The following is a 40915-nucleotide window of genomic DNA, read 5'->3' on the forward strand; positions in this document are numbered from 1 at the left end:
GGAGGCGCACACCCCGCATGTGAGGCAGTCGTTAAGATTCCCGCCATCCGGAAGAAGCTTCATGACCATGTCTTTAAAAGGGCTGCGGCCTCCACCCTTGAGTTTAATCGGCTTATCGCTCATGAAATCATCTCCTCTTCTTCTTAGGGCTTTCAGGGGGTGTTAAGGGGAGGGGCTGACAAGGTGATCTCCTCGCAGATGAAACAGCAGAAGAGGACACGAGACTCAGAACATAGAACAAAACAGGAAAGAGGAGCCGCAATCCATGGCACCGGGCAAAGAAAAAAACGGATCGCTGACGAAATGGCTTGAAGAGGTGTTTGCGCTACCGGGTGAGAGCCCCCACATGAAAAATGAAAAAAATATAGTTCAATTCTACCAAACCCACCACCCCATGTAAACGCATAAGACTTCAGCATTTTATCGGTGCCAGGTTTTTAATGTACGTTTAAATAGAATTCCCATTTCGAAGATGAAATCACCTATTTTTCACCCGCCAAGCCACACAAATCTCACGCACCCGGTATTGGAATCGGCCTTAAATGAATCGACAGCCACAGGGGAACCCTAAAAAAAACGCACCCCACCACCACAGCTGATAAGGCTGTAAGCCAAAGACTATTTCCATCACCTCAACCGGTCAGGACTCTGTCAACCGCTTCATAGAGTACATACCGTCGACCCCCTTAACCCGCTTGGGAATTCGTTCCCGACTTGCAAAAAAACGATCCTTAAACACCTCATACGTCGCCAAAACAAAAGCCTTGGACCCGATAATGCCTGAATCGGTAAAATAACGGGTTCGATACCGGAACCTTCGATTTCGATCCCACTCAAACCCTTCAGCACTCTCTTCTGAAAGGACCTTCTTTGAGATTTTGGCGTTACCCCGCTTATCCATGGAGCCCGCGTGGTAAAGGTACTCGCGATATTTTTTCAGGCGCTGCGAATTCTCCACACCGAACTCTGACAGCCCGAAGTCAAGGGAGAGAAAATCATCCCTGTTTCCCGTCTGTGCATGATGCCCAATGGAACACCAGCGGTAATCTTCCGGCCGCTTCACGATCCCTGCACGAACGGCATTCAAATCGATATAGGCGAGACAATTGATCACCGTATTTCCTCTTTCAACGATCACGCTTTTAAAGCGTTCGCCCCACAACGTTCCTTTGCGTTTTTTCTTTCGATTATAGTAACGCGAAAACGTTTGCTTAATATCCTTCACATAATGCGAGAGACTGGAAAACCTTTCTCTGAAGGCCTCCAGTTGCCCATCAGGGAACTCAACTCCAGGTCCATACAAAAGCATAAATCGCCTTTTTACCTCATCATCTAAGAGTAAATGCTCCGGGATGACCTCCACCAGGAGGTGGAAGTGATTACTCATGGCTGAGAACCCCAGCACATCGACGGCATAGATCTTTGAGAACCGCTGAATCACACGCACCAGTTCATCTTTTTCTGCATGTTTAAAGGGAAGCCCATCCAGCGCTGTACGACTGATCACATGATAGACGGTTTGCTGGCCTGAATCTGTCCGGAGCATACGGGGAATACGAGGCATGACACCCTCCTTCCTGCATCTGTCAAAATATCATTTAGGGATCTTAAGAGTGGATTTTCTTATCAATGAGGATTGCGCAGAGCACATCTAAACGATCTCATAATTGCATCGAGATTTCAAGCAGATAAAAAGCACATGAAACATGGCCCCTTATAGATCTTCAAAATAAAGTAAACAGACGTTGTTTTCCTTTATTAGCTCTGCTATTGACCTTTCTTTCACCGAACCACCCCATATAATCCTGATGACATGGGTCAGGAGTCTCTACCGGAAGGCCGTCCATCCGACTACGGGAGCGTGCAAAAACAACCCGCAGACTTTCTGATTTATGGAAAATCTGTGCTCGTATTTCTGCGCGCTTCAGAGACCCCTGCCTGACCTATATTTCAGAAGAGTTGCAGCCGCACAAGGAGTGTCTCAATGGAGTATTTAAAAGATGTACTGGCCGCCCTGAGCGTGATTCTTAACGGATTGCCCCAAGGCCTGCTCGCCCTTTCCTTTGGATTTGCGTCCATCCCCACTGCCCTTGCCTTTATCGTCGGCGCCGCAGGCTGCCTTCTTTTCAGCTGCGTGGCCCCCATCTCCTTCCAGGCAGAGACCATCACCCTGGCCGGAACCATGGGTAAAAACATGCAAGAGCGCCTCTCCATGATCTTCTTTGGCGCAGCGGCCATGGCCACCATCGGTATCTTCGGATTCCTGGAAAAAATCGTCACCTTCGTGGGCCCGGCCATCACGAACGGGATGATGGCAGGCGTCGGCATCATGCTCGCCCGGGTCGCCTTCGGGATGGCAGACAAAAACAAAGCAGTGGGTTTCAGCTCCATTGCCTCCGGCTTCCTCACTTACATGATGACCAAAGACCTCGTCTACACCATCACCCTCTCCGTGGTGCTTTCAAGTGTCGTCGCAGTGGCCCTGAAACAAAAATCCAATATGGGTGCCGAAGAAAAAAAGGGCCTCACACTCCAAAAGCCAATTCTCAACCTCGCCGTCGCCCGAGGAGCCCTGGCCATGGTCTGCCTGAACATCGGTGCCAACATCGCCTTCGGAAAAATCACCGGCAACATCGCAGGCGCCAATGTCAACGTGGACCACCTGGCCATCTACAGCAGCCTCGCCGACATGGCCTCCTCCCTTTTTGGTGGCGGCCCCGTGGAAGCCATTATCTCCGCCACCGGAAGCGCCCCCCACCCCATCTTTTCCGGCGTACTTATGATGACCCTTATGGCCATCATCCTCTTTGCCGGACTGCTCCCTAAAATAGGCAGGTACGTGCCGAGTGAATCCATCGCCGGCTTCCTGTTCGTCCTCGGCGCCATCGTCACCGTGCCCATCAACGCCTCATCGGCCCTGGGAGGCGGAGATGCCGTTGTCGGGGGCGTCACCATGACGGTCACCGCCATCTCAGACCCCTTTCTGGGCATGATGGCCGGCCTCATCGTAAAATGCATCTCGCCGCTGGTAGGCATATAAAATAAGGAGATATCATGGAAAAAACATACCGACTGGAGGTCGCCGGAGTCACACGGGACCTTCCCATCATTCAGATCAATGATGCGCTCAGCATCGCAAGCTTCGTCATTCTGGGAGACACCGAACTCATCTGCGCGGCTGCCCCGCAGCTCATTGAAAAGCTCCCCGAAGTGGACGTCCTGGTCACCGCAGAAGCCAAAGGGATTCCCCTGGTTTTCGAGATCTCACGGCTGATGAAAATGAAGACCTATTTCGTGGCAAGAAAGAGCATCAAAGCCTACATGGACCATCCCATCGTGGATGAAGTGCAATCCATCACCACCACAGACAAACAGCTCCTCTGCCTCGACGCCCTTGATGCCGCCGCCATCAAAGGCAAACGCGTGGCCATCATCGATGATGTCATCAGCACCGGCGAATCCATCGAAGCCATCGAGCGCCTCGTAAAAGCCGTGGGAGGCATCGTCACCGCCCGGGCGGCGATCCTCGCCGAAGGGGAGGCTGCTCGTCGAGACGACATCCTCTTTCTGGAGGAACTGCCCCTGTTCCCCATGAACAAGTAACAAAAAAACCCTCCGCACAATGACTGAAGTCATCGTCGGAGGGTTCCGTTTTCATCGTATCGCTGCAACCACTCATTCCATTTTTTTCATACGCTCAGCCAAGTCGAGCAAATCGACTTTTTTCGGACGATAATAAAGCATGGCAAGGGCGGAAAGCCCGATCAGTTGATATAGAGAGAGCGAATCCCTGGCCAAAAGAAAAAGAATCAGGCCATAGATCCCAATGCTCTCCAGAAGAGCGGAGGTGATGATGACCACCACCGTGTACCGGGCCACCGCCGGATGCTGAGAGGAGGGGACGGGACGAGCTGACCTCATCAATCCGGGGTTCTCCAGAAGAAACCCACGAAGGAAATGAACCGCCACAAGGGTAAACACGGAAATTCCGAACAAGGCATACCGAAGGGTGGTAAGAGGAAAGCCGTCAGGCATGGAACCCGTCAACGTGTCGCCCAGAACCAGACACACGGCGAGGTAAATTCCCAGAGACCCGAGAATGGCCCCCCAAATAAACAGAATCACCAGCCATCCTGAATCGATTTTTTTAGCTTCACTTGGATCCATCATGTTCACCTGTTTTTAAAAGAGCCCCACAAAAAGCCTCAAGTCAAAAGGTGCGGTTAAGATACCTTCCCGCGCATCGTCAACAATATGCCAAACCATAGCATATCAAAAACAGATTATCATCCACCAAACCCCGATACCCCACAGCGTCTATCATCCCGTAAGGGCGGCTTATGAATCATAAAAAAAGGAGGTGATGGGTGCGTCACCGACGCAACCAATGCCGCGAGGCATCTCAGCCGAAATCAGAGAGCCCTCCCCTACGCGGCCTTCGACGCCTGATTTTCAAGAAATTCTTCTGCCAGACTAAGCCTGACCACCTGTTCCAGTTTTTGAGAAGGCACACGGGCATCCGGCCCCATGACCAAGGCCTTCAGGTTACGCAAAACCTGAACCGGGGTCATGACAAGGCCAAAGGGAAAGCCCCACCACCCGAGCACCAGGGAAAACATCATGTTCCCCACCTGACGCTTCATTCCGCAGGACCGGCAACAGACATGGGGTACGCTCTCCCAGGAGGTAAAGAGCAGCAGTGAATAGATTCGATACGAGGTATGGAGATCAACAGGGCCGCGGCCCTGGCATAGGGGGCAGGCGCCCTGATGGATGTCATCAACCCGGCGGGACACCAGCTCCTGGGGGACCTCTTTGGCGAGGGTCTCGACATAGCCCCTCGCCTGGCACGTCTCATTACAAAATCGAACCCCCTGATCCCGGACGCCCCCAAAAAAAAACATTTTTCCACAACAGGCACACCTGGCCATCGATTACCTTCTCCTGTAAAATTATGGATTAAAAATCAGGCCTTCCCCAACCCATTGCGCTTGCAAACTCACGAGTCCCTCATACACCACCAAACGACAAGGCTTGCCGATAGACACGGCTTGTTTATCGAATAAAATTTCAACTGAAAGACAGCGCTGCTGATTCGCTACATTTTATCTTTGCGTTTAAGGCCATACGCGGCGTCCAATGCGGCGCGCTTCTCCTCGGGAAGAGAGTTGATATATCCGTTCCATCCAGGACACCACCCGATATGCCACCGCCAGAGACGCCCGACAAACGACGCAGGGGCCCTGTCATAGGTTGCCCTGAAGCGACATGTCTCACAATTGTGTGTGGTCATCGCAAAACCTCCTTCGCATTATAGTGATAAAATACCGTTTAAAAAACGGTATATATATTACTTATAATCACGAAAGAAAACAAGACTGAAACGGCCTTTGCATGTCACCCGTCGCCCTGCCCTGCCCCCACCTCTTCGAGCATCCGATCCATCCAGTCCGCCATCTTCACCCCTTCGGGACGAAGGTAATGGGTCATATAAGGTTTGATGTCAATCACGGGGCTTCCGTCCACCGCTTCGAGTGCCTGGACTTTCAAAACGTTTCCGTCCCGCGAGAGGAGTCGCACGGCCGACACAAGAACCGGGTTGGGTCGCGCCGGGCTGCAGGTGGAAAAGATCCCTTTCAGGGGAAGATCCTTCCGCCCCATGGGATGGACCTTCAACAGAGACCGACTCTCTTGCGGAATCAGGTGGGGCCAGTAGAGAACGAGAACATGAGAGAACTCTTCTATACCGTCAAGAATGCCGTCAAATCGCTCGTCGATCACAACTTCAGAAACATGCGTCGCCAGCTTTTTCACCCGGTCTCTGGCCCCTTGGTTGCCCTCCGCCAATGAAATATTCTCGGCATCGGCCTTCAGTTCGGGGTGGGTGATGGTGCTCCGGACAAAGCCCACCGGTGTTAGACAAATTTTTTCTGCGATGCTGGTCTCTTCCGACATGGGGTGTTTCCCTTCTCATTATGAGGATTTCAAACAGATATCGCGGATTGACGGAAGGGCTGAAGCAAAAATTAAGCGGCCAAAAAACGGCACCTCCGACTGTCAAGTCGAACCCATTGGCAGCGGAATGTCTATGGACAATGTGTATTTATTTTTTGCCTGAGCCCCAAGGTACTATACTCACAGTTGTGAGATAAAGATATCCCCTTTCCCAGCCCACCGCTTCCGGTACACCGACCACGGAAGAGCCCCCCACCCAAATCCATGCCCCCCTAAGAAACGCGCGAGAATCAAACGCCGCCGCAAAGCGGGACAAAGAATCATCAAACGTTGAATTTTCCCACCAGATCAACGAGCACCTTTGAGATGCCTGCAAGTTCGTCCGCGCCGGTATTCAGCCGCCCGCTGTTTTCAGAAATCTTCCGCACAGACCCATCAACCTCCGAGATGTCGGCTGAAACACAGACAGAGACGCTTGAGACCTCGGCCATATTTTCGTTTACGCCATGGAGCCTCCCTGAGGCTTGAGAAATATTACCGGAGATCTCCGTTGTGGCCGCCACCTGCTCTTCGATGGCCGTTGCAATGGTCAGCGTAATATTATTCACATCGTCGATAATTTTTGAGACCGAATCGATTTCACCCACCGTCTCCTCGGCAAGGGTCTGAATGCCCGTGATTTTTTCTCGAATTTCACAGGTAGCTTCGGCGGTCTGCCTTGAGAGCACCTTGATCTCACCGGCAACCACGGCAAACCCCTTGCCGGCCTCTCCTGCCCTTGCCGCCTCGATGGTGGCGTTCAATGCCAGAAGGTTTGTCTGTTCCGATATATCAGAGATGGTTTCCGTCACTTTTCCAATGCCACGAGCCGCCGCCCCAAGACGGGACATCTTTTCGGAGGCACCCCGCGATGAGGTGACTGCCTGGGTTGAAATCGTTCTGGATTGTTCTGAGTTACGACCGATTTCGTGAATTGTGGACGTCATCTCTTCAACGGCTGTGGCAACCATGGCAATATTTGCGGAAGCCTGCTCCATGGCAACGGCCACGGAATTAATATTAACGCCCACCTCTTCCGTTGCCGCCGCCACCGCTCCGGTTCGCTCCGAGGCCAACTCGCTGCCCTCTTTCATCTCCCGGGAGATACAGGATAATTTCCCCGAGGCATCGCCCACGGCATGGGCGCTTGAGGCAGTTTCAGAGATAATACTTTGGATTTGTTCCATAAATACGTTGAACCATCTGGAAAGTTCTCCGATTTCATCCCTGCTGGTGGCCGTAAGGCGCATGGTCATGTCACCCTCCCCTTCAGCAATCCCCTTCAACCCCTCCACGACCCGGCTGATGGGATTGACGATCACAAAAGACGCAATAAACAGCACCACCCCGAAAAGAATGACCACCGTGACCATCCCAATCACGACACTGATGTTCCGAAGTCCCCTCGCCTCTTCCAGAACGGTGTGGTTGGGAACAGTAATACAGCAGCTCCACGGGGTCCCCGTCTTCCCGACAACAACCGGTGCATAAGCGGTGACGGATCGGCCTTCTGACGGCGATTCTCTAAAGCCGATATACTCTTTCCCCTCATGGACCGCTTGGATGATCTGATCCTGGTCCTTGAACTCTCGGAGATTCTGGCCGACATGACTGTCCCCCCTGTTGGCCACAATGACCCCGTCATTTGAGATGAGGGTACAATAACCCGTCCCCAAAGGCTTGATGGCATCCACAAAGCCAGCACAGTACTCCGCAGACAGCCCCACCCCGACCACCCCCACGGGAATTCCCTCCACGCAGACGGGTGCACTCATCACAATCATTCTCACATCCCTGCCGCCCATATTGTAATCCGCTGGAGATATAAGAGCGCCCCTATTTTGAGCCATGGGAACCCTGTAAAACGCGGCGTTCACCTTGTCGGACGCATGGTAAAAATCACAGGCCGTCATTTCAATACGGCCACCGGTCCGGTACAGACACGGGGCAAACGCGCCGGTCCCATCATGGGAGTCCGAACGGCCTGCGGACGTCCCGTCCTTGCCATCCATACCTTCCCACACACAAAACACGGCCTTGAACTGGCTATTTTCCTCAAGGGCTCGTCTTAAAAGAAGCCCCAGGGTTTCTCGGTCCGGAAGCTGGCCGGCCGACCTCATTGCCGCAAAGCTCTGTGCCAGACTTCTCGACGTATCAAGGCCTCCAGTCATCTTCTCACTGATCTTCAAGCCATTTCTGTGCGCCATCTCCGTTGTCAATGTAAGAGCACCTCGCGTAGCGCTTTCAAACGTACTGAAACTGATACATGCAATCACCAACCCAAAAGAAGCAAAAACAACCCCGCAAATCGCCGTCACCATCTTCGTTCTCAACCCCAGCTTGTCAAACATTACTTATCTCCATAACGGATGTTTAAAATAAAAATCCTTAAACCAGCCAATACTTCCGAGATGCTTTTAAGACAAACAGTCTTCCCACCAAATGTTTTAAAAACAACAAGTCAAACCATACAAAGTGTCTATGCTAATAAGAGAAAGAGGCACACTAATCAAGCTCCAAAAAATCATGGCCCCTCGGCGCAATGCCACTTAATATTAACGGCGAATCCAGATAAATAAGTAAAATCGCGAGCACTTGTCAGCATGCAAAGAGCACCCAAGACAGACAAAGAAAACGGGCCAATACCCCATCGTCTCAAGATTACTCAAAAAAAATTAATATGAGAGTTAAAGCAAGTAGATCATCGCAGAAACGTCAATCAAAAGGTTACTACATCAAATACCTACAACTGAAAATTAATGACAAAAAAACCCCTGATTCAAATCAAGGGAGGAGACCCTTGTTCTGAATCAGGGGTAATTGCAGATGATGGGGCGCCGGTTAGCCTGCAGCCAGGTTCCCGAAGTTTAGGACCGGCGCAAAAATAAACGATACCAACGGCAAGATGGCGCCACCTTGAACGCGGGCCCCGACATTCACGGGTCCCGTTTTTGAATGGTCACCGCCCGAACCGTATGATCTTTATAAAGAAACCCTTTGGCATGCACACGATCCCTGGGATGAAAATCACAGGCACTGTCAAGCGGTTCCCCTTCAGACGTGAGGCACTTCGTTTTGTAACGTTTGGCCCCATCCGTCTTAAAACCGATCTCAAACCGTGTCTCTCCGACAACCACCCAGGAGCAATCAGGGGCCACCTCCATCACCGCCGCCCGGAGCTCAACAATCTGAAAGTCGTCTGCGTCCTTTTTCACCCGCGTTTCTGAAAATGCCCACGCGGTCAGCCCCATCACCCATGCCACACAAAAGGCGGCCAGGAGTCGCTTTTTCATCTCTCCTCCCTCCTCACTAACGGTTCTGTTTCCAGTAAAAATAATCCACCCGGTCATCCTTGGGCAAATCCCAGCTCTTGGCCCCCACGTAAAGCCTCCTGTTTTTGATAATCGGTACGGCAATGGGAAGATCCGACGGCAGCTGAGTGGAGCGTTTTTTGCCCACGGAAGAAGCGCCCCAGTCCGTAATGGGCTGTGCGTCCAGAGTGCTGATGGCATAGAGCCGACCAACGCCACGGGCTCCCGTCCCGGCACATGGGTCCGTTGTGGAGGCCGTACTGGTCCCGGTGGGGGTATAGGTCGTAAAATAAACGACCCCTGAATCCACAAGTGCCTGAGAGACCACCTTCTCGCCCGTGTTGGGTAAATCTATAAACCAGCCCTTCGTACTCTTCAGGGTCTTTTCATCGTAAACAGTGGTCACGTCGGACACGTCCAAAAGGTCTTTGGAGGCCTCAAGTTTTGTGTAAAGCCAGTTATTATAGACGGCATAAAAGCGGTTAGTCTCTGTAGCGTCAAGGGGATTGGCACGATTTCCCGTACCAAAAAACAAGGTCTCAACGCCCCCTTGAATGTCCGACACCGTGGGCGCATAAAACATCTTTCCGCCCTCGCCTTCGAAAATCTGATTCCGATAGGCCCAGGTCCCATCGGGAACCTTGGTGCCTACTTTTCGCAGAAGACCACTGGTGTCTATTACAACATCATCGGCAATAACAAATACATTTCCTGACATATCTCCGGCATACACACGGGTCGTCAGTCCATCGGCATCGTGATCCACGACGCGAAGATCCACAAAACTGTGGGTCAGATCACTCCAGTTTCCGGCGTTGACATTAAACCCGGCCAGGGTTCCATCGGAGACCTTCACAGCAAAGAGCGCCCGCCCCACGGTATCTGCAGCGGCAGGGCTTGCCAGATCCTGCTGGTTGTCATACCCCCCGGGGAGCATAAACACATCGGCCTCCGTACCGACCGAGAGCCGAACCCGGCAAAACTCCGGCGCCCCCCAGGACTGCCCCAACGTCTCATTACCTGCCCCACTCAGAAGCCCTTCCGTAAGGACATACTTCCACTTCGGTTCGTTATAATCGGAAATATCCAGGGCGTAATACCGCGTCCCCCCGCGCCGTTCACCCACAAGCAGGGTTTGCGGTTCAAAAAGGTCAGTGCCCGTCATGCGCGCGCCATAGGCGACTCCCGGCTGTCCGTCCACGTAGTAATCATAGTTGTTGTCTTGAAGCAGGGAGAGGCGGCTCAGCTGCCCGGGAGGAACAAAAGCCCAAAGTTCTTCTCCGCTGGCATCATCCACACAACGGAAAAGCCCATCGTTGGACCCGAAATAGATCATCGACGCCGTGGCAGAATAGTGCACGACGGCCGGCTCTGAATGAATCACAGAGCCAATGGGCCAACCGCTGATGCCATCCAGGACTTCCGTAATCAGGTCCGGGATCACGCCAATGGCGGTATTGGCAACCTCAAACCGATTGCTGGCATGGGTCAAACTGGCCTGAGTACCGGTATAGGTATAGACATTTCGACTGCTCTGCAGCTGAATTCGCTCGCCAGCGCCCCCCTTCGTCACATCGGCCCCATCGTTTACCAGCTGGGTCCAGAAGGAGCGTACGTTGTCCTTCATCGAGCCATCGGCATTCACGGCCAGCCGACCAAAGGCATCAGTAATCTGACCCGATTCATTCAATCCATATTTTTTGAGGTTCCCCAGCCACTCTCCAAGCTGCGTGGGCTTAAAAAAAGCCAGGTAAAGATAGCCACCGTCAGCCGTCCGGTTCAACCGATTCACGGGCACCACCGGCGCCACAAAGACCGTGGACTCTTCCACAATGGTGCTGATGATCTGATTAAAGGCCTCCTTCAGGCTGGAGGCTGTATTGGCGGTATGATAGCTCCCCCCCCCATGAATGGCGGTTCGTGACAAAAAGTCATGGTTGATCTTAAAGCCAATGGTGTGGGTGATGATGTTCTGCTTTTCAAAGGAGGTTCCCGACCCCATGGGATGCATGTCGGTGTTGTAGAGAAAACCCGCCACATCATCCAAAAAGTCGGTCCCATTGTTGCCATAAGGATATTTCACCGTGCCATCGCTGTTCAGTTCCAATCCGTCGCCGTCGTAATCGCCAATCTTGGCGTTGTTGTAATAATTAATGTCATAAAGAATGCGATCATCATCTTTGGTAGGCTCTCCATCGGTGATGATAATGACATAATTTTTCTGGCACCGATGCTGTATCGGGGTGGCGTAATTGATGGTGTTAAAGTGCCCGGACTCTCCGGCAAAATAAAGCCCGGCCTCGGCCAGTGTCTCGCCCAGGGGAGTCCAAGTGCTGGCACTGAGTCCGGAGATGTGGGTAGAGATCGTGCTGTTCGCCGTCCCGCAGTCATCCACCACATACCCGCCCTGGCTGGTATGAAAAACCATTAACCCAAAACGTACCCCGGTGATATCGACAAGAAGCTCTTTCACCACCTCCTTGGCCACCGCCATCCGCGACCGATAGGTCACCCCGGAGCTTGCTTCGTAGTTAATATAATTACCCGTCCTCAAGCGGTATTTGTTGTACCCCCCACAACTGTAATCACTTTTCAGGTAGTCGTAAGCGTACCCAGACACGTCCAGCGTATCCTTCACCGGCTGGCAAAGCATGTTGGCAATATCACCGATCAAAAGCGTCCACTCATACCTGCAACTCCACCATGAAGAGCAAACCCGCTGCCTATAATAAACGCCCTGAGGCGTCGAGCTCCCCGTGTAAACGACGGCCGGATCATAAATCACATCCGGCACATCCTGAGTCGACATGCTGCCAGAGTTATCAAAGATAATAAGCACGTTGGGTTGAAGAGTTACCGGCTGAGTCCCATAAATGGACGTATCATCGGCCATGACCGGGCACGACACCAACAAAACCAGAACCATCAACCGCACTATTTGCCGAATAAACATACACACCTCCCGGGGATCAGAGCCCCACCAGATGACTCACCTTGTTCAATTCTTCGCCGACATCCACGCCACTTTGAATCGTTGAACCCGTTAGGGCCGCTTTAGGATCCGAGGCTTTATACAGTTTCGGATCAAGCGCTGTGGCGGTCACCGCATACCTGCGTGATCGATAATTGGCCTTATCGAACCCTCTAAGGGCCGGCCCGACATGCTTGATGGAGGGGACCCGATCGGCCTTTTTAGACAGCCCACTCGCCTTCTGGTTGCCCTTCTTCACGATGGCTCGAACCTCAATCCAGGCCACAGGAATCCCGCCATCGTCCACCACTTCAGACACAAAAGAGACAGAGGCATCCTCCGGCGCACGGTCCCGCAAAGGGGGGTTACTGCTGTCCAGAGGGTAGAGACGATTCCCAGCCGTATCCGGGGCATTGGTATAAACACGCTCAAACTTGGCCACTGAATCAAAAAGGCCGGCTTCCGCGTTGTAAAAATCTCGTTTGGACACGCGATCATTTCCAGCCAGTCGCACCTCCATGACGGAGTTGTTCATCGAGGCCAATCCGATCATGGTAATCAAAAAAAGGAGCACCACAATGACGAGCATTACATTGCCCTCTTCGTTATGCCCCACGCTCCCTGCGCCCCACCTTTTCATGGCATCTCCTTTCTCCAAAGAAACCAACCGAAAAACGTCCCATCCAACGCACACGAAACAAGCCCCCCTCAATTCTGGGACCGGACCACAACCTGAGAGAGGGTATGGGTGTCCCCGGCGGTAACCCAACTCACCTCCAATTCAATCGTCTTGCTTTTGTCATCGGGGGAATCCGTCACGGTCCATTCGACCGTATAATCCTCGATGGGCACGCTGTGGGGGCTATTAATCTCCGACAACACCCCATCCGTCGTCTTTTCCGTCCAGGTGGCTGAGAGAAGCTGTTCGATGCGATCACCCAGAAGGGTGGCGCCTTCGGTCAGGTCAAAGGCCCTGGCATTTGCTTTGATGGCATGAATCTGAAGGGAGGCAATGCCTAAGATCCCCACCAGAAAAATCACACTGGCCACCATCACCTCAATAAGGGTCATCCCCTTGTGTCCGAGGACACACGCCTGCACATTCTGATCTTTTTCCATACCGTTTAAATCCCCCGGTTCCGGCACCGCACCATGCGCCATAAAAGACGCCGTCGGTGTCCGTCGTTGTAGGGCCCCCAAGTTCGATCGCCGTCGGCGTACTGCGCGATATACTGAGCACTGTTGATAAACCCTCGCTCCTCGCGCGCCGTCCGGGCGATCAAGGCGAAACGAACAGCCACAATCGCCGAAAGATCGGTGGGGGTCCCCACAAAGGAGCCATCCTCAAGCATGTAGCTGAACTCCAGGGTCTGGATATTTTCAGAGACCGCCACCGGCACGGCCACGGCAGCCCCTATGGATCGACTCCGCCCCATATCCATATCTCCATCGCCACCATCATCAAAAAGAGCGTAAGAGATCGTCTCCGTCAACAGCCCCTCGTCCGTCTCATCCACCGTCCCATCGCCATCGTCGTCTTCCCCGTTGGCGTCTCCGTCAAGGGAGGCGGAAAAAGTCAGGAGACCAGGGGTGGCGACCGTAATGGCGGCCCCGGTGACCCCATCAGGGTCATAGCCCGCCATACGAAAGTCTTTATCCATCAGTACCATGGCGGCTCGCAGATTCTGCTGCATCTCAATCACCCGCTCCTGGGTCACCCGCGTCTGAATCTGCGAATCGTAGAAAAAATAACCTGCCGTGATGATCATGATGGAAAGGGCGATGGACACCAACAACTCTAAAAGAGTAAAGCCTTGTTTTCCCATATCCATTCTCCTGTAGCCCGGCTCGCCCGAAGGGTGAGAAAATCAGACAGAATACCGTGGATTCCATTTTGCATTTTTGAAACAACTGAAAATATTACTGCAAAAAACTGTAATTACTAATTATTTCTTAATCCTGATTGTTTTCTCATGAAATATCCGGGTTAGGCCTTCCGTCACATCGATTCAACCCGACTGCTTCCAGCCCCATTGAGGACAACACGCATCGACTTGCCATACTTATTTCTCAATTGAACGTTTCCGTTGCGACCGGTGGTCAGTCCATAGCTGCCGAAATGAGTGCGGTCTTTGTCCTGAGTCCCTGATCCGGCCAAGTCAAATCGAGCACGAAACATATCGATACCGGTGGGCAAGCGGACCGATGCCACCGTTGGCTCTCCGGTGTCGTGGGTGCGATCTCCGTTCTCGTCTATAAAGGCCATATAATTTCCGGCATCACCGACCCCTTCCGTAAAAACAACCACCACATCCCCCCCCACTTTAATCGCCTCGGAGCGGGCGGTCTGCAACAGGAGATGCACGTCCCAGGCGGTGGAAGAGAGCCTCTGACTGGCGTTCCATTGTCTGAATCCTGGAACGGCGATACCAGCCAGCAAAGCCACAAGAGCCATCACCACCATCAGCTCCATCAGGGTCATGCCTCTGGATTTATCCATATCCTCTCCTTCCCTTTTCTCGCACGCCTTCACCACGGCGAAAGCGACGTCCTCTAACCCGGATACTTCATGAGAAAACGATTATACCGAGACAATAAAGCAGTTATTACAGTTAATTTTAAAGAAAGCCGCAGGCATTTCAAAAATGGATAATCCGCTGATTACATAATACGAGCAGGGGCTGACAGGCTGATCATACAGCGGTTTTTCGCCGTCATCGGGCTATCCGAAGGCAGGCTAACGATCTATAGAAAACCGGATACACGTAATAAAGGCTGGAAGACTATTGGCGCGCAGGGAGGAAACCAGGTGAGCTCAAGAAAGAGCAGGTGTAAACAGAGCCTATTCAGGAAGAGAGCCTGAGAGCAGGTAATACGACACGCTGTCACGGTCTCGAATCGAGTCCGAAATTTCCGAAACAGCCTGCAGACAAATCGGCTGGAACAAAACGCCTGGAGAAAAAAGGCGACATTTTATTTGGCAAAACGTTGCATAAAAAAAAGGGGAAGGGAAGACTCTGAGTTCTTGTGTATAAAAGTCGGATTAAGGGGCCACCCCCACCCGGAACGTCCGTCCAGTGGGACCCACAGGTTTCACCACGGGAATGACCGAATCAACTTTGAACGCATTATAACAGATTTACGCAAAAAAAAATCGCATAAATTCTTCTATTTTTAAACAGTTAATCTTTTGCCGCGCCAGTCAACCGAAACCGAATGGCGGCCTTGATCATCGTTCGGGCCACGGCCATGTAAAAACGGGTGTCGGGTAACAAGACGGCTATCGGCTGGGGCAAAGCGCATCCACACCCTGCGCTCAAGGTCTTTTTGCCTGAGTGGCTTCGCCCCCCTTACCGCCGAACCGTTCTCAACATCTCATCTCTTACGATGCCATGGCCGCGTAACGGTCCGCTTCAGCGTTATCTCCGCGGGTTCTGTAGATTTCGCTGACGGCCTGGTAGGCGTAGGGACCTGTGGAGGGATCTTCCATGGCCAGTTTAAGATACCGTTCAATAAGGCCAACAGAGGTATCGCCCTCCTCTTTAAGGAGATTGGCGTAGGTCAACTGAATATGTGAGGGGGGGCGTTTCCCGCACCCGGTGCAGTGTCCCATCGAGGTCTCCAGAAGCTTTCGTGACGCCGGGGCGTCCCCTTTTTCTTTTTTAAGGCTGGCAAGAAAAAAGGCAACGTTATCATCCCATTGATTCTCCAGATGATCGGCGAGCCAGGTCTCGGCGGCCTCACCTTGCCCGAGATCGTTGAGAAGACGCCCTTTCAAAAGAACCAGCTCCACGGCGGGCTCTGTCATGGCGCCCACATTTTCATCGAGGAGGGTAAGGGCTTTTTCCTGATGGCCCTCTTCGAGATAAAGATGGCACAAAAGTTCCACGCCGTGGGCATGGGCAGGATGATGGGCCAGGAAGGTGCGAAAAAGTGTCTCGGCCTTTTCGGTCTTTCCGAGGTTGAAACACGCAGAGCCCAGCTCCAGGGGGACATAGCTGGACTCGCCATTTGCCTGAAGGGCTTCATCCAGGGCGGACTCAGCCTCTGCGAACGCCCCTGAATTTAAGGCGCTGTAGCCATTTCTAAACGCATCGCCGTAATCCATGTAGGCCTCACCCTGGGCCTCTGGAAGCGACATGCAAAGGGCCTCGAAACTTTGATCTGCATCGGTATAAGATTCGGACGGCGCATCATCGGCGTCCTCCTCATCATCATCCCACTCCTCCCCTTCTCCTGCCATGGAACTGCTCAGCTGTCCGACAAGCTCTTCAATGGCCTTTTTCGTCTCCCCATCCGTCGCCAGTTGACCCGCAAGATGCAACAGGTGATGCGCTTCGGCGTCAATACCCGATTCATGCAGATCCACGGCGTTTTCCAGATGGACTCTGGCCAGAGACTCTCCACATCCTGCGTACTTCTCTTCGATGCGAGCCAGAACCGCGCCCTGCCCGGCCTCTTTCCCGACAAGTTTCTCCAGGGCTTTGGCATATTCGGTGCGGGCGGGACCATAATTTTCTGACAGAACCAGGGCGTCGCCCTTTTTTTCAAGGTCTTCGGGTGATTTGGAGAAAAGTGAGAAAAGCCCCATGACGGCTCCTTTTATAAAATAAGGTGAAGTTTAATCGAGAACTAAACTGGGTAGTTACTTCGAATGTCCGTTGAAAAAGGTCTGATGCAGCGCCCGAACCGACGCCCTGAGGTCCTCTTCCTGAACGATAAAATAGAGAGCCACCGGCGAGGGCCCAAAAGCGATCATCTCCACGTTGATCCCGGCTTCATCCATGGCAGAGAAACAACGGGCGGCCACACCTTTGCGGGTATTCAAGCCCTCCCCCACCATGCTGATCAGCGCCACATCATCTTCCCTGGCCACCTTGCGAAAGGGATACGGGGTGAGCTTTTCCAGGCGGGCGAACCCCCGATCCATATCTTTTTTATCCAGAAGCAGGGAGATACAGGTCTGGGAGGTCACCACGGACTTGATGTTGATTCCGCCGTCGCTGACGCAGCCCGTCACCTCCGACAACATCCCGGTGCGAGCCCCAACGCCGGAGGCATACACCTTAATGATGCCCACATCGATATTCTGGGTAACGCTTTTGACAACATGGGTGGTTTCTGGGCTGCTCTGGGTGATCAGGCTCCCTTCGGCATCGGGATCCAGGGTGCTTTTAATAGCAATGTCCAGTCCATAGCGACGAATCGGTTCCACAGCACGGGGGTGAAGTATCTTTGCCCCAAAATAACACAATTCAGCCGCCTCGGCATAGGAGAGGACGGAAATCAGTTCCGCTTCCGGGACCAGACGGGGATCCGCGCTCATAAAACCGGCCACATCCTTCCAGAACTCCAGAACCTCTGCGGCCATAGCCACGGTGGCAACGGCTGCAGAGTAGTCGGTGCCCCCCCTGCCGTAGGTGGTGATATTGCCTTCTTGGCTGATCCCGTAAAAACCGGGAATAAAAACCAGAGTCCCCTCGGCAAGAAGGGGGCTCAAGTGTTCGCGAAAATTCGCCCGGGTCACCTCCAGATCGGCGGTGGCGTCTTCGTATTTCCCGTCGGTGATCATCCCGATATTCTGCGGCATACGGCACACGGCCCGGACGCCCCTGGCGTTCATGGCAAAGGTCAGCAGCTCTGCACTGAAGCGTTCCCCGTAACTGCTGATCAGATCGCGCATTTTTGGGGTGCTCTCACCGGTATAACTCAGGCCATAATAATATCGTTCCAGGCGCTGCAGGCTTTTCCCGAAGGTCTTTGAAAACGCCTTCTGAAGATCAGGATCGGTGATGATGTGCCGGGCTGTTGCGATATGCTTGGTGCGAAGCCGGCTGATTAACGGAGGAATGTTCTCTTCATCGGCCAAGGCATCAGCCATGCCGTCAATGAGCATGTCGGTAACGCCGTTTAAGGCCGAAACGACAATGATATCACCGCCCACCCGCCTTGCGAGCAGGTCAAGAATCGATTCAATGGTCTTTTTGCCCTTGAGGCAGCCACCGCCTATTTTTATCACTTTCATGGTGCTCGGGATTCTCCGTGGGGTTGCGTCGTCAATAAGAATTCGTTTGTCTTATCATACTCGTCCGGGAGCAAACAACATTAACCCGGATATTTCACGAAGGGCGAGAAAATCAAAAATAACATTTTGTATTTTTCGAACACCTGATTTTTTCGTAACAACAATCTGTAATAAAACTGTATATCTTTTTGTATTGCGGTTTCTCATGAAATATCCGGGCTAAGGAGGCGCATTCCATGCCCCTTGACAATATCGATATAATGCGATATTTAGATCTTCATGAATATGGATGCAATCTTCAAAGTGCTCTCAAACCCCGTGCGGGTGCAGATACTCAACTGGCTTAAAAACCCAGAGACTCACTTCCCTCCCATGCTCCACCTCCCTGAAGAGGAGAGCGGAAAGGGATACGTGTGCGTCGGTGTGATTCACGAAAAGACAGGCATCACCCAGTCCACGGTCTCCCATTACCTGAACCTGATGAAGCAGGCGGAACTTCTCTCCTGCAAACGTATCGGCCAATGGACGTACTACCGCAGAAACGAAGAAACCATAAAAAAAACGGCTTATTATATCTCAAATAGCCTTTAGCTAATCACCTCAGCAAAGGCAGGATTATTTTTATTCTTCAATATATCTAATATCCGCGATATCTCTATCAATAGATATTATATAACAAAGGAGCCCCCATGAAGACACTGTTTGATCCCACGCACATCGGAACCCTGCCCCTGAAAAACCGCCTCTGGCGATCCGCCACCTGGATGAACATGGCCGACGACAAAGGCCACCTCACCGACCGCCTGGAGGCGACTTACCTTGCGTTGGCCCGGGGAGGTGTCGGGACCATTATCACCGGGTATGCCTTCGTCCTCGAAGAAGAACAGCCCAACCCCGGTATGCTGGGCATCTATGAGGACTCTTTTATTCCAGAGTATCAGGCCTTCACAAAAAAAATCCACGCGGAGGGGGCCAACATCATCATGCAAATCGTCTACGGGGGGTCTTTCACAAACTTTCAACCGGAAAACCGGTTGATCTGGGGACCCTCCGCCGTCCCCCACCCCCTGACCCAGGTGGTCCCCACCGAGATGACAAAAGAAAATATCCACACCGTGATCACCGCCCTCGCCCGGGCGGCAGGCCGGGTGAAAGCTTCAGGATTTGACGGGGTTCAGCTCCACGGCGCCCACACCTACCTCTTCAGCCAATTTCTCTCCCCTTACTTCAACCGAAGGGAAGATGAGTATGGTGGGTCCATCGAAAACCGATGCAAAATCGTCTGCGACACCGTTGAGGCCATTCGCAAAGAGGTGGGACCGGACTACGGGGTGTTTATTAAAATGCACTGTTCCGATGAATGGGAAGAAAAGGGTCTCAACGAAGAGGAGAGCCTGTATGTGGCAAAAGAGCTGGAAAAAAGGGGCATCTCAGGAATTGAATTCAGCGGGGGCAATCTGGACATCACGGCCCACCCCAACACCGGGCCGGGCCGAAGCGGAATCCTGAAAGCCGAAAAGCAATCCTATTTTGCAGAAAAGACAGCGAAAATTGCCCGGCATTTGACGGTTCCTGTCATCTCGGTGGGGGGACATCGAAGCCCGGAAAAACTCACTCACATTTTAAACACAACACAGATCGGCTATTTTTCCATGGCGCGCCCCCTGCTTTCCGAGCCGGACCTGATCAACCAATGGCAACAGGGCAATCTTAAAAATCCCCGTTGTGTCGCCTGCGGGAAATGCCAGGACATCCACGGGAACGGCTGTATTCTGGACAGAAAGCCCGCTTAAAAACGAAGGATATGGTCGGCCCGCCCGGCCCCCCAACAAAATAAGGGAACGATTCAGCTCGCGATACAGGGGAATATAAATCCAGGCATGGATCCCCGGTCACTTGGCAATACAGAAGGTGGCGAGTGTTGGACTGTAAATCGGCACGACCGGATCCATGTTGCCAGACAGCCGGGGAAGACGAGGAGAGGAGGGCAAAGGGTATCCGTCACGCCTTCGTCTTTCCCGCGCTCCCTTCGTCTTTCCCGCGAAGGCGGGAACCCATGGTGGTTATGAGATACTGTCGGGTGTTATGAAACGGGTGACGCAAACGCAAAGGTCAGCGTTTGGGTCACGACCTTAAAAAAACCGAGAAAGACGGACCGAAACGGAGCGCCGCACTCCGGTGCGGCTTTTTAGTTCGTCGTTACCCATTCCGCACCGGAGTGCGGCGCTCCAGAGTACAAGGCTATTCAACACGCTGACTGCCGAAACAATGGTCAAGGCTTTTCCCTCTGCGTAGCCGGAGGCAAAGACACGTCATGATCATGCGCTTCATGGTGACAATGCTTTTGGTTTGCCCCCCCATACTTACTGATACGGCACCGACAAGATTGAACAAAGAAAAGGGTGCACAAGCAGACCCTTGTGTCACGTGGCACGTTTTTTCGTATTCCGGCAGCCTGAGGTGGATTGGGCTGAATAGCTACAAAAAAAGCCTTCCACCGCAGCAACACAACAGGTGGAAGGCTCCGAATTGAACCTCACGAAAAAGAAGAAGAGAACGGCCACCGCTCTCCGGTCACCGCCCCCTTCTCTCTGCTTCAAGAGGGAGTGCTGGCCGTGACGGCTTACCCGATGGGAAGCACGACGCGATCAAACTGCTCATTGATCACCTCGGCCATGGCGACATAAATGGCGCTCAAGCCGCACACGATGCCTTCAAAACCCGCGATGGTGCCGATAAAGGCGGAACCGGTCCAGTTATGGACCGCAAGAAGAACAAAAAGAACGGTCAGGGAGGCAAAAATAAACTGAAGCCCCCGGTTGGCCTTGAGGGTCCCGAAAAACATGAAAAAAGTAAAGATGGCCCACATAAAGAGATACCACCCCATGAATTGATGCCCAGTGGCTTCGATCCAACCGAATCTGGGCATCAGGATCAACGCAACAAGGGTGATCCAGAAATGCCCGAACGAGATAAAGGCCGTCATCCCAAAGGTGTTGCCCTTTTTAAACTCAAGAATCCCTGCAATGATCTGTGCCATGCCGCCATAAAAAAGCCCCATGGCCAGAATCATGGCGCTCATGGGGAAAAAACCGGCGTTATGAATGTTTAAAAGTACCGTCGTCATACCAAAACCCATAAGCCCCAGGGGCCCCGGGTTTGCCAATGCATCATCCTTCATGAATCTGTCTCTCCTTACAAATGGTTGCTCCAACTCTCCATAAAACGCCGAAAAAACAACCGCCCGCTCACCAACCACCCCACACGAGGAAATGTTCCGTCTCCCTTCCGCATCGGCATGTCCGTTGATGTGTCAAAAGGCATGTCGTCAAGGCGTTTCATCCCTATACTCACTGACAGACCGTCCCGCGCCCGACAAAATTCGCCGGGACTCCCTAACCGGCCACCGCCTGTCTTCTATCCCCACGCAAAGGAACGCAGGTTTATACCAACATTTACAAGAGATAAGCAACTGAAATAGGGTCTCATTCGCCAGCCGCTGCCTTTTTATTGTAAAACAGACCCATTTTCTCTGTAATTTGTTGTCACTAAGCTCTAAACCACAAGTATCAATAATAAAATCATTGATATTTCAGGTCAGTGTCCAGGGAACTGTCATACGGAGCCACCGAAACGGACCTTTCCGATCGTCTTTCATGAAAAATCAGATTGTTGCCACCCGATCAAGCACACTCTCTTCCCCCTAATGACACCTCACTCCCGCTCCTGACCAATCAAAAAATGAACGATGCATCCCCTAACGTGATGAATTCAAAACCACATCCTCATACAAAAGAGCTCTATCGCATGCTGTCACCTGAAAAATGAGTCTCGAACTCACAAAATTTTTCTTCCGAAACCACCGTCGGCAAAGCATTTCCGGGGTAGTCCCGAGAATAATTCAAAAAATAGATCCACAACCAAGCACATCTCGTGCCATTTGATCATTTTTTATTGACAGACAGGAACAAAAAAATTGAACAGACCCCGCAAAAATGTTAGCACCGCTCCGATAAAATGATTCATGACGCTATCCCGAAACCGGATCAGCTCGCTTATAGAACCACTCAGAAACAAGACAGAACAGGAGCTAGAACATGGAAAACAGCACAGAAGAACACCATCTTGAACTTTATGGCGGCATCTGGGGCGGACTGGTCCCTCTGATTGTGTTGGTCGGAGGGCTGATCTGGCTTTCCGTTGCCGGAATGGGCGGCACCAAGCCCTTTTGGGCCTGCGGTTGGATGGCCATCGTCGCAGGGATGTTTTTTGCCAAAGACAAAAAAGATTATTGCCAGTCCATCATGCGCGGCATCGGCGACAAAACAGGGATCGTCATCATCACGGCCTGGCTTTTTGCCGGCGTCTTCGGAAAATTGATGGTGGGTGGCGGGCTCGTCAAAGGATTGCTTTGGCTGGGAACATCCACCGGTGCCCAGGGGTCCATTTTTACCCTCTGCGTTTTTATTGCCGCCATGCTCTTTGCCCTGGGAACCGGAACCAGTACCGGTACCTGCATCGCCCTGACCCCGGTGCTTTACCCTGCCGGGTATTTCCTGGGAGCCGATCCTGCCTTTCTGGCCGTAGCGATCTTGTCCGGCGCAGCCTTCGGTGACAACCTCGCTCCCATCTCGGATACCACCATTGTCTCCGCCTTTACTCAAGGTGCCACCATGCGCGATGTCGTCCGGAGCCGTTTTCCCCTGGCCATGGCAGCCGCAACCATCACAGCCGTGATCCTTCTTACTTTTGGTGGCGGCGGTGAAACCTCCTCCCTCCCCGATCTTCAGGCTCAGGTAGACCCCTCTGGTGCCTTTATGCTCATTGCCCTGGGCGTCGTTGTTGCGTCGGCCCTTTCCGGCAGGCACATTATTGAATCCCTGATTTACGGTAACATCAGCGCCGCAATCATCGGCGTCGTCACCGGCAACATGGCCCTGACCGATATTTTCGGTATTCCTTCCCAGCGCGGTGTGTCAACGGGGATCATTCAAAATGGCATCAACGGCGTGGTCGGGGCGATTATCTTTGCCCTGCTGATCCTTGCTGTCACGCAGGTCCTTGTTGAAAGCGGGATCATGACCAAAATTTTGAAATTTGCTGAAAAATTTATTATCAACACCGTCAGGCAGGCCGAGCTTTCCATTATCGGCGTGACCATCCTGGCGTCGATTCCCATCTCAGCCAACGCTCCTGCCGAGCTACTGGTAGGCCCCAGCCTGGTCAAACCCATCGGTGGAAAATTCAACCTCGCCCCGGCGCGTAAAGCCAACCTGATGGACTGCGCGGTCTGTACGGTCTTTTTTACCCTGCCCTGGCATATCGTGGTTGCCGTATGGTACGCCGCCGTTGTCTCGTCTTCAGAGGCCTTCCATATTGTCGCCCCTCCCATCACCACGGCCCTTTACAACCCCTATTCCTGGGCTCTCCTTTGCGTACTCATCTTTTCCGCCATCACGGGATGGAACCGAAAATATGAGACCGCAGACGCACAGAACGGAAACGACTTTCAGGCATAAAAAAACAGGTCATCTGAAAGGATGACCTGCCACACGCCGTAAACTGTTTGTCTTCAAACCTGGAGACTGCGTCTTCGAATGATTCTCCCCCTCGTGAATCATTCGAAGACGTTCCAAAAAGGTGGGTACCAAATTATTTTTTTGCCTGGGCCCTTACTTTGGAGGAAACTGGTCAAGAATTTCCGTCACCAGGGCCTGAATGGACCGGGTGGTTTTCTCCGGGTCATCGTATTCCATAAATCGCTGGACCCCGGTACCCCGCCAGAAAAGAGTCTCAAGATCCTGCCCCAGAAAATCGATGGTCAAGGACTCCTCATCAATCTCCTCAACCGAGTCGCCCGTGCCCAGGGCGATCCCCCCATGACGCCCAAAGCTGCCCAGACCAAAACCAATGCCCCCGCGGGTCCCGCTCGACTCAATCTTCTGCCGAAGGCCATAGGTATACCGCACAAAAAATGCGGGTGTTCCCGCAGATTTTTTGTCGATGCCCTTTTCATGGAGCAGAAGCTCCACCGCCGCTCGGGTCCGCGCATCGCGCAAGGGATTATCAAGGCGGGAGTCCCCGGTTTTCTGCTGGGTTTCTGAAGCCCAGGCAAAGGAGGTCAGCACCCCGGAATCCGATGCCGGATCATAGTCTTGGCTGACCCGGATCCCCGAGCACCCAATCAGGCAAAGCATGGCCGAAACAATAAAAAACCTGATGTATATCATCTTGCCCCCTCGTGATGAAATGACCATTCACACCCGTACTAATCCACGAGTTCCTGCCCATGATCGGTAACCGCCTGATGCGGAATCTCCGCAAACTGTTTCACCGCCATCACCAGGGCTTTTTTTGTGAGCCCGCCCACCACCCCTAAATCATAGCGAAAAAACAGAAGATTCTCTTCTGCCGACGCACAGACCATGATGTACTCGCTGTTAATCAGGTTGACGCACTCAAGCTGCGCAGCCTGCTTGGCGTTTTCTTTAAACCCAAAGACAGACATGAATCGTATGCGGTTTTTCCGTTCGTTCACCTTGACTCGCACCTTAACCGCTTCCTGAACGGTGATGTCGCCGCCATTTTCCATCGTGGCCTCCATAAAGGCGGAATCAAAGACAGACTTGAGCAACTCAGGGGACAGGTTGTCGGCTGTAATCATCTCACTTTGCATGGACGAATCCTCCTTGGGCTGATTGTGGGTGTGGGTGCAGCCGCTCATACCCGAGACAGGCCGAAGATAAAAAAAGGCCCCTGAACCGGGACAAAGAGCCCCACACTGAAACGTCATCATCCTGATTTTTTATTTTTCTCACGACAAAAGCGTCTGGGGAATTGAAGGTTGGACACGGCACAAAAAAAGGAGTCAGGACGCATTTTCTGAGCGATCGACATCGTGGGGACTCGCCGCTGGGCGACACGGTACAGAGGGATAACAGACGCATATATTGACTGAAATAATACGCCACTCCCCTTCATTGATCAATAAAGAATCACCAATCCCGGATATTTCATGAGGAATTGGGTTAAATAAACCGGGTAGCAATTTTCTACAAGAAATCAGGGCGCACGAATGGTATGGTATCCGCATCAAGATTCATCCTCCAACGATAAGCCGATATCCAAACCATGAATGAGACCCAAGCCACAGCATTTTACCGTGATATTGAGATTGAAGGTATTGAAGTCACCCGAGTGATTGGAAGCCATCACGTCTTCCCCAGACACGTGCATGACGACAACTACACCCTGGTTCTCGTGGAAGAAGGGGCCAGCTACTGCGTGGGCCCGGAAAAACATGAGGCGGTGGTCAACAGACAGAACATCGCGTTGATCAACCCGGGTCAGGTTCACTCCGGGATCCCCATCGGAGACGAGCAGCTGTCCTACTGGTCCGCCAACATCCTGCTTGATGTGATGGCAGCAGCATTTGAAGATATTTTTGAAAAGGATGGGGGTGCGCCCGAGTTCAACCGCATGGTTGTTCGGGACTCGGCTCTTCAACATCGGCTCAGACTTTTTTTCCATCTGATGACCCTGCCCTGTGGACGGCTTGAACGAGAAACAGCCTTCTTAAACGCCCTCGGGCACCTACTCACTCACCACAGCGACAGCAAAAGTCCAGCGGTGTCCTGGCATGATTCACAGCGTGTCTGCCGGGCGAAGGAGTGCCTGTCCGAGGAGCTGTCCAGAAAAATATCTCTGGACGAAGTGGCAGGTGCCGTGGGCCTGAGTCGATATCATTTTCTCCGCGTTTTTAAAAAGGCCACCGGCATTGCCCCCCACGCCTTCCGCACCCAGAGGCGCATTGACCTCTCACAAAAGCTGCTCCGCCAGGGCATGGCCTTCTCCCAGGTCGCCCTTGAGACCGGCTTCAGTGACCAAAGCCATTTCACCAAACGATTCAAGCAGTTCACTGGAGCCACACCCCGTCAGTACCTGTCAGCCGTTTGACCTGCCCCTCCCCCTTTCCCCCGCACAAAGAAGCCCTGCAACGGCGCGAACAGCGATTCATCACCCGACCCGGCTTAAAAACCGCAATTTTTGACAATACGCATCCTTCTCCATGGGTTATCTTCTGCGTACCCACTGATACAGGAGATAAAACATGGAGACCGCACAGCCCCGATTAGAGACCGCACCTCAGACGTCCACAGAAAGTAAAAAAGCCCTTTTGCCGGTGGCAGCGCTTATGGCGGCGGTGCTGCTTTGGGGCGGCTCCTTTGCCGCCATGCGTATCGCTGTGACGGCTCTGAGCCCCTGGTCTGTGATGTGGATCCGAATGATAACCGCGCTGGTTCTCATTGCACCGTTTGTCGGAAAGTCCACCCTTAAAAGCTACCAAAAAGGCGACTGGAAACTTCTGGTTCCCATGGTGCTGTTTCAGCCCTGCCTCTATTTTCTGCTGGAATCCTATGCGCTCACGTACACGACCTCTTCCCAGGCGGGGGTCATCTCAGCCCTGGTCCCTCTGTTTGTCGCTTTCGGAGCCTGGCTCTTCCTTAAGGAACAGATCAACCGGAACCTGGTCACCGGCCTTGGGATCACCATCATCGGCGTGATCGCTCTCACGGTCCTGGACGCCCCCGGCAGCAAGGCTCAAAACCCTCTCCTCGGAAACGGCCTCGAACTCATCGCCATGATGAGCGCGGCGATCAATATGATCCTCGTCAAAAAACTGTGCCAACGCTACAACCCCTGGAGCCTGACCGCCATGCAGTTACTGGCCGGGGCTCTCTTTTTTACTCCCGGCCTGCCCCTTCTCTTTCACCTGCCCCTGGCCGTGTGGACGATAGAGCTGATTCTCGCCATGGCATTCCTCGGGCTCTTTGTCACCTTAGGCGCTTTCGGCCTCTACAACTGGGGAATGAGCCACGTGGAAGCTTCCCGGGCATCGATCTTCATCAACCTGGTTCCCGTCAATGCCGTGCTGATCGGATGGATCCTCCTGGGAGAATCACTCAGCGCTCTGCAACTCCTGATGGCAGGCATTGTCCTGTGCGGTGTCGTTATGACAAACCCTCGGTAAGCCAGGAGTGAATCGATCCAAACGCCGTGCGAGAGGTGAGATCCAGGGTCAACGGGGTCACAGAGACGACGTTATCCACGCTCAGGGCATAGACATCGGTCTCTTTGGCTTCATTGGGGTTGGACGCTTTGATCACCCGGGCATCTCGCAATCGGCTGTCCAGGGTGGGATCCTCAAGGCGAGACTGATAATGACGCCAGGAAGAGAGGGTGGTCAGGCGCCAGGGGGTCTCGGGCGTGGCAATGCGGGGAACATCGATTTTCAGAATGTGAACGTCTGGAGGCAAGCCTCTTTTAAGGACGATTTGCGCAAAGTAGCGAAGAAAATAAATAGCCGCCGTCCACTCCTGCTCGGTGTACGCATAATGGGTACCGATGGCGGTCTCCAGGGAAATGGCGATGGAAGGGATGCCGCAGCAGGCCGCCTCCATGGCCGCCCCCACCGTCCCTGAGCTTGTGACGTTTGCGCCGAGGTTTTCACCGTAATTGATGCCGGAGACCACAAGGTTCGGAGTGTCCCCTGCCATCACGCTCAGCCCGTGCCCCACCGCCGCAGCAGGCGACGCGTCGCAGGCGTAGGCCGGGACCGCCTGGCCACCCACCGTCAGGAGTTTCGGCAACAAAGTGGCTTCAGGATTTCCGGTCTTTGCCCGGCCCATAGCCGTCTGCTGATTCATCGGGGCGACGATCCTCAACCGGGCCAGAGGACTCAGCGCCTCGGCCGCAGCCAGAAGACCGGGTGAGTCCACCCCATCGTCATTGGTAAGAAGAACGCCTCCTGCCTTTTTCATCTCATCGGACATGCATCACACTCCTAAGCCAAACTCTATCCCGGATATTTCACGAGTTGGGTGCGCTCATATGCAAGGCATCAAAGCTGAAGATGTAGTGGTTTACCTCAAAGCTCTGATAACGCGGCAGATGAGTGCACCCGGCTCGCCCGAAGGGTGAGAAAATCAAACAGAATACCGTGGATTACATTTTGCATTTTTGAAACGACTGAAAATATGACTGCAAAGAACTGTCATTACGGATTATTCCTTAGTCCTGATTGTTTTCTCATGTAATATCCGGGCTATGGGAAAATTACCATGGCCCTCCAGAGGACCCCAGCGGAAAGGGGCACCCCCTTGCCCACTGATTTCAAAAGCTCATCACCCAGCATACCCCTGATCTCCACGCGTGAAAACCCTCCCGCATAAACAAGAGGGGTTATGGGTGGCCAGGAGACAGCAACGGCGGCAACCACCATGTCTTTGGGATTGAGAAACGGAATGTATGGCATGTTTTTCTCTCGTTCCCAGGCTCTATCTGGGGCAAAAAAAACGTTCTTCGTGCTTGGTGCTTCGTTCTTCGTTCGAGGAGTCGCTGCGCTCCATCCATTTTAAAAAAGCCATGCGTTGATGGCTCTTCTCTCGTTCCCAGGCTCCGCCTGGGAATGCTCCCCGGAGGCTCTGCCTCCAAACTTGAAACCCCGCAGCTTATGAATTTGACCCCTGCACTACGGCTTATCATACCGGCCAGGCAAAGCCTGGAAACGAAAAAATGATCTCCAGATTCGCACTGGAGGGCCCCCCCCGACAAAAAAGCCGCGACGGAGCACGGCGCGCCCAGAAGGGTGTCATGCCTCCACCCGTTATCAAAACCCATCGGTGTTGAATTTTGCTATGCCCCATCCCCCTTCAAAACCTTGGTGCAGTTGTTTTTCGGGCGCGCCGCGCTCCGCCACGGCAGTTAAGCGATACCGGTAAGAGGGAATCGCCCTTTGGGATGGAGAGAAAGAGTGTATGGGGAGTTTTGGGCTGTTACCCGTGCAGGGCTCAGGCTGCAGAAAATAAATAAGCGCACAATCCGTACAACAGACCGCTGCGATTTGACCCGAGGTACGAGGCAAGCGGTAACCCGCTTTCAAGGTGGCACACCTTGCCGCCGGAGGCACGTTTTTGCCCCGGCCTTTAACTATAAGGCATCCCTTTTTGCGCTTTTATTTTCTTCCATCTACAGCGTCACAGCACGATCCCCTGAAATCACGATCAGCTGGTCCACTTCTGAAAGCACCGACGCCATGCCTGGGTGGTCATGGGCCTTGGGATTCATCACGACGCCATCTTCTTGAATAAACCCGAGCACAATACAGGGGACATCTGTGTTGATAATCTCCAGAACAATTTCTTTGTAGGTCTTTCCGGCATATTTGCCGGGCAAAAAGGGCAGAAAAATCTGGGGAGTTCCTTTTCGGGTGGTGAGGAGCGTGTGAAAGATATCTTTCACGCCGGGTAAGAAACAATTCTGGGCAATCAAGTTTTCGGTGATGTCACCCCGGCAGATGACTTCATTGATGATGTGGTTGTCAATATACTGACGGTTTGTCGAGTTAATCAGCTCCATAATGGTGTGAACGTCAGCATTTATTTCCTCGATGCTCATGGCGATAAGCGCAGACGGGGCATCCGCCAAATCCTCATGCCTGGGGTCGGCAAGAACAATCGCCGCCCCGCACTCCCTGATACCTGCCTTTATCAGAATATCACGACGGCATGGGTCCCCTTCAATCACTCGAAAAGAGCCTGCGCTGTCGTCTGGATGCCACTCGGGATGAGCCTCCCAAAGCGCCAGGTCTTGGGCAATCAGGGTGATGTGTATGGGGTCAGAGCCCTCGACCGCGAAAAGCTCTTCGACAACCTGCTTCACATTGGGGTTGCCGTTGCAAATAACGACGGTACGATTTTGTAACCTCGCAAAAGAGTGGGGGTGATGGGTTGACCGAACGTCTCCAAGGTCACGAGACCGGCCCCGCACTTGATGCCCCAACAATTTCAACAAATGGTTCTTGATCATCCCCCGTTCTTTTTCAAAATGCAAAAGAGGATCCCGATAGGCAATCACAGCAAGGCTGTCGCCAGGGGTCAGGCGCGTATCCTTACATTCTGGATTCAGGCAACACGCTTGCCGCAGGTCATTTGATGACGAATCGCTGTTTTTATAAATCCCAATGGGCACCATGTCTGTGTCACGGCTTAAAAAATAGTGTTGAGCCTCCTTGAACGTTTTAAAATCCGCCTCCTCGGTGATGGGAATTTTGTAAAATTCATTGGAATCATGGGAGAAGGTCATGAGCGATCTGTAAATAGTGGTGATCCCAGGATTCAGGACCGCCTGGCTCAGCAGTGTCTCCAGATAGTTTTGGCTCACGATAAATTCCACGTTTTCCAGAGGTTCCGTATACTTCAGCATGCTTTTATCATTCAGCTGAACCGTCACCGGCAGAGAATGATTCTTCGACACGGCAGCAAGGGTGTGCATCAGGGTCTGCTTATCTCGCCGTATGGTTGAAACCCCTGGCACCTCGTCTGAAAGAACAATCGCCCGGTAGGCAGAATCCAGGCAGGCACATTCCAAAACACCCGGAGACCGATAATCCCCCTGAAGGGCCATGACCTTCTTATAAACGTCATGACTCGTGATTTTCAGTTGGTCTGCATCGGGGCTGACGATGAGAATGTAATAGAGCCCGTTAAACGCCGCGTGGATTTGATGCAGAATATAATCAAGGTGGGTATTATTTCCGAAAATAACAATGTGATTTGAAAGCGCTGTCAGAGAGGGCTTGAGGGTGACCTTTCCCTTGCGTTCAATCTTGTGTACAAGAATGGAGACAATCTCGCCTGTAATCATCCCCACCACGCAAATACCTGCAATCAACAGTACGGTCACTTCAATGCGGCCGGCAACCGATAAGGGCTCTTTGTCTTCGATCCCAGAGATCAGAACGATGATAATATTCCAATAGGATTTAAAATAGTCCGCATAGGGACTCAGTCCGGAGGCAAATTGGGATTCCGTAAAATAGAGAAGATTGGCCCCGAGAATCCAGGCCACAATATACAGACGAAAAAGATTCCCAAGCTGATGAAGGCGGTATTGCTCTCTAAAAGATGCAAACCAGATGCGTAAGTTATTGATACTTTGATGAATCAACGCATCATACCGAAATATTTTCAGCAATCGGAGTATCCTGAGGAATCGAATGCCACGTGCAAGACGAAACACCATAAATTTGCTGCTGATCATCAAAACCGCCGGAAGGATGGCAATCAGATCGATCATGGCATAACGGGTAAAGGGATATTTGATCCGGTCAGGCGCGCAGTACCAGCGGGTCACATATTCAAGTGCAAATAAAGTCGTAAACGCTAACTCACACGTCCAATAAACACGCCCATATTCCGGCAAAAAATATTCCAGAGGGATGAGAAGACACGAACACAAAATACAGACCATGATAAACACATCGACCTGTATGCTCAAAGCCTGGGGAACCGTCCTGCTTTCTTCCTCATAAGGATCCAACAACTCGCGAAGCATCGTTTTTAACAAACGTTGCTTTGATACAACACTCCTGCCCAACATTTTGCAGCCCCCGCAATTTCTTTCATATACCAACCCCAATTCTCGATTTGCCTCCGGTGGCTTTGCCGGGAGCTAAATTCTTGAAACGTTCAACAAACAGGTCTCGGGAGTGACTCTCTCTCGTTCCCAGGCTCCGCCTGGGAATGCTCCCCGGAGGCTCCGCCTCCAAGCTTGAAACCCAGCACTCTGTGAGTTTCACTCCTGCGTTACGGCTATTTGTACCGGCAAGGCGGAGCCTTGCACCCGACACGCCCAGGCAGAGCCTGGGAGCGAGAAAGAATGATAAGATCACGGAGATGGCCGAAACGATGGCTACGGCCGTTTTTCCAGACAATCTCTGCGCGCATGCTTACCCCTTGCCTGTTAACCGAGTTGCCCATAATCACGCGCCATCTTTTGGGCCATTTGGCAGATCTCATGACGCAAGCCAACCGGTGCCAGAACGGTTGCATGATCCCCCCACCCCATGACCCATCGCCGGATTTCTTCCGTACCGGCCACGGTCAACTCGTAATGAATGGAGCCATCCTCGAACTCTGTGATCCTTTGGGAGGGATGCCAGACCCTCTCTTTAATCAAATTGGCAACTTCGCTGTCAAACCTGATTTTAACCTGTGTTTCCACGCCTTGATAAATGCCAAACGATGCCTCCATGAATTCATCCAGGTTGAAGTCGTCGGGGATGGTATACGTCTCCGGTAAAACAATCAGCTGATGGATACGTTTTACGTTGAAAATTCGGACCTCCAGGCGCAGCTCACAATAGCCGATCATATAGATCTCCCCTTCGGAAAGCCAGAGGGTATAAGGCGCTACACGCCTTTGGGTTTCAGCTTTCCGGCTCATTGTATAATAAGCCATATCAACAAACCGTTTGGATTGAATCGCCCCCTCCAGTTGATTCACCACCACCTGAGCATTCGCATCCAATTGACCATAAGAGTGCTTAAATGAAAGCATTGGAACAGGGCCACTCTGCTCCAGATAATCATAAAAACTCTCATGGATCCCAGCCTTGATTTTGGTAAACAGGGAGTTCAATTCTTTATAAATGGAGGTCCCCTTCAAATCGGACACCCTATCCCGGGACAGGTAAAGGGCAATAAGCTCTTCAACCTTGAAAGGCACGGCAAGGGGATTTCTGGCATGTTCCATGACAGACCAATACTGGGCACCATTAATGGTTTCACAACAAAGGGGAAACCCCGCAGCCTCCAGATCCTGAATATCCCGGTAAACACTCCGCTTATCGCATGAGAGCTCCAGCATCTGATGGAGTTCCCCCACCGTCTTTCCCGTTCTCGCAGTCAGCAGTGCCTGAATAACCGTCCACTGCCTGGCCATTTGATTTCCTCTTGCCATAACTTGTTCCCCATCAGTCCACATATGTTGGAGGTGTAAAGTTTTAAAGGCATCTCTACAACACCGGCATTAATTTTAAAACAGTATTATTATACGGTAATGGCCAAACATCATCTTAGATCCACTATTTACAGGCATTCTGATGTTTGCATTCTTGATGGGTTAAAGGTAACTTTTCTGTTTTTAACTGGAAAAGGCAGAAGTATTCTATTAAGTTTTGCGGCGAAATCTAATGGTGAGTATTCAGATTAAACGGACATGGATACCTGATTCAGGTTTGAGCAGATATTTATATGAATATCTAAATTAATAAATGACATTTACCCGTAAGGTGGTTGGTGTGCATGATTATATGACGCGTTTAGTGGGCGTTATTCCCTCCGGAGAGATGTCATGGCTTATAGATTGGAGCAAGATGAGTACTATAAATCAGGCCATTATTGCTGGATTCATTCTTTTTGGGGTCGTAAGCTCTCTGTGGTTTATATCCTGTTACCTTCGTCGCTGGAGGAGCCTCTCCTGCGCATTCAAAAAAATAACGAATTCGATGGAAGATCCTTACCAACTGGATGAATGTCGGGCTGATCTCTTTGGAAACCCCTCCTGGGCAGCTCAGCCCTTTAAGGCTTATACCCGGGCCTGGGAAGCCGCATGCCCAAGGGAAGGAAACAAAGCCGCGTTTCCCGTTTCGCTTATGGACTACCTCTCACCGCAACGTGTGGTTGAAAGCTGCTGTTACCATAAGCTTGCATTGGCTTTGCCGGGCATCTTTGTATCATTAGGCATTTTTGGTACTTTTTTCGGTGTGATGTGTGGCATTAGCAAGATTAACCCCGGAAATGTCGAAGGGCTCAGCCAGGAAATTTTTGTTCTTATCGCAGGATTGAAGGTCGCTTTCATAACATCCCTGATAGGAATCTGCTTCTCGGTCTCTTTTACGCTGGCACACCGCCTGGTAGTGGAGTGGATTTCAAGGTCCTATATAAAACTAAATGATCTGTGTTTTCACACATTGTACCCATGTGAGACGGAAGAGTCTTCTTCGCTTTTGCTCATGGAGCAGCTTGACCAGGTGAATCAGGGCATCAAAACTATGGCCACGGATTTAGCAACGCAGCTAAGTGACTCATTGGGACCGGCCATCGGTTCAGCCTTGGGGGAGCATGTGGTTCCTGCCATTCAAGCCATGATGAAGGGGATGGGGGAAAATTCCCAGCAGGTCAAGGTGCACAATGAAAAGGTGGCCGACCTGATAGAGCAATCCCTCGGTGGCCTTGGTGATATATTGTCCGAGCACCTTGATGACGCTCAAAAGCGACAAACAGAGGTTATGGATGGGGTGCTCAAAGAGTACGTTGAAAACATGAATCATACCTTTAAGGATCTGTTCGAAGAGATGGGAAGTGTCGTCAGGGAGACCATGCAGGCCCAAAAACATATTCATGAGGGGATGATTGATTTCAGCAGCTTTGTTCGTGACAATTTCGATCAACAGGAACAGCTGATTGAGAGCACAACCAAGGCTGCCAACGTGATGGTCAATACCCTCGGACAATTTGAGCTGATTACGACCTCCGTAGAATCCACGGCCAAGAGCCTTGAGCACACGGGTGACGTCGTCGATCGGGCTGCAGGAAAAACAAAAGAGATCTACGAGGCTGTGGAAAGTGCCGCACAGGTGGCCGTGGATCGAGTAAATGCCATGCAGGAGTCCATGGATGAGACGTGGGAAACCATGTCAAAGCGCACCGAAGATCTCTTGGGTGGTATGGAAAAACTCTTTTCCGGGCAGGTGACGCGTTTTCACGAGAGCCTTGAAAAAACCATTGGGGAGTTGGGCCGGACCATCAACGAATCGGCAGGTGGCATGGCTGAGGCTTGGGAAAGCATTCACAAGCACGCTGATGACCTGGTCACCACCCTCGCAGGCACAACCCGCGAATTCAGTGAAAATGTCGGTGGAAGCTTAACGCGTGGCCTGGAAATTTTCGATCAGAAAGTGGCAGAGGTTGTGGAGCGCTTCAGCGGGACCCTCCATGAGACAAAAGAGAGCATTAACCTTCTTGCCCCTACCCTCGATAAATTGAACCAGGGGATATCCGGCATGCAGGAAGAGATGGGAACCCAAAAAGACGTCCTGGGTCGGCTTGTTCAAATTTCTGAGATGTCGGTTGTACCGAGTGTGGAAAAATCCTACGAAGCGGCAAAGCTGCTGTCGGAGGGTACTGTGGCAATATCCCATGCCTGCAATGAGTTGATGGGTTGGGTTGAGGCCCAAGAGGGATTTGTCCACAACCTTCAGGCAGCCATTGAAGATGAAAAGAAAGAGCACGTGATTGCCCTGGGGGACATGCTGCAACGTTTTGCCGGAGAGATAAACCCTGTGTTGAAAGAACGCATGGCCGTAGACGAACAAATACTTGAAGCGATGAACCAAATGGCCTCAGGGGATAAGCAGGTCGTTCGCCATTTGGAAATACAAGGTGGCCACTTAAAAGGACTTGATACCAAGATAGAAAATTGGGGTTCCAAAGGAGAGGTGGCGCTTGGAGGTTATCTATCAAGCGTTAAAGAGACCCACAAAGAGATCAACGCTCAGGGGAGCCGCCTGGAAGAATCTTTTACAACGTTTTCAGGCTTGCTCGAAAAAGCAATTCTGGACGGAGAGAACAGAAGCCGATTTTCCTTTTTTGGGGGAAATAAATGATCCGATTCAAGAAACGTCAGAGCATTTCAGACAATGACAACGATTACCAATCTGAAGGGTATTGGGCATCATACAGTGACTTGATGGCAGCGTTGTTGATGATTTTTGCACTGACGACCGTGGCTGCCATTGTTGATATTGGAAGTCGGGTTGACGAGTCGACTCAGGTGCTTGAGGAGTGGGACAAGGTGGTGAAAACCATCAGCTCTTACAAAGGGTTTGAATCCATTGAAGGGGTAACCATCGATGCCGACACAGGAGCCCTTGTGATCAGTAATGACAGCCTCCGCTTTGGCTTTGGATCTGTTGAAGTCAGCGAAGCGGGGAAATCGGTGCTCCAGTCCGTTGTGCCTATGTACATGGCCCTGGTTTATAAAAATCCTGAACTACTCAAAAGAATCGAGGCCATTGAGGTGTCCGGTCACACGGATCGTATGGATTTAAGGGGTGGCAACCCGTATCTTTCGCGAGAGCGAGCTGGGCAGGTACTGAAATTTTTAATGGGTGACCCAGCCATGGGCCCCTATCTGGATACATGGAAGACCAAGGCTGTGGCAGCCGGGTATTCAGCGATACGGTTTCCTGAACAGTGTGAAGAGGATCGTTGTGCCATGGCCCGGCGTGTTGAGATCACCATTCTCTTAAATGAAAGAGAGATGCTCCAGAACTTCCTGCAAACCCTGAGGCACATCATACGGTAGGTCCTGATGATCAAGGTTCAGTTTACACACATCGATAGGGTTGTTGAAAAGGTAAGGGCCACTCATCTGCGTCGCGGGGTTCAGATTGGAGCTGTAGATGAAGGGCTCCTTGCGAACGTCCGCAGGCAGCTGGAGGCCTGTGAGAATGAACACCTGATGGCCCTGGCATTCTCTTTTCAAATAGTGGAGCTGGCTGCCTGCGTGAGCATCGCCGCCCTGAAAACAAACAGTGACCTTATGGACAAGGCTTGCTCCGTAATCACGCACCGGCCTTTGACGGAGGTGCTCTGGTACGGAGTCAAAAAACTAATCGAGAACTACCCCAACCCTTCTCTTGAGGCCGTTTTTCATAATCTTATTCGGGACGGGCGTTTTTGTCTGGGCTCTATCCCAGAGGATTTACCATCTCGTATTGATGCATGGTTTGAGGCCCCTGACTTGGCCCAGGGAGCATTGAATGAATACGCGCAACGCGATGAAGGCGAGTTGGTCTATTTTATGAACCGCGTGAACATCATCATATACCCTCAAATGCGAGAGGCGTTATGGGATGCCCTTCTGTCCAAAGGCAACAAAAAGCTTCTGCTCAGACAAAAACCCAAAGAAATCCTTTCAAAAATGGAAGGTGCTGTCCAAACCGATGCCTTGGGGCGATGGGCTCGAAACTACCTGATTGCCTTAGAAGACCTTCCCGACTGGGATGAAACCATTCTCCTGTTGATAAAAAACCGTTTTGGAATTCCAAAATTCGGAAAAAATGCTGTGGAAGGCCCCTTCTGGAAAAAGGTGCCCACCAACATTAAAGAACGCTTTTACCACTGGTGCATCGGACTTCAGATCGAAGACTTTTTCGACGGAAACCGGGCCCAATTCTGGAAAAAGTTTTACAAGAGTCACCATATTATTGACGTCAAGAGCATTCTCGGGAACGAAGGCTTTATGCTGCGTTTTGCACATTTTGGTGTGGTTGAATTTAAAAGCACAGGCAATGCTGCCTATGTCTACCCTTCAACTCATTTCGAAGAGCTATGGGCTGGATCTGCATTTAAAAACTGGGCTGGAGAGTTTAAAGACAAATCCATGACACTGCGAAACTCGGGTTTAAAAGAGGGTAGAATTCTTCATGGAAAAGGTTGGCAGGAGATATACGGTCAGGTCATTCGAAGCTTGATCAAACATACTGTCCGATAAATCACGATGACTCATAACAAGCGGTACGTATATGCGTTTTTTTAAAAAAAAGATAAAACCCGTTTCTTTGGAGAAGCATTTCGCCCCAGAGGGAATAGTGTTTCAGGCCAAGGCATCTGACGTCATACAATTCCCCTTAAGCCAGAATAGCCGCGACCTGTACCTGAAACTTTCAAAATATCTAGAAATTTTTCAGTATCTGGATGAGTTGTGGGCGGCCGACCTCTTAGAGGCAACAGGGGAAAACACCTGGCGCATTCCCTATCGGATATACAAAACTCTCGGATCGGAAGATCTTGAAGAGGCAGCCCCCGTGATGGGGTTGCCCCAGCCAACCGCCCCCTCTTTTTTTGTAAAAGCCAAATTTCATGTGGGCCATGCAGCCTTTGATATCGAAGTGGAGTATGAGGATCCTGCCAAAGGGACGGTCCGGGTATCCAAAAATCAATACCACGATGGCGTTATTTTCCTCGGAAAAGAGAGCATTCTCCCATTAGACGAAAAGGGCCGCGATCTTTTAGACGCAGTCACCGGCCACTTTGATGCCGACAGCATTGAGAGTCGCATGGAGCACCTTGCAAAGGTACGGAATGCGGCACTGGCAGCAGGCGCTAAGCTGGACCCTTACCTCTCCCGCGAGATTTACGATTTTCATGACAGCGCTGCCCTCGATTTTCAAATGACAGCGCCCGATGAGATTCTCCTTGAGCCCAGGCTCATGGATGGAAAAAATGGGGAGCCGGGGACAGTCCTGAGGGAAGAGGATGTACGCCATATCAACACCCAGGCGGGTGCCAAAGGCGAACGAAGGCGCAGGGTTCTCGATAAAGGCCTGAGAAAATCATTGAAAGAGCTTCCTCCTGAGATGAAGATTACCGGAAGCGATGTCCCCAAATTTCTCACCAACCCGGAGCAGGTGGTGCCCGAAGGCCTGGATCTCTCTCTGTTCAGTGAGCGAGTGAAGGGCATTCGCACGAAAGTCTACAACTCAAAGCCCTACCTCCAGGTGAAGCGAAGCGATCAGGAAGGCTGGTTTGAAGGCATCCCTGGCGTTAAACTGGAAGATTGGTCCCCACAAGAAGCAGAAGGGCCGGGTGAGACACTTTCTTCAGGCGGGACGACTAAGAACCTCTCGCCTGAGACCCTTAAGAAGCTTGCCCGTAAGGCCAAAGAGACCGGGGAAGAATACATTTTACATGAAGGGGACTGGATCCGGATTGATCCAGAGGGACTGGACGCCTTTGAAAAACTCACCGACCCCTTGGAAAAAGGGGACAAGGGAGCACTCAAAATTCCTGCCGGGGCGATGCTCGATATCTATGAAAACATCGACACCCTTGATTATGTCCATGAGCATGTCTTCAGGGATGACACCACACCGCATGATGGAACACCACAGCCGAGCAGTTTAAAGGCTCAGCTCTACCCCTATCAGCTTGAGGGATATCGATGGATGAATGGATTGGCCGGTTGCTCACGGGGAGGACTATTGGCTGACGACATGGGGCTGGGCAAGACAATTCAGGTCATCAGCCACATGCTCTATCTCAAGGAAGAAGGGATAGATGCCACCCATCTGGTGGTGGTACCCAAATCACTTCTTGAAAACTGGCGGCGTGAAATTCAAAAATTTTCGGACGGGGTCCTGACATGCTACCTCTACGACGGCATAGGGCGGATTTTTAACCCGTCCTTAACCGATCGTTTTGACGTTATCGTGATTACCTACGATACCCTGCGACGCGACCAGGCTGTTTTGGCGACCCACGATTGGAACATGGTCGTCTGTGACGAGGCCCAATACGCCAAGAACCCCACCACACAGAGGACGTGTGCCGTGAAAGCGCTCAAGGCCAATCATCGTATTGCCTTGACAGGTACTCCTGTTGAAAACGGTCTTATTGAGTTCTGGTGCATCATGGATTTTGTCCAGCCCGGCCTGTTGGGGAGCTGGAAAGAATTCAGGACCACTTACGAAAGACCCATTGTCACCTCGGAGATAGCGGACAGTCAGGTCCACGTAGATCGCCTACTCGAGCAAATCAACGGGTATTACAAACGCCGGATGAAAAAGGATGTCATGAAAGACCTGCCGCCGTGCAATGCCATATACCGTGAAGTAGAAATGGGCAGCCAACAGTTTGAAATGTACAAAACCATCGTGGGCGAAGCTAAAGCAGGAGGGAAAGGTGCGGCTCTTGCGGCGATTCAGAAATTGATCATGCTTAGCGCTCACCCCACCGCCATCTACCCTGATGGGGAGAGTGGCGAAAAACATCTTGAGATCTCCCCCAAGCTCAAAGCTACCTGTGAGATCATTCGAGATATCAAAGACCGATCAGACAAAGTGATCATCTTCTCCGACTTTAAAAAGATTCAGAAGGTCCTCCAGAAAACCATCCAGAAAGAGTTCGGGATCATGCCCGATATCATCAACGGAGAGGTGAACACAAACCGTCAGACCATCATCGATATCTTCTCAGAAAAAAAGGGCTTCAATGTTCTCATCCTGGGACACCAGGTGGCCGGTGTGGGCTTAAACATCATATCCGCCAACCACGTCATCCACTACACACGTCCCTGGAACCCGGCAAAAGAAAGGCAGGCCACAGACCGCGCTTACCGTATCGGCCAGATCAAGCCGGTCACCGTCTACTACCCCATCGTAACCCATCCGGAGTTTACAACGGTGGAGAAAAAACTCGATGATCTTTTGCGCTCCAAGCAGGACCTTGCGGAAAACGTGCTGAGGCCGACGTCAGAGGCAGCCGTCAAAGAGAAGGATATGTTTGAGTGCCTTAATATGGAATCAGCATAAGGACCAGTTCAAACATAAACTATAGAAAAAAAGGAGACCTTCTATGGTTAAAGGTAACTATTCAGCTTACGCCTCCGACGGCCCTGCCGGGGGCTAAACTTTTGCCTGATTTTATAAAGACGGGTTTTACAAAATAACCTTGATTAAATTTCATCTTAAAAGCGGCTGTGATTACCTCTTATTCACAGCCATGGGTTCCCTGTCCATTTCAGGCTTCAATGTCACCCACACCGGTGAGATTACGGCGGCGTCGTAGACATAATGATTGCCAAGTAGAACCTGCGCTCCATGAAAAGCGTGGATTATGCATTATATTAAGAAAATAACGCACAGAGCCAAAATCATGGAGGCAGGTATGGAACCAATTTTATCGTATGTCGGTCTTGACGTACATA

31 protein-coding genes and 1 riboswitch (1 of these 32 running past the window's edge) are annotated in these 40915 nt (G+C 51.8%); of the genes, 11 read left to right on the forward strand and 20 right to left on the reverse strand.

What is annotated here, in order from left to right; genetic code table 11:
• Together Q1Q75_RS05930 and Q1Q75_RS05935 are read right to left on the reverse strand one after the other, a co-directional pair.
• A protein-coding gene (locus Q1Q75_RS05930; RefSeq protein WP_300668293.1) for a (Fe-S)-binding protein crosses the window boundary here: on the reverse strand, nucleotides 1–123 show its 5' end (the start). The gene continues 1200 nt to the left of window position 1, outside the view; 123 of the gene's 1323 nt are visible here — the first part of the coding sequence; its start codon is at nucleotides 121–123; its stop codon lies beyond the left edge, outside the window.
• A gap of 517 nt (nucleotides 124–640) precedes the next feature.
• Entirely contained in the window at nucleotides 641–1564 is a 924-nt protein-coding gene (locus tag Q1Q75_RS05935; RefSeq protein WP_300668294.1) for a transposase, read from the reverse strand.
• A gap of 211 nt (nucleotides 1565–1775) precedes the next feature.
• Nucleotides 1776–1874: riboswitch (purine riboswitch) on the forward strand.
• A gap of 110 nt (nucleotides 1875–1984) precedes the next feature.
• Here Q1Q75_RS05935 and Q1Q75_RS05940 point away from each other — a divergent pair.
• Nucleotides 1985–3040 carry a hypothetical protein gene (locus Q1Q75_RS05940; protein ID WP_300668296.1) on the forward strand — a complete coding sequence of 352 codons (1056 nt, stop codon included), beginning with the start codon at nucleotides 1985–1987 and terminating at the stop codon, nucleotides 3038–3040.
• 14 nt (nucleotides 3041–3054) lie between these two features.
• Nucleotides 3055–3603, forward strand: coding sequence for a phosphoribosyltransferase family protein (locus Q1Q75_RS05945; protein WP_300668298.1), 549 nt, complete (start codon nucleotides 3055–3057; stop codon nucleotides 3601–3603).
• A gap of 72 nt (nucleotides 3604–3675) precedes the next feature.
• Here the strand turns inward: Q1Q75_RS05945 and Q1Q75_RS05950 are convergent, their stop codons facing one another.
• The 12 genes from Q1Q75_RS05950 to Q1Q75_RS06005 all read right to left on the reverse strand — a co-directional run bounded on the left by Q1Q75_RS05950 (nucleotide 3676) and on the right by Q1Q75_RS06005 (nucleotide 18301).
• Entirely contained in the window at nucleotides 3676–4170 is a 495-nt protein-coding gene (locus Q1Q75_RS05950) for a hypothetical protein (protein WP_300668300.1), read from the reverse strand.
• Nucleotides 4171–4427: 257 nt separating this feature from the next.
• Nucleotides 4428–4931 (reverse strand): hypothetical protein, encoded by a 504-nt coding sequence (locus Q1Q75_RS05955; protein ID WP_300668302.1) that lies wholly within the window; start codon nucleotides 4929–4931, stop codon nucleotides 4428–4430.
• Between the two features lie 466 nt (nucleotides 4932–5397).
• Complete coding sequence (gene tsaA / locus Q1Q75_RS05960) at nucleotides 5398–5955, reverse strand: tRNA (N6-threonylcarbamoyladenosine(37)-N6)-methyltransferase TrmO (protein WP_300668304.1); 558 nt, start codon at nucleotides 5953–5955, stop codon at nucleotides 5398–5400.
• A gap of 323 nt (nucleotides 5956–6278) precedes the next feature.
• The gene (locus tag Q1Q75_RS05965) at nucleotides 6279–8345 is read right to left on the reverse strand and encodes a methyl-accepting chemotaxis protein (RefSeq protein ID WP_300668306.1); all 2067 of its coding nucleotides are present in this window, start codon (nucleotides 8343–8345) and stop codon (nucleotides 6279–6281) included.
• Nucleotides 8346–8930: 585 nt separating this feature from the next.
• Nucleotides 8931–9287: a hypothetical protein gene (locus Q1Q75_RS05970; protein ID WP_300668307.1), complete on the reverse strand. Its 357-nt coding sequence runs from the start codon at nucleotides 9285–9287 to the stop codon at nucleotides 8931–8933.
• Nucleotides 9288–9303: 16 nt separating this feature from the next.
• On the reverse strand, nucleotides 9304–12258 hold the full coding sequence (locus Q1Q75_RS05975; protein ID WP_300668309.1) for a PilC/PilY family type IV pilus protein: 2955 nt from the start codon (nucleotides 12256–12258) through the stop codon (nucleotides 9304–9306).
• Nucleotides 12259–12274: 16 nt separating this feature from the next.
• The gene (locus Q1Q75_RS05980) at nucleotides 12275–12916 is read right to left on the reverse strand and encodes a pilus assembly PilX N-terminal domain-containing protein (RefSeq protein ID WP_300668311.1); all 642 of its coding nucleotides are present in this window, start codon (nucleotides 12914–12916) and stop codon (nucleotides 12275–12277) included.
• A 68-nt stretch (nucleotides 12917–12984) separates the two neighbouring features.
• Complete coding sequence (locus Q1Q75_RS05985) at nucleotides 12985–13395, reverse strand: prepilin-type N-terminal cleavage/methylation domain-containing protein (RefSeq protein ID WP_300668313.1); 411 nt, start codon at nucleotides 13393–13395, stop codon at nucleotides 12985–12987.
• Nucleotides 13396–13400: 5 nt separating this feature from the next.
• A complete protein-coding gene (locus tag Q1Q75_RS05990) occupies nucleotides 13401–14102 on the reverse strand; it encodes a PilW family protein (protein WP_300668314.1) in 702 nt (233 codons plus the stop codon).
• Nucleotides 14103–14275: 173 nt separating this feature from the next.
• Nucleotides 14276–14776 carry a GspH/FimT family pseudopilin gene (locus Q1Q75_RS05995; RefSeq protein ID WP_300668316.1) on the reverse strand — a complete coding sequence of 167 codons (501 nt, stop codon included), beginning with the start codon at nucleotides 14774–14776 and terminating at the stop codon, nucleotides 14276–14278.
• Nucleotides 14777–15658: 882 nt separating this feature from the next.
• Nucleotides 15659–16867, reverse strand: coding sequence for a tetratricopeptide repeat protein (locus Q1Q75_RS06000; RefSeq protein WP_300668317.1), 1209 nt, complete (start codon nucleotides 16865–16867; stop codon nucleotides 15659–15661).
• Nucleotides 16868–16921: 54 nt separating this feature from the next.
• Entirely contained in the window at nucleotides 16922–18301 is a 1380-nt protein-coding gene (locus Q1Q75_RS06005; RefSeq protein ID WP_300668318.1) for an aspartate kinase, read from the reverse strand.
• A 279-nt stretch (nucleotides 18302–18580) separates the two neighbouring features.
• Between Q1Q75_RS06005 and Q1Q75_RS06010 the strand changes: the two genes are divergently transcribed.
• Nucleotides 18581–18892, forward strand: a complete 312-nt coding sequence (locus Q1Q75_RS06010; RefSeq protein ID WP_300668319.1) for a metalloregulator ArsR/SmtB family transcription factor — start codon at nucleotides 18581–18583, stop codon at nucleotides 18890–18892.
• A gap of 98 nt (nucleotides 18893–18990) precedes the next feature.
• Entirely contained in the window at nucleotides 18991–20094 is a 1104-nt protein-coding gene (locus Q1Q75_RS06015) for an NADH:flavin oxidoreductase (RefSeq protein ID WP_300668320.1), read from the forward strand.
• 830 nt (nucleotides 20095–20924) lie between these two features.
• On the opposite strand, the gene Q1Q75_RS06020 is transcribed toward Q1Q75_RS06015, so the two are convergent.
• On the reverse strand, nucleotides 20925–21482 hold the full coding sequence (locus tag Q1Q75_RS06020; RefSeq protein ID WP_300668322.1) for an acetate uptake transporter: 558 nt from the start codon (nucleotides 21480–21482) through the stop codon (nucleotides 20925–20927).
• Nucleotides 21483–22398: 916 nt separating this feature from the next.
• Between Q1Q75_RS06020 and Q1Q75_RS06025 the strand changes: the two genes are divergently transcribed.
• Nucleotides 22399–23820: a Na+/H+ antiporter NhaC family protein gene (locus Q1Q75_RS06025; RefSeq protein WP_300668324.1), complete on the forward strand. Its 1422-nt coding sequence runs from the start codon at nucleotides 22399–22401 to the stop codon at nucleotides 23818–23820.
• Nucleotides 23821–23973: 153 nt separating this feature from the next.
• On the opposite strand, the gene Q1Q75_RS06030 is transcribed toward Q1Q75_RS06025, so the two are convergent.
• The gene (locus tag Q1Q75_RS06030; RefSeq protein ID WP_300668325.1) at nucleotides 23974–24531 is read right to left on the reverse strand and encodes a DUF4136 domain-containing protein; all 558 of its coding nucleotides are present in this window, start codon (nucleotides 24529–24531) and stop codon (nucleotides 23974–23976) included.
• Between the two features lie 38 nt (nucleotides 24532–24569).
• On the reverse strand, nucleotides 24570–24977 hold the full coding sequence (locus tag Q1Q75_RS06035) for a YbjN domain-containing protein (RefSeq protein ID WP_300668326.1): 408 nt from the start codon (nucleotides 24975–24977) through the stop codon (nucleotides 24570–24572).
• Nucleotides 24978–25432: 455 nt separating this feature from the next.
• Here Q1Q75_RS06035 and Q1Q75_RS06040 point away from each other — a divergent pair, with 455 nt between their 5' ends.
• Both Q1Q75_RS06040 and Q1Q75_RS06045 read left to right on the forward strand, forming a co-directional pair.
• Entirely contained in the window at nucleotides 25433–26257 is an 825-nt protein-coding gene (locus Q1Q75_RS06040; RefSeq protein WP_300668327.1) for an AraC family transcriptional regulator, read from the forward strand.
• Between the two features lie 154 nt (nucleotides 26258–26411).
• On the forward strand, nucleotides 26412–27332 hold the full coding sequence (locus Q1Q75_RS06045; RefSeq protein WP_300668328.1) for a DMT family transporter: 921 nt from the start codon (nucleotides 26412–26414) through the stop codon (nucleotides 27330–27332).
• Here the strand turns inward: Q1Q75_RS06045 and surE are convergent.
• The 3 genes from surE to Q1Q75_RS06060 form a co-directional block, all read right to left on the reverse strand.
• Entirely contained in the window at nucleotides 27313–28134 is an 822-nt protein-coding gene (surE, locus tag Q1Q75_RS06050; RefSeq protein ID WP_300668330.1) for a 5'/3'-nucleotidase SurE, read from the reverse strand. The two genes, Q1Q75_RS06045 and surE, sit on opposite strands and share 20 nt — an antisense overlap.
• 1195 nt (nucleotides 28135–29329) lie before the next feature.
• The gene (locus tag Q1Q75_RS06055) at nucleotides 29330–31741 is read right to left on the reverse strand and encodes an ion transporter (RefSeq protein WP_366945165.1); all 2412 of its coding nucleotides are present in this window, start codon (nucleotides 31739–31741) and stop codon (nucleotides 29330–29332) included.
• 363 nt (nucleotides 31742–32104) lie between these two features.
• Nucleotides 32105–33103 (reverse strand): YafY family protein, encoded by a 999-nt coding sequence (locus Q1Q75_RS06060; protein ID WP_300668331.1) that lies wholly within the window; start codon nucleotides 33101–33103, stop codon nucleotides 32105–32107.
• A 1093-nt stretch (nucleotides 33104–34196) separates the two neighbouring features.
• On the opposite strand from Q1Q75_RS06060, the gene Q1Q75_RS06065 reads away from it, so the two are divergent.
• The 4 genes from Q1Q75_RS06065 to Q1Q75_RS06080 all read left to right on the forward strand — a co-directional run bounded on the left by Q1Q75_RS06065 (nucleotide 34197) and on the right by Q1Q75_RS06080 (nucleotide 40520).
• The gene (locus tag Q1Q75_RS06065; protein ID WP_300668333.1) at nucleotides 34197–35810 is read left to right on the forward strand and encodes a hypothetical protein; all 1614 of its coding nucleotides are present in this window, start codon (nucleotides 34197–34199) and stop codon (nucleotides 35808–35810) included.
• Nucleotides 35807–36511 carry an OmpA family protein gene (locus Q1Q75_RS06070; protein ID WP_300668334.1) on the forward strand — a complete coding sequence of 235 codons (705 nt, stop codon included), beginning with the start codon at nucleotides 35807–35809 and terminating at the stop codon, nucleotides 36509–36511. Before Q1Q75_RS06065 ends, Q1Q75_RS06070 begins: the two co-directional genes overlap by 4 nt.
• A 201-nt stretch (nucleotides 36512–36712) precedes the next feature.
• Nucleotides 36713–37702: a hypothetical protein gene (locus tag Q1Q75_RS06075; protein ID WP_300668335.1), complete on the forward strand. Its 990-nt coding sequence runs from the start codon at nucleotides 36713–36715 to the stop codon at nucleotides 37700–37702.
• A gap of 97 nt (nucleotides 37703–37799) precedes the next feature.
• Nucleotides 37800–40520, forward strand: coding sequence for a DEAD/DEAH box helicase (locus Q1Q75_RS06080; RefSeq protein WP_300668336.1), 2721 nt, complete (start codon nucleotides 37800–37802; stop codon nucleotides 40518–40520).
• Nucleotides 40521–40915: the final 395 nt, after the last annotated feature.

Origin of the sequence: Desulfoluna sp. (genome assembly GCF_030145185.1) — a bacterium.
Lineage (GTDB): Bacteria > Desulfobacterota > Desulfobacteria > Desulfobacterales > Desulfolunaceae > Desulfoluna.

Coding starts and splice junctions, on each gene's coding strand:
- Q1Q75_RS05935 (WP_300668294.1), bottom strand. CDS start 1,564: ATGCCTCGTATTCCCCGTATGCTCCGGACAGATTCAGGCCAGCAAACC.
- Q1Q75_RS05940 (WP_300668296.1), top strand. CDS start 1,985: ATGGAGTATTTAAAAGATGTACTGGCCGCCCTGAGCGTGATTCTTAAC.
- Q1Q75_RS05945 (WP_300668298.1), top strand. CDS start 3,055: ATGGAAAAAACATACCGACTGGAGGTCGCCGGAGTCACACGGGACCTT.
- Q1Q75_RS05950 (WP_300668300.1), bottom strand. CDS start 4,170: ATGATGGATCCAAGTGAAGCTAAAAAAATCGATTCAGGATGGCTGGTG.
- Q1Q75_RS05955 (WP_300668302.1), bottom strand. CDS start 4,931: ATGGCCAGGTGTGCCTGTTGTGGAAAAATGTTTTTTTTTGGGGGCGTC.
- tsaA (WP_300668304.1), bottom strand. CDS start 5,955: ATGTCGGAAGAGACCAGCATCGCAGAAAAAATTTGTCTAACACCGGTG.
- Q1Q75_RS05965 (WP_300668306.1), bottom strand. CDS start 8,345: ATGTTTGACAAGCTGGGGTTGAGAACGAAGATGGTGACGGCGATTTGC.
- Q1Q75_RS05970 (WP_300668307.1), bottom strand. CDS start 9,287: ATGAAAAAGCGACTCCTGGCCGCCTTTTGTGTGGCATGGGTGATGGGG.
- Q1Q75_RS05975 (WP_300668309.1), bottom strand. CDS start 12,258: ATGTTTATTCGGCAAATAGTGCGGTTGATGGTTCTGGTTTTGTTGGTG.
- Q1Q75_RS05980 (WP_300668311.1), bottom strand. CDS start 12,916: ATGAAAAGGTGGGGCGCAGGGAGCGTGGGGCATAACGAAGAGGGCAAT.
- Q1Q75_RS05985 (WP_300668313.1), bottom strand. CDS start 13,395: ATGGAAAAAGATCAGAATGTGCAGGCGTGTGTCCTCGGACACAAGGGG.
- Q1Q75_RS05990 (WP_300668314.1), bottom strand. CDS start 14,102: ATGGGAAAACAAGGCTTTACTCTTTTAGAGTTGTTGGTGTCCATCGCC.
- Q1Q75_RS05995 (WP_300668316.1), bottom strand. CDS start 14,776: ATGGATAAATCCAGAGGCATGACCCTGATGGAGCTGATGGTGGTGATG.
- Q1Q75_RS06000 (WP_300668317.1), bottom strand. CDS start 16,867: ATGGGGCTTTTCTCACTTTTCTCCAAATCACCCGAAGACCTTGAAAAA.
- Q1Q75_RS06005 (WP_300668318.1), bottom strand. CDS start 18,301: ATGAAAGTGATAAAAATAGGCGGTGGCTGCCTCAAGGGCAAAAAGACC.
- Q1Q75_RS06010 (WP_300668319.1), top strand. CDS start 18,581: ATGAATATGGATGCAATCTTCAAAGTGCTCTCAAACCCCGTGCGGGTG.
- Q1Q75_RS06015 (WP_300668320.1), top strand. CDS start 18,991: ATGAAGACACTGTTTGATCCCACGCACATCGGAACCCTGCCCCTGAAA.
- Q1Q75_RS06020 (WP_300668322.1), bottom strand. CDS start 21,482: ATGAAGGATGATGCATTGGCAAACCCGGGGCCCCTGGGGCTTATGGGT.
- Q1Q75_RS06025 (WP_300668324.1), top strand. CDS start 22,399: ATGGAAAACAGCACAGAAGAACACCATCTTGAACTTTATGGCGGCATC.
- Q1Q75_RS06030 (WP_300668325.1), bottom strand. CDS start 24,531: ATGATATACATCAGGTTTTTTATTGTTTCGGCCATGCTTTGCCTGATT.
- Q1Q75_RS06035 (WP_300668326.1), bottom strand. CDS start 24,977: ATGCAAAGTGAGATGATTACAGCCGACAACCTGTCCCCTGAGTTGCTC.
- Q1Q75_RS06040 (WP_300668327.1), top strand. CDS start 25,433: ATGAATGAGACCCAAGCCACAGCATTTTACCGTGATATTGAGATTGAA.
- Q1Q75_RS06045 (WP_300668328.1), top strand. CDS start 26,412: ATGGAGACCGCACAGCCCCGATTAGAGACCGCACCTCAGACGTCCACA.
- surE (WP_300668330.1), bottom strand. CDS start 28,134: ATGTCCGATGAGATGAAAAAGGCAGGAGGCGTTCTTCTTACCAATGAC.
- Q1Q75_RS06055 (WP_366945165.1), bottom strand. CDS start 31,741: ATGTTGGGCAGGAGTGTTGTATCAAAGCAACGTTTGTTAAAAACGATG.
- Q1Q75_RS06060 (WP_300668331.1), bottom strand. CDS start 33,103: ATGGCAAGAGGAAATCAAATGGCCAGGCAGTGGACGGTTATTCAGGCA.
- Q1Q75_RS06065 (WP_300668333.1), top strand. CDS start 34,197: ATGGCCACGGATTTAGCAACGCAGCTAAGTGACTCATTGGGACCGGCC.
- Q1Q75_RS06070 (WP_300668334.1), top strand. CDS start 35,807: ATGATCCGATTCAAGAAACGTCAGAGCATTTCAGACAATGACAACGAT.